At 70.5% G+C, this 56,374-nt stretch carries 54 protein-coding genes and 2 riboswitches (2 of these 56 cut by a window edge); of the genes, 24 read left to right on the forward strand and 30 right to left on the reverse strand.

Features of this window, described 5'->3' with window-relative positions:
• The 6 genes in view from pseB to ACGFJ7_RS38480 are tightly spaced (at most 4 nt apart) and all read left to right on the forward strand, a layout consistent with a single transcriptional unit that may run on beyond the window.
• On the forward strand, window positions 1-130 hold the 3' end of the coding sequence (gene pseB / locus ACGFJ7_RS38455) for a UDP-N-acetylglucosamine 4,6-dehydratase (inverting) (protein ID WP_360246339.1). Its footprint begins 851 nt before the window's first position; the window shows 130 of its 981 coding nt (coding positions 852-981); the start codon falls outside the window, past its left edge; the stop codon is at window positions 128-130.
• Entirely contained in the window at window positions 130-1,254 is a 1,125-nt protein-coding gene (locus tag ACGFJ7_RS38460; protein ID WP_360246341.1) for a DegT/DnrJ/EryC1/StrS family aminotransferase, read from the forward strand. Before pseB ends, ACGFJ7_RS38460 begins: the two co-directional genes overlap by 1 nt.
• Window positions 1,255-1,258: 4 nt before the next feature.
• Window positions 1,259-2,086, forward strand: a complete 828-nt coding sequence (locus tag ACGFJ7_RS38465) for a hypothetical protein (RefSeq protein ID WP_360246343.1) — start codon at window positions 1,259-1,261, stop codon at window positions 2,084-2,086.
• A complete protein-coding gene (locus ACGFJ7_RS38470) occupies window positions 2,086-3,627 on the forward strand; it encodes a class I SAM-dependent methyltransferase (protein WP_392646881.1) in 1,542 nt (513 codons plus the stop codon). Before ACGFJ7_RS38465 ends, ACGFJ7_RS38470 begins: the two co-directional genes overlap by 1 nt.
• Window positions 3,624-4,349, forward strand: coding sequence for a glycosyltransferase family protein (locus ACGFJ7_RS38475; RefSeq protein ID WP_360246347.1), 726 nt, complete (start codon window positions 3,624-3,626; stop codon window positions 4,347-4,349). The genes ACGFJ7_RS38470 and ACGFJ7_RS38475 overlap by 4 nt, the downstream gene beginning before the upstream one ends.
• Before the next feature lie 2 nt (window positions 4,350-4,351).
• Entirely contained in the window at window positions 4,352-5,365 is a 1,014-nt protein-coding gene (locus ACGFJ7_RS38480) for a PseG/SpsG family protein (RefSeq protein WP_392646883.1), read from the forward strand.
• Here the strand turns inward: ACGFJ7_RS38480 and ACGFJ7_RS38485 are convergent.
• Window positions 5,343-6,356 carry an NADPH:quinone reductase gene (locus ACGFJ7_RS38485; RefSeq protein WP_360246351.1) on the reverse strand — a complete coding sequence of 338 codons (1,014 nt, stop codon included), beginning with the start codon at window positions 6,354-6,356 and terminating at the stop codon, window positions 5,343-5,345. The two genes, ACGFJ7_RS38480 and ACGFJ7_RS38485, sit on opposite strands and share 23 nt — an antisense overlap.
• Window positions 6,357-6,562: 206 nt before the next feature.
• Here ACGFJ7_RS38485 and ACGFJ7_RS38490 point away from each other — a divergent pair, with 206 nt between their 5' ends.
• Both ACGFJ7_RS38490 and ACGFJ7_RS38495 read left to right on the forward strand, forming a co-directional pair.
• The gene (locus ACGFJ7_RS38490; protein ID WP_360246353.1) at window positions 6,563-7,024 is read left to right on the forward strand and encodes a response regulator transcription factor; all 462 of its coding nucleotides are present in this window, start codon (window positions 6,563-6,565) and stop codon (window positions 7,022-7,024) included.
• A gap of 40 nt (window positions 7,025-7,064) precedes the next feature.
• The gene (locus tag ACGFJ7_RS38495; RefSeq protein ID WP_360246355.1) at window positions 7,065-8,543 is read left to right on the forward strand and encodes an MFS transporter; all 1,479 of its coding nucleotides are present in this window, start codon (window positions 7,065-7,067) and stop codon (window positions 8,541-8,543) included.
• Here ACGFJ7_RS38495 and ACGFJ7_RS38500 read toward each other — a convergent pair.
• Both ACGFJ7_RS38500 and ACGFJ7_RS38505 read right to left on the reverse strand, forming a co-directional pair.
• Window positions 8,527-9,558, reverse strand: a complete 1,032-nt coding sequence (locus ACGFJ7_RS38500; RefSeq protein ID WP_392646885.1) for an LD-carboxypeptidase — start codon at window positions 9,556-9,558, stop codon at window positions 8,527-8,529. The genes ACGFJ7_RS38495 and ACGFJ7_RS38500 overlap by 17 nt on opposite strands.
• A gap of 14 nt (window positions 9,559-9,572) precedes the next feature.
• Window positions 9,573-10,196, reverse strand: coding sequence for a response regulator transcription factor (locus tag ACGFJ7_RS38505; protein WP_360246359.1), 624 nt, complete (start codon window positions 10,194-10,196; stop codon window positions 9,573-9,575).
• 225 nt (window positions 10,197-10,421) lie between these two features.
• Between ACGFJ7_RS38505 and ACGFJ7_RS38510 the strand changes: the two genes are divergently transcribed.
• Window positions 10,422-13,634 (forward strand): BTAD domain-containing putative transcriptional regulator, encoded by a 3,213-nt coding sequence (locus tag ACGFJ7_RS38510; protein ID WP_360246361.1) that lies wholly within the window; start codon window positions 10,422-10,424, stop codon window positions 13,632-13,634.
• Here the strand turns inward: ACGFJ7_RS38510 and ACGFJ7_RS38515 are convergent.
• The 3 genes from ACGFJ7_RS38515 to ACGFJ7_RS38525 form a co-directional block, all read right to left on the reverse strand.
• Window positions 13,627-14,334, reverse strand: coding sequence for a zf-HC2 domain-containing protein (locus tag ACGFJ7_RS38515; protein ID WP_360246363.1), 708 nt, complete (start codon window positions 14,332-14,334; stop codon window positions 13,627-13,629). The genes ACGFJ7_RS38510 and ACGFJ7_RS38515 overlap by 8 nt on opposite strands.
• Window positions 14,331-14,852, reverse strand: coding sequence for a sigma-70 family RNA polymerase sigma factor (locus tag ACGFJ7_RS38520; RefSeq protein ID WP_097328795.1), 522 nt, complete (start codon window positions 14,850-14,852; stop codon window positions 14,331-14,333). The genes ACGFJ7_RS38515 and ACGFJ7_RS38520 overlap by 4 nt, the downstream gene beginning before the upstream one ends.
• A 135-nt stretch (window positions 14,853-14,987) precedes the next feature.
• Complete coding sequence (locus ACGFJ7_RS38525) at window positions 14,988-16,073, reverse strand: neprosin family prolyl endopeptidase (protein WP_360246365.1); 1,086 nt, start codon at window positions 16,071-16,073, stop codon at window positions 14,988-14,990.
• A 407-nt stretch (window positions 16,074-16,480) separates the two neighbouring features.
• Between ACGFJ7_RS38525 and ACGFJ7_RS38530 the strand changes: the two genes are divergently transcribed.
• Both ACGFJ7_RS38530 and ACGFJ7_RS38535 read left to right on the forward strand, forming a co-directional pair.
• Window positions 16,481-16,954 (forward strand): cysteine dioxygenase family protein, encoded by a 474-nt coding sequence (locus tag ACGFJ7_RS38530; RefSeq protein ID WP_360246367.1) that lies wholly within the window; start codon window positions 16,481-16,483, stop codon window positions 16,952-16,954.
• Window positions 16,951-17,361 (forward strand): rhodanese-like domain-containing protein, encoded by a 411-nt coding sequence (locus tag ACGFJ7_RS38535; protein ID WP_360246369.1) that lies wholly within the window; start codon window positions 16,951-16,953, stop codon window positions 17,359-17,361. The genes ACGFJ7_RS38530 and ACGFJ7_RS38535 overlap by 4 nt, the downstream gene beginning before the upstream one ends.
• On the opposite strand, the gene ACGFJ7_RS38540 is transcribed toward ACGFJ7_RS38535, so the two are convergent.
• Window positions 17,358-19,004 carry an MFS transporter gene (locus tag ACGFJ7_RS38540; RefSeq protein WP_392646888.1) on the reverse strand — a complete coding sequence of 549 codons (1,647 nt, stop codon included), beginning with the start codon at window positions 19,002-19,004 and terminating at the stop codon, window positions 17,358-17,360. The two genes, ACGFJ7_RS38535 and ACGFJ7_RS38540, sit on opposite strands and share 4 nt — an antisense overlap.
• Window positions 19,005-19,056: 52 nt before the next feature.
• On the opposite strand from ACGFJ7_RS38540, the gene ACGFJ7_RS38545 reads away from it, so the two are divergent.
• On the forward strand, window positions 19,057-19,749 hold the full coding sequence (locus tag ACGFJ7_RS38545) for a TetR/AcrR family transcriptional regulator (protein WP_360246373.1): 693 nt from the start codon (window positions 19,057-19,059) through the stop codon (window positions 19,747-19,749).
• A gap of 28 nt (window positions 19,750-19,777) precedes the next feature.
• Window positions 19,778-21,307, forward strand: coding sequence for a GGDEF domain-containing protein (locus ACGFJ7_RS38550; RefSeq protein WP_360246375.1), 1,530 nt, complete (start codon window positions 19,778-19,780; stop codon window positions 21,305-21,307).
• On the opposite strand, the gene ACGFJ7_RS38555 is transcribed toward ACGFJ7_RS38550, so the two are convergent.
• Both ACGFJ7_RS38555 and ACGFJ7_RS38560 read right to left on the reverse strand, forming a co-directional pair.
• On the reverse strand, window positions 21,294-21,830 hold the full coding sequence (locus ACGFJ7_RS38555; RefSeq protein WP_360246377.1) for a hypothetical protein: 537 nt from the start codon (window positions 21,828-21,830) through the stop codon (window positions 21,294-21,296). The genes ACGFJ7_RS38550 and ACGFJ7_RS38555 overlap by 14 nt on opposite strands.
• Window positions 21,831-21,861: 31 nt before the next feature.
• Window positions 21,862-22,851, reverse strand: coding sequence for a LacI family DNA-binding transcriptional regulator (locus ACGFJ7_RS38560; protein ID WP_392646891.1), 990 nt, complete (start codon window positions 22,849-22,851; stop codon window positions 21,862-21,864).
• Window positions 22,852-22,923: 72 nt separating this feature from the next.
• On the opposite strand from ACGFJ7_RS38560, the gene ACGFJ7_RS38565 reads away from it, so the two are divergent.
• A complete protein-coding gene (locus ACGFJ7_RS38565) occupies window positions 22,924-24,162 on the forward strand; it encodes an MFS transporter (protein ID WP_360246381.1) in 1,239 nt (412 codons plus the stop codon).
• A gap of 41 nt (window positions 24,163-24,203) precedes the next feature.
• Here ACGFJ7_RS38565 and ACGFJ7_RS38570 read toward each other — a convergent pair whose 3' ends face one another.
• Window positions 24,204-24,554, reverse strand: a complete 351-nt coding sequence (locus tag ACGFJ7_RS38570; protein ID WP_392646893.1) for an Atu4866 domain-containing protein — start codon at window positions 24,552-24,554, stop codon at window positions 24,204-24,206.
• A gap of 65 nt (window positions 24,555-24,619) precedes the next feature.
• A complete protein-coding gene (locus tag ACGFJ7_RS38575) occupies window positions 24,620-25,222 on the reverse strand; it encodes a TetR/AcrR family transcriptional regulator (RefSeq protein WP_360246548.1) in 603 nt (200 codons plus the stop codon).
• Between the two features lie 177 nt (window positions 25,223-25,399).
• Between ACGFJ7_RS38575 and ACGFJ7_RS38580 the strand changes: the two genes are divergently transcribed.
• Both ACGFJ7_RS38580 and ACGFJ7_RS38585 read left to right on the forward strand, forming a co-directional pair.
• Window positions 25,400-26,296 carry an ABC transporter permease gene (locus ACGFJ7_RS38580; protein WP_360246385.1) on the forward strand — a complete coding sequence of 299 codons (897 nt, stop codon included), beginning with the start codon at window positions 25,400-25,402 and terminating at the stop codon, window positions 26,294-26,296.
• Window positions 26,289-27,062, forward strand: a complete 774-nt coding sequence (locus ACGFJ7_RS38585; protein WP_360246387.1) for an ABC transporter ATP-binding protein — start codon at window positions 26,289-26,291, stop codon at window positions 27,060-27,062. The genes ACGFJ7_RS38580 and ACGFJ7_RS38585 overlap by 8 nt, the downstream gene beginning before the upstream one ends.
• 135 nt (window positions 27,063-27,197) lie before the next feature.
• Here ACGFJ7_RS38585 and ACGFJ7_RS38590 read toward each other — a convergent pair whose 3' ends face one another.
• The gene (locus tag ACGFJ7_RS38590; protein WP_360246389.1) at window positions 27,198-28,262 is read right to left on the reverse strand and encodes a hypothetical protein; all 1,065 of its coding nucleotides are present in this window, start codon (window positions 28,260-28,262) and stop codon (window positions 27,198-27,200) included.
• A gap of 3 nt (window positions 28,263-28,265) precedes the next feature.
• Window positions 28,266-28,399: riboswitch (cyclic di-AMP (ydaO/yuaA leader) on the reverse strand.
• Between the two features lie 210 nt (window positions 28,400-28,609).
• Window positions 28,610-28,745, forward strand: a riboswitch (cyclic di-AMP (ydaO/yuaA leader).
• A 3-nt stretch (window positions 28,746-28,748) separates the two neighbouring features.
• On the opposite strand from ACGFJ7_RS38590, the gene ACGFJ7_RS38595 reads away from it, so the two are divergent.
• Window positions 28,749-29,777, forward strand: coding sequence for a hypothetical protein (locus tag ACGFJ7_RS38595; RefSeq protein WP_360246391.1), 1,029 nt, complete (start codon window positions 28,749-28,751; stop codon window positions 29,775-29,777).
• Between the two features lie 46 nt (window positions 29,778-29,823).
• On the opposite strand, the gene ACGFJ7_RS38600 is transcribed toward ACGFJ7_RS38595, so the two are convergent.
• From ACGFJ7_RS38600 to ACGFJ7_RS38625, 6 genes are all read right to left on the reverse strand, one after another.
• A complete protein-coding gene (locus ACGFJ7_RS38600; RefSeq protein WP_360246393.1) occupies window positions 29,824-32,187 on the reverse strand; it encodes a glycoside hydrolase family 65 protein in 2,364 nt (787 codons plus the stop codon).
• 55 nt (window positions 32,188-32,242) lie between these two features.
• A complete protein-coding gene (locus tag ACGFJ7_RS38605; protein ID WP_360246395.1) occupies window positions 32,243-32,983 on the reverse strand; it encodes a beta-phosphoglucomutase family hydrolase in 741 nt (246 codons plus the stop codon).
• 78 nt (window positions 32,984-33,061) lie between these two features.
• Complete coding sequence (locus ACGFJ7_RS38610; RefSeq protein ID WP_392646897.1) at window positions 33,062-33,484, reverse strand: ATP-binding protein; 423 nt, start codon at window positions 33,482-33,484, stop codon at window positions 33,062-33,064.
• A 112-nt stretch (window positions 33,485-33,596) separates the two neighbouring features.
• Window positions 33,597-34,895: an ATP-binding cassette domain-containing protein gene (locus ACGFJ7_RS38615; RefSeq protein ID WP_360246399.1), complete on the reverse strand. Its 1,299-nt coding sequence runs from the start codon at window positions 34,893-34,895 to the stop codon at window positions 33,597-33,599.
• A 132-nt stretch (window positions 34,896-35,027) separates the two neighbouring features.
• Entirely contained in the window at window positions 35,028-37,196 is a 2,169-nt protein-coding gene (locus ACGFJ7_RS38620; RefSeq protein ID WP_360246401.1) for a bifunctional glycosyltransferase family 2 protein/CDP-glycerol:glycerophosphate glycerophosphotransferase, read from the reverse strand.
• Window positions 37,193-39,085 carry a CDP-alcohol phosphatidyltransferase family protein gene (locus ACGFJ7_RS38625; RefSeq protein ID WP_392646898.1) on the reverse strand — a complete coding sequence of 631 codons (1,893 nt, stop codon included), beginning with the start codon at window positions 39,083-39,085 and terminating at the stop codon, window positions 37,193-37,195. The genes ACGFJ7_RS38620 and ACGFJ7_RS38625 overlap by 4 nt, the downstream gene beginning before the upstream one ends.
• A 269-nt stretch (window positions 39,086-39,354) precedes the next feature.
• Here ACGFJ7_RS38625 and ACGFJ7_RS38630 point away from each other — a divergent pair, with 269 nt between their 5' ends.
• Window positions 39,355-39,537 (forward strand): PspC domain-containing protein, encoded by a 183-nt coding sequence (locus ACGFJ7_RS38630; RefSeq protein ID WP_360246405.1) that lies wholly within the window; start codon window positions 39,355-39,357, stop codon window positions 39,535-39,537.
• A gap of 140 nt (window positions 39,538-39,677) precedes the next feature.
• On the opposite strand, the gene ACGFJ7_RS38635 is transcribed toward ACGFJ7_RS38630, so the two are convergent.
• From ACGFJ7_RS38635 to pdxH, 7 genes are read right to left on the reverse strand one after another with little or no spacing between them, the layout of a single operon-like run.
• Window positions 39,678-40,430 carry a DUF4230 domain-containing protein gene (locus ACGFJ7_RS38635; protein ID WP_392646901.1) on the reverse strand — a complete coding sequence of 251 codons (753 nt, stop codon included), beginning with the start codon at window positions 40,428-40,430 and terminating at the stop codon, window positions 39,678-39,680.
• Between the two features lie 42 nt (window positions 40,431-40,472).
• Complete coding sequence (locus ACGFJ7_RS38640; RefSeq protein WP_360246550.1) at window positions 40,473-41,636, reverse strand: acyl-CoA dehydrogenase family protein; 1,164 nt, start codon at window positions 41,634-41,636, stop codon at window positions 40,473-40,475.
• A gap of 24 nt (window positions 41,637-41,660) precedes the next feature.
• Window positions 41,661-41,957, reverse strand: a complete 297-nt coding sequence (locus ACGFJ7_RS38645; RefSeq protein WP_089296050.1) for a type II toxin-antitoxin system VapB family antitoxin — start codon at window positions 41,955-41,957, stop codon at window positions 41,661-41,663.
• Between the two features lie 47 nt (window positions 41,958-42,004).
• Window positions 42,005-42,631, reverse strand: coding sequence for a nitroreductase family protein (locus ACGFJ7_RS38650; protein WP_360246409.1), 627 nt, complete (start codon window positions 42,629-42,631; stop codon window positions 42,005-42,007).
• Window positions 42,631-43,551, reverse strand: a complete 921-nt coding sequence (locus ACGFJ7_RS38655) for an aldose 1-epimerase family protein (RefSeq protein WP_360246411.1) — start codon at window positions 43,549-43,551, stop codon at window positions 42,631-42,633. Before ACGFJ7_RS38655 ends, ACGFJ7_RS38650 begins: the two co-directional genes overlap by 1 nt.
• Before the next feature lie 10 nt (window positions 43,552-43,561).
• The gene (locus ACGFJ7_RS38660) at window positions 43,562-44,881 is read right to left on the reverse strand and encodes an MFS transporter (protein WP_360246413.1); all 1,320 of its coding nucleotides are present in this window, start codon (window positions 44,879-44,881) and stop codon (window positions 43,562-43,564) included.
• Entirely contained in the window at window positions 44,878-45,504 is a 627-nt protein-coding gene (gene pdxH / locus ACGFJ7_RS38665) for a pyridoxamine 5'-phosphate oxidase (RefSeq protein ID WP_360246552.1), read from the reverse strand. The genes ACGFJ7_RS38660 and pdxH overlap by 4 nt, the downstream gene beginning before the upstream one ends.
• 141 nt (window positions 45,505-45,645) lie before the next feature.
• Here pdxH and ACGFJ7_RS38670 point away from each other — a divergent pair, with 141 nt between their 5' ends.
• From ACGFJ7_RS38670 to thpR, 4 genes are all read left to right on the forward strand, one after another.
• Window positions 45,646-46,749 (forward strand): citrate synthase 2, encoded by a 1,104-nt coding sequence (locus ACGFJ7_RS38670; RefSeq protein WP_360246415.1) that lies wholly within the window; start codon window positions 45,646-45,648, stop codon window positions 46,747-46,749.
• Window positions 46,749-47,876 (forward strand): phosphoserine transaminase, encoded by a 1,128-nt coding sequence (gene serC / locus ACGFJ7_RS38675; RefSeq protein WP_360246417.1) that lies wholly within the window; start codon window positions 46,749-46,751, stop codon window positions 47,874-47,876. The genes ACGFJ7_RS38670 and serC overlap by 1 nt, the downstream gene beginning before the upstream one ends.
• Window positions 47,877-48,897: 1,021 nt before the next feature.
• Entirely contained in the window at window positions 48,898-49,989 is a 1,092-nt protein-coding gene (gene sepH, locus ACGFJ7_RS38680) for a septation protein SepH (protein ID WP_392646904.1), read from the forward strand.
• The gene (gene thpR / locus ACGFJ7_RS38685) at window positions 49,986-50,468 is read left to right on the forward strand and encodes an RNA 2',3'-cyclic phosphodiesterase (protein ID WP_392646942.1); all 483 of its coding nucleotides are present in this window, start codon (window positions 49,986-49,988) and stop codon (window positions 50,466-50,468) included. The genes sepH and thpR overlap by 4 nt, the downstream gene beginning before the upstream one ends.
• Here thpR and ACGFJ7_RS38690 read toward each other — a convergent pair.
• The 4 genes from ACGFJ7_RS38690 to ACGFJ7_RS38705 form a co-directional block, all read right to left on the reverse strand.
• Complete coding sequence (locus tag ACGFJ7_RS38690) at window positions 50,465-50,914, reverse strand: hypothetical protein (RefSeq protein ID WP_360246420.1); 450 nt, start codon at window positions 50,912-50,914, stop codon at window positions 50,465-50,467. The two genes, thpR and ACGFJ7_RS38690, sit on opposite strands and share 4 nt — an antisense overlap.
• Window positions 50,915-50,985: 71 nt before the next feature.
• Complete coding sequence (locus ACGFJ7_RS38695) at window positions 50,986-52,296, reverse strand: MFS transporter (RefSeq protein WP_360246422.1); 1,311 nt, start codon at window positions 52,294-52,296, stop codon at window positions 50,986-50,988.
• Window positions 52,297-52,366: 70 nt separating this feature from the next.
• Entirely contained in the window at window positions 52,367-52,831 is a 465-nt protein-coding gene (locus tag ACGFJ7_RS38700; RefSeq protein ID WP_392646944.1) for a MarR family winged helix-turn-helix transcriptional regulator, read from the reverse strand.
• A gap of 61 nt (window positions 52,832-52,892) precedes the next feature.
• Window positions 52,893-54,290 carry an NCS2 family permease gene (locus ACGFJ7_RS38705; protein ID WP_360246423.1) on the reverse strand — a complete coding sequence of 466 codons (1,398 nt, stop codon included), beginning with the start codon at window positions 54,288-54,290 and terminating at the stop codon, window positions 52,893-52,895.
• Window positions 54,291-54,420: 130 nt separating this feature from the next.
• Between ACGFJ7_RS38705 and ACGFJ7_RS38710 the strand changes: the two genes are divergently transcribed.
• Window positions 54,421-54,669 (forward strand): DUF2530 domain-containing protein, encoded by a 249-nt coding sequence (locus ACGFJ7_RS38710; protein ID WP_360246425.1) that lies wholly within the window; start codon window positions 54,421-54,423, stop codon window positions 54,667-54,669.
• Here the strand turns inward: ACGFJ7_RS38710 and ACGFJ7_RS38715 are convergent.
• On the reverse strand, window positions 54,666-55,487 hold the full coding sequence (locus tag ACGFJ7_RS38715; RefSeq protein ID WP_360246427.1) for a DUF3027 domain-containing protein: 822 nt from the start codon (window positions 55,485-55,487) through the stop codon (window positions 54,666-54,668). The two genes, ACGFJ7_RS38710 and ACGFJ7_RS38715, sit on opposite strands and share 4 nt — an antisense overlap.
• A gap of 104 nt (window positions 55,488-55,591) precedes the next feature.
• Here ACGFJ7_RS38715 and ACGFJ7_RS38720 point away from each other — a divergent pair, with 104 nt between their 5' ends.
• Window positions 55,592-56,374: the 5' portion of an MFS transporter gene (locus ACGFJ7_RS38720; RefSeq protein WP_392646907.1), read on the forward strand. 1,056 nt of this gene lie beyond the right edge of the window; the window shows 783 of its 1,839 coding nt (coding positions 1-783); the start codon lies at window positions 55,592-55,594; the stop codon falls past the right edge of the window.

Raw genomic sequence — 56,374 nt, forward strand, 5'->3', positions numbered from 1 at the left:
GGTGGCCAGCTGGGGCTACGAGGCTCCCGAGGGCGGCGAAGAGGTGCCGGACGGCTTCAACTACCGCTCCGACAACAACGACCTCTGGCTGTCGGTCGAGGACATGCGCGCCCTGCTCGAGGAGAACTGATGCTGCCCTACGGGCGGCAATCCATCGACGAGTCCGACGCCGAGGCCGTCGTCGCGGCCCTGGGCAGCGACTGGCTGACCACCGGGCCGCGGGTGGCCCAGTTCGAGGCGGACATCGAGGCCGCGGCCGGCGCCCCGGCCGTCACTGTCACCAACGGGACGACCGCGCTGCACACGGCGTACGCGGCGGCCGGAGTCGGCGCGGGCGACGAGGTGGTCACCACCCCGATGACGTTCGTGGCCACGGCCTCGACCGCCATGATGCTCGGCGCCAAGGTCGTGTTCGCCGACATCGAGGACGACACGGCGAACATCGACCCGGCCGCTGTCGAGTCCCTGGTCACGGCGAAGACCAAGGCCGTCGCCGCCGTCGACTACGCCGGTCACCCGGCCGACTACGACGCCCTCCGCAAGATCTCGGAGAGCGTGGGCGCCGTGCTCATCGGCGACGCCGCCCACTCGATCGGCTCGTCGCTGAACGGCCGCCCGGTCGGCTCGCTGGCCGACCTGACCACGTTCTCGTTCTTCCCGACCAAGAACCTCACCACCGCCGAGGGCGGCGCGGTCGCCTCGATCCGGCCCGACCTGCTGGAGCGCGCCCGCACGTTCCACAACGTCGGCATGGTCAAAGATCCGGCCAAGCTGCGTCACCCGGACGAGGGTGGCTGGTTCTACGAGGTGCAGGAATTCGGGCTGAACTACCGGCTGCCCGACATCCTGTGCGCGCTCGGCAGCTCGCAGCTCAAGCGCCTGGGCGCGTTCAAGGCCCGCCGGCAGGAGCTCACCGCGCGCTACGACGCGCTGCTGGCCGACGTGCCCGGCCTGCGCCTGCCGATCCAGCGTGAGGGCGTCGACCCGCTGCGTCACCTGTACCCCGTCCGGGTGCTCGACGGCCGTCGCCGCGAGGTGTACGACCGGCTGCGCGAGGCGGGCATCGGTGTGCAGGTCAACTACATCCCGGTCTACTGGCACCCGGCCTTCGAGGAGCTGGGCTACCGCCGGGGGATGTGCCCCGTCGCCGAGGCCTTCTACGCTGAGGAGCTATCGTTGCCGCTCTTCGTCGACCTCAGCGATGCCGACCAGGACCGAGTCGTCGAGGCGTTGCGGACCATCCTCGGGAGCTAGTCGGGTGCACCACGCCAACCACTTCTACGGCCACGCGCACATCCTCGCGGAGTACTGCGGCCTCGATCCGGAGGATCCACCCCGGATCGACGGCTTCGTGCAGCACGGCTGGAACGTGGTGGACGGGCTCGGCTACGGCACGCCCTACGTGCCGGGCCGGCCCATCCTCGTCTACTCGGAACGCACGAGGCGGCGGGCGTGGTCGATGGGGCGCCGCCATGTCACGGTCATCGGCGCCCCCTTCCTCTACCTGCTGACCATGCGGCCCGAGGACCCGGGCGCCCCGCCGCGCGAGGGCACCATCTTCTATCCGTTCCACGGCTGGGAGAACCAGCAGGTCCTCGGCGACCACCAGCGGCAGGTCGAGGAGATCCTGGCGACCGAGGACGGCCCGGTCACCTTCTGCCTCTACTGGAACGAGTTCCAGAACGACAAGGTCCGCCAGTCGTACGAGCAGTACGGCCGCGTGGTGTGCCACGGCTACCGCGGCAAGCAGTGGCTCGACACCGACCGCCACTTCCTCGACAAGCAGCTCGCCGAGCTGCGCCGGCACAAGCGTGTCGCCTCGAACAGACTGAGCAGCGCGATCTTCCACGGCGTCGCGGCCGGCTGCGAACCGGCCGTCTACGGCGACCCGATGCACCTCGACCGGGAAGACCTGCCGATGGCCGAGCGGATCCGGCGCGAGTGGCCCGAGCTGCACGGCAAACACCTCGACATGACCGTCGCCCGGCCGTCGGCGCTGAGCGAGCTCGGCGACGGCTACCTCGCCTCGCCGGCCGAGCTGCGCGTTCTCCTCGGCTGGACGGAGAAGGCTAGGGTGCCCGCGTGATGGAGATGATCGGGGGCGAGATGCCCTCCTTCACCGAGGACCGTCCGCCCGCCGGCGGCGCCCTGTTCGGCTACCTCGCCGATCAGCTGCCCGACGGCGCCGAGGTGCTGGTCGCCGGTCCGCACGACGCCGCGCTGGTCGACACGCTGGCCGCCCGTGCCACGGTGACCTGCCTGCTGCGCTCCCAGCCCGACGCGATCGAGGTGGAGGCCCGCGGGGTGCGGGTCCTCTGCGGCAGCCTGGCCAAGGTCCTGGACACCGAGCGGTACGACGTCGTGGTCGCCCTCGACGGGCTCGACCGCCTCTGCTCGGTCGAGGGACCCCAGCTCGACTGGGTGGAAAGCCTCCAGGCACTCCAACGCCTCCTGCGCCCCGGCGGCACGCTGCTGCTGGCCGTCGAGAACGATCTCGGCGTGCACAAGCTGGTCGACCCGTCCTCGTCCACCGCGTCCCAGGCCGACAGCGCCTGGCGGCCGCTGGGCGAGTTCGACACCAAGCCCGGCAACCCGGGCCGCCTCGCCGGCCGGCTCGCCGCCGAGGGCCTGGCCGTCGACTGGCTGGGCGCGGCCTGGCCCGTGCCGCACGAGCCGACCCTGATCGCCACGCCGAACGCGCTGCACGACGGGCCGGCCGACGCGCTGGCCGCCGTCACCGCGAGCGCCGCCGCCCGGGCGTACGCCGAAAGGTCGGTCCTGAGTGACCCCCGCCGGCTGGCCGCGGCCGCCGTGCGCGGCGGCCTGGGGCCGGAACTCGCCTCGGCCTGGCTCGTCGCGGCCCACCGCGCGCCCCGCCCGGCGGCCGCGCTGAGCCTGCCGCCGGTGCTGATCGGAGACGGCCCGGTGGTCGAGCTGGCCCCCGGTCGTGACGGCGGGTGGACCCGGCGCGTACTCCGTGAAGTTCCTGGTCGGGACCTGTCCGCGCTGAACGGGCCGCTGCCGCGGGGCCGCCTGCTGGAGGAGTTGCTTCTGGCCGCCTGCCTGCGGCACGATCTTCCGATCGTGCGGCGGTTGCTCACCGGCTGGACCGCCGCGCACCCCGGCGCCGCCGCCGACAACGTGGTGGTCCACGAGGACAACTCCACAGAGCTGACTCACCCAGAGCTGACTTACACAGTGCTCGACCCCAGTGTCCCGCCGCAGACCGACGTGATCCGCCGGTTCGCGCAGACGCTGCTCGGCGGTGGCTACGCGCACCCCTGGCCGGCCGCCGTCGACCTGCCGACCCTCACCTCGATCCTGCACGCCGCCGCCGGCCGGCCCGCCGACGCGGAAACCGGCGACGCGGCCGCGGGCGAGGATCCCCCGCTGCCGGACGCGCGCCGGGAGCACGAGGAACAGATCCGGGCGCTGCGCCGGCAACTGGCCGACGCCACCACCCGGGCCCAGTGGTTCGAGCGCGAGCTCGGCCGCCGGGACGCCGAACTTCGCAAGGCCCGTATGCAGATCGCCGCCTTCAGCGGCTCCGTGAGTTTCCGCGTTGCAAAACTCGGATTCGGGGTAGCCCGCAAGGCTCGCAATCGCCTTCGAAAAGGACTTTCATGACAACCCTCGGCATCATCCAGGCCCGGATGGGCTCCTCCCGGTTGCCCGGCAAGGTGCTTCGCAAGCTGGGCCGCCGCAGTGTTCTCGAACGGGTCGTCCGGGCCGCCGCGCAGAGCGGTGTCCTGGACACCATCGTCGTGGCCACCACCACCGAGCCCGACGACGACGCGGTCGCGGCCGAGTGCGCCGCCCTCGGCGTGCCCTGCTACCGGGGGTCGGTCGACGACGTGCTCGAGCGCTTCCTGGGTGTGCTGGACGAGCACGAGAGCGACGTCGTGCTCCGCTTCACCGCGGACTCGCCGCTGCTCGACCCGGAACTGATCGCTCGCGCGTACCGGGTCTTCACGGCCGCCGAGGCCGACTACATGACCACATCGATCGTCAAGACGCTGCCCCGCGGCCTGGACGTCGAGGTGGTCCGCACGCCGGTCCTGCGCGAGATCGACGCGCTGGCCACCGAACACCACCGCACGCACGTGACGTCGTACATCTACACGCACTCCGAGGAGTTCGACGTGATCGGGCTGACCCTGCAGCCCGACCTGTCGCACCTGCGGCTCACGCTGGACACCGAGGACGACTGGAAGCTGATCGAGGCGATCGTCCAGCACTTCGGCGACGAGCCGATCTCGGTGCGCAAGCTGACCGACTGGCTGGCCGGACGGCCCGACCTCACCGAGCTGAACGCGCACGTCCTCCAGAAGGCGCTGGTACAGGCGTAACCGTGACGATCGTCGGAATCCGCTGCGACGCCGGTGCCCGCACCGGCGTCGGGCATCTGGTCCGTTGCGTGGCCCTGGCCGAGGAGCTGGTGTCACGCGGAGTGTCCGTCCGGTTCCTCAGCGACCTGGGCGGTGTGGAATGGGCCGAGGCCCAGCTCACCCAGCGCGGGCTGCCGTGGCACCCGGCCCCGTTCGACGAGGTCGGCCTGGTCGCGGCGACCGAGCGGCTTCAGCTCGACGCGCTGGTGGTCGACTCGTACACGCTGCCGCCGCAGCACACGGTGGCGGTCCGCAAGACCGGGCTGCCGGTGCTCGCCATCGTCGACGGCGACTTCCGCGGGCAGTCGGCCGACATCTACGTCGACCAGAACCTGGACGCGGTCATTGACGTCGAGGACGCGATCGGCCTGGCCGGGCTCGACTACGCGCTGCTGCGCGGTTCGGTACGGCAGCTGCGGCCGCTCGCGCCCCCGGTGCACACCTCCGGACGTACACCCAAGGTCGTGGCCTTTTTCGGCGGCACCGACGCCTACCGCGCGGCGCCGGCGATCGCCCGGCTGCTGGCGGGCACGGAGGCGCCCCTCGACGCCACGATCATCGGCGCCAACGAGGAGCTGCGGCGGGAGTTGCAGGCGGTGAAGCCGGCCCAGGGCCAGCGCTTCGAGATCATCCCGCCCACCGACGACCTGCCGAAACTGCTCGCCGGAGCCGACCTCGCGGTCAGCGCCAGCGGCACGTCGACCTGGGAACTGCTCTGCCTCGGTCTGCCGGCCGCGCTGGTCTGGGTGGTCGACAATCAGATTCTGGGGTACGACCGGACGCTCGCTCGCGGCTTCGCGGCCGGCATCGGGCAGCTCGGCCACTTCGGCCCCGACGCGGTGACCACGCTGCGCACGCTGCTGACCGACCCGGCCCTCCGCACCGAGCTGGCCCGGAAGGCCTGGGCGGCGGTCGACGGCCAGGGCGTCTCCCGGGTGGCCGACGCGCTGCTGGCTAAGGCTGAGTCACCTCGATGACGACCTTGCCGACGGCGTTGCGCTCGACCGCCTCGTGCGCCCCGCCGACCTGCTCGAACGGGTAGCGCAGAATCGGCAGGCCGGCCTGCTCGCCGACCCGGAACGCGCCGGAGTTGACCGCCTCGGCGACCGCGGCCACGGCGTTGTCCTTCTCCTCGACGGTGGTCGTGTAGGTGAGCACGAAGTCGAGGCTGACGTTCTTGAGCATCGCCTTGAAGCTGGGGATGGTCACCTTGCCACCGACGTAGATGGCGATGTTGCCGCCCGGCGCCACGACGTCGAGGTCGATCGGCAGGTTGTCGGTGCTGACCTCGACGATGATGTCGGCGCCGCCCGACGCGAGCTCGGCCACCCGCGCGACGACGGCCTCCTCCCGATAGTTGATCACCGCATCGGCTCCGGCGGCCACGGCGAGGTCGGCTTTCTCCTTGGACGAGACGGTGGTCAGCACCTTCGCCCCGGCCCACTTGGCGAGCTGAATGGCCGCGTTGCCGACGGCGCCGGCCCCACCCGCGACCAGCACGGTCCGCCCGTCCAGGGCTCCCGGCGCCAGCCGCTGCGGCCCGTCGCTGGCCAGTGTGAGGCACCGGTGCGCGGTGAGCGCCGGAATACCCAGCGCCGCACCCACCTCGAACGGCACGTCATCGTTCATCCGCACCACCTGCCGCCGCGGCAGAACCACGTACTCCTGGGCGGTCCCGTTCTCCCGCCCGAACCCGCTGTCCCACACCCACACCCGGTCCCCCGGCTCGAGCCCGGTCACCCCGTCCCCCACGGCGTCGACCACACCGGCCCCATCCTGGTTGGGCACCCGGGGCGGCGACACCCCGTCCGGAACCCCCTTACCGGCCCGCGTCCCGGTGTCGGTCGGATTGACCGCCGACAGCACGATCCGCACCCGCACCTCCCCCGGCCCCGCGGGCGGAAGCTCCCGCTCCTCGATCTTCAGAACGGACGCCGGACCGGACTCGTGGAACACAGCAGCACGCATCCATCCACCCTAGGACTACCCGGTGGCGAGCGCCCCGCGACAACGTGTGACGTGCTCCCTAACCTCCGCCCCCAGCCGTCCCGGCCCCGAGGCCGATACACGTCGTAGTACGGCAGGCGGCTGCCCACGTCGGCTAAACGGCTCAGCGATCCCACGTCGCGACCGAACATCTTTGTGATCGCTGTTCCTGGCTCCTGGAGGTTCGCGTGGCTACCGTGCTGATCGCCGACGATGACGCCGATCACCTCGAACTGATGGGCCTGGCGCTGGAGCGGGTGGGGCACACCGTGATCCGGGCCCTGGACGCCGAGTCGGCTCGGGTGGCCCTGCTGGGCGGGGGCGTCGACGCGGCCCTGCTCGACGTGCGGATGCCCGGTGAGAACGGCATCGAGCTGTGCCGGCGGCTGCGGTCGGAGCCGGCTACGGCCTTCCTGCCGATCATGGTGATCAGCGCCGACGTGAACGACCAGCGGATCATGCACGCGCTCGACGCCGGCGCCGACGACTACCTGTTCAAGCCCTTCCAGCGCGAGGTGCTCGGCGCCCGCCTCAACAGCCTTCTGCGGCACCGGCCCGGTGTCAGCCGGCCGCCGGCCGCGGTGGCCGCGGCGGCGCTGCAATCACCCCGGAAGATCTGGTCGGCGGCGCAACGACTGACAGTCAACTGACTGATCCCGGCGCGGTCCGGCCGGGGATAGTGTCGGGCGCATGGATCAGATGGTGCGTTTCAGCACGCCGGCCGGCCGTTGGGTGCTGCTGGCCACGGTGCTCGGCTCCAGCCTGGCCTTCATCGACTCGACGGTCGTCAACATCGCGCTGCCCGAGATCGGGCGCGATCTCGGCGCGGACGCCGCCGGTCTGCAATGGACGATCAACGGTTACGCGCTGAGCCTGGCCGCCCTGGTTCTGCTCGGCGGCTCGCTCGGTGACCGGTTCGGCCGCAAGCGGATCTTCATGCTGGGCGTCGCCTGGTTCGCCGCGGCCTCGCTGCTCTGCGGTCTCGCGCCGAACATCGGCTGGCTGATCGTGGCCCGCATCCTGCAGGGCATCGGCGGGGCGCTGCTGACGCCGGGCTCGCTGGCGATCCTGGAGGCGTCGTTCGACCGGGAGGACCGGTCCAAGGCGATCGGCGCCTGGTCGGGCCTGGGCGGCATCGGCGGGGCGCTGGGCCCGTTCCTCGGCGGCTGGCTGGTCGGCATCGGCGACTGGCGCTACATCTTCCTGATCAACGTGCCGCTGGCCGCGATCGTGCTGCTGATCGCCGCGCGGCACGTTCCCGAGTCCCGCAATCCGGACGCCACCGGCCATATCGACTACGTGGGCGTGCTGACCGGCGCGATCGGGCTGGCCGGTCTCACGTACGGCTTCACGGCCTGGCCGATGCGCGGCCCGGGCGATCCGGTGGTGCTCGGCACGCTCGCCCTGGGCGTGGCCGGCCTGGTCGCCTTCGTGCTGGCCGAACGCCGCGCGCGGCAGCCGATGATGCCGGTGTCGATCTTCAAGAGCAAGGCGTTCAGCGGGGCCAACCTGGTCACCTTCCTGGTCTACGGGGCCAACGGCGGCGTCTTCTTCCTGTTCGTCATCAACCTGCAGGTCGTCGCCGGCTTCTCGCCGCTGCTGGCCGGGACCGCGCTGCTGCCCTCGACCGTGCTCATGCTGCTGTTCTCGGCCCGCTCGGGCGCGCTCGGCCAGCGGATCGGCCCGCGCCTCCCGATGACCGTGGGCCCGCTGATCTGCGCCCTGGCGTTGCTGATGATGTCGCGGATCGGCGCCGGCGCGGAGTACTGGACCGGCGTGCTGCCCTCGGTGATCGTCTTCGGCGTGGGGCTGACCTTGCTCGTGGCGCCGCTGACGTCCACCGCGCTGGGTGCGCTCGACGACGCGTACGCGGGAATCGCCTCCGGGGTCAACAACGCCGTGGCCCGGGCCGCCGGTCTGCTGTCGGTGGCCGTGCTGCCCCTCGCGGCCGGCCTGGGCAGCGGCAACCTGACCGACGCGGCGCAGCTGTCGCCGGTCTACCGGAACACGATGATGATCTGCGCCGGCCTGATGATCGCGGGTGGCGTGCTGGCCTGGTTCCTGATTCCGAGCCGGCTGCCGTCGCACACGCCGGTCAAGGCGTTCTGCGACCCGAGCGCGCCACCGGTGCACCCGCGCCACACCGAACCGGTCAGAAGTGGGCGATGATCCGGCGCTCCGGCCCGTCGACGGTCAGCCGGCCCCCGTACGGCAGGATCCACTGTGGCCCGGTGTGGCCGAACTCCACGCCGAAGACGGCCATCGCCGAGGGGTTGTAGGCCTCCAGGGCTTTCAGTACGGCCGTACGCTGCTCATCGCGGTATTCGTCCCGTTTGCCGCGATCGGGCCGGGAGCCGAAGTGGCTGGCCTTGGCCGCGGCCATCAGCACGACCGGGAACTGTTCGAGAAGGCCGCGCTCGCCCGCGTTGCGCAACATACGGAAGACGCTTCCGGCGGAGGGCAGCTCCTCGGACGTCTCCAGCAGCAGGATGGAGCCCGTGTAAGCCTCGTTCGGCCGGATCCACCGGTCGGCGGCCAGGTTCCAGTGGAAGATCTCCATGCTGCCGCCCCAGGTCGGCGCGGTGACCATCCGGTCGGCGTTGTGCCACACCCAGCCCGGGTTGGGCTCGGCCGGCGCCGCGTCGGTCAGCGCCCGCGGATCGTCCCAGCCGATCTCCTCGTCACGGAATCCGGACACCGGGGTGATCGGCAGATCGACGGTCTCGAACAGCGCCGCCCGCAGCGACGACAGGTGCTCGGGGTCGATCGCCGGCCCGCGTGAGAGGTGCACCATCGTCGAGCCGCCGTGATAACTCGCGATCGACTGGGTCCACAGCCAGTTGAGCATGTTGGTGTTGTCGGAGTAGCCGAAGTACGGCTTCGGGTCGTTCCGGAACGGAGCCGGATCGAGGTGCGGCAGTACGGTGATCTGGTCGCTGCCGCCGATGGTCGCGAACACGGCCCGGATCGACGGGTCGGCGTAGGCCGCCATCAGGTCGGCCGCCCGTTCGGCCGGCGTTCCCTGGGTGCGCGTGGTGGCGTACTCCACCGGCTCGAGCCCCAGGTCGTCGCGGATACGCCGCAGGGACTGCTCGTGCACGGCCGGGAAGACGCCCGGACCGGCCCACGAGGGTGAGACGACGGCGACCCGGTCGCCCGGCTGCAACTTAGGCGGGGAGTCCATGCCGCCGAATCTAGTTAGATCATTCCCGCGCGCAAGGCATATGCGACGGCGTGCGAGCGGTTACGCAGCTTCAGGCGATGGGTGACGCCGTAGATGACGTTCTTGACGGTGCGCTCCGAATAGCAGAGCTTTCCGGCGATCTCGTTGGTGTCGAAGCCGTCGGCCATCAGCCGCAGCACGTCGACCTCGCGCGGGCTCAGCCCGGACGCGTTCAGCCCGTTCGGGGCGAGCACGTCACGCTGCATCCGCTCGACGTGTTTGAGCAGCTCGCCGATCAGGTTGGGCGGCATCACCCCGCCGCCGGTGGCGGCCGCCCGCACGCTGTGCGCCAGCCGGTCGGGGTTCACCGCGCCGCGCGGCAGGATCGCCACGACCCGGCACTCGACGGCCGTGAGCAGGTCACCCTCGTCGATGTCCTGCACCACCAGCACAACCGGCGCGCTGGTCTCGCCGGTGGCCCGGCGCAGGCTGGCCACCACCTCGGTGCTCAGCCGTTCGGCGGCCACCACGAGCACGTCGGCCTCGGCCCGCTGGGCGTTGCGCAGGACGGTCAGGTCGCTCCGGAACTGGAGCAACGCGGCGAGTCCGGCATGGCTGAGCGGGTCTGTCGCCTGCACGGCGACCCGGATCTGTTCCACGGCTGCTCCCCTGTCTGGCGGTGGAGCCAGTCTGTGAGAAGCGCCTTCAGAGAACCTTCACGGAACCTTCATCGGGCCGGGAAGGCCGATGAAACAGTCCACCAGAGGCTGGTGCGGGGTGGGAAGCGCTGACCCCGATCAGTGCCCGTCCGTGCCGTTTGTGTTATCCATTGACACCCAGCCCCGTCTCCCTCGAAGTTGACCCTTACCGACCCGGGAGGACACGTGGCGAACGACCTGCGCGTCAGTGTGCTCGGGCCGGTGCGCGCGTGGATCGGCGCGGACGAGATCGATCTGGGCCCGGCGCGCCAGCGGGCGGTCTTCGCGGTGCTGGCGGCGCACGCCGGGCGCACGGTCGGGCGCGACGAGCTGATCACCGCGACCTGGGGCGACTCGCCGCCGGCGACGGCGGTCGGCAGCGTTTACACGTACGTGTCGGGGCTGCGCCGCATGCTCGAGCCGCAGATGCTCGGCACCGGGGCCGGCGGCTATCTGCTGCGTCTCGACCCGGGGCAGCTGGACTCGGCGCGGTTCCAGACCTTGCGTGCGCAGGCAAGCGCCGCGCTCGCGGCGGGCGACGCCGCCACCGCGGTGACCCGGCTCGACGAGGCGCTGGCGCTGTGGCGCGGGGACGCGTACGCCACCCTGGCCGGCCCTTTCCTCGAGCTCGACCGGCAGCGGCTGGCCGAGTTGCGGCTGGCCGCGGCCGAGCAGCGGGCCCGCCTGCGGCTGGAGGCCGGCGGCGACGACGGCCTGATCGCCGAGCTGACCGCCCTGGTCCACGACCATCCCCTGCACGAGCCGCTGCACGAGTTGTTGATGCGCGCGCTGCACCAGGCCGGCCGGCACGGCGAGTCGCTGGAGGTCTTCCGCACGGCCCGGCGCACGCTGGTGGCCGAACTGGGTATCGAGCCCGGTCCGGGACTGCGGTCCGTGCAGCGTCAGGTGCTCGGCGGCACCGAGGAGCGCACGGTCGTGCCGACCCCGATCGCCAAGGCGCTGCGGGACGGGCTGGCCCGGCGCTCCTGGGTGGGCCGGGTGGCCGAGATCGATCACCTCCGGAGTCTGGTCCGCTCGGTCGCGGCCGGCATCGGCGGCGCCGTCTGGATCTCCGGCGAGCCCGGCATCGGCAAGACCGAGCTGCTCACGCACGCTTTCGCCGACGCCGCCCGGTCCGGGTGCCGGGTGGCCTGGGGCGCGGCCGACCAACTGGGTTCCCGGGTGCCGCTGCAGGTGCTGTTCCGCGCGCTGGGCCAGCCCCGGGACTCCGACGGGCCGGAACCGGCCGACGACGAGATCGTCGCCGCCGTCCGGTCGGCCTGCGGCGCGGCGCCGCTGATCCTCATCGTCGACGACATGCAGTGGGCCGACAGCGCGACCGTGCGGGTCTGGGAGCGGCTGCTCGCCCTGATCCCGCGCACACCGCTGCTGCTGGTGGCCGCGGCCCGGCCGGACGCGCATCAGGCCGCGCTGCGCAACCGGGTCCGGGCCCGGCAGCGGATGCCGCTCGACCTGGGACCGCTCGCCCCGGCCGAGCTCGACCGCCTGGTCGGCACGATGATCGGCGCCCCGCCCGGCCCGCACCTGCGCGCGCTGGCCGCCCGCTCCGGCGGCAACCCGCTGTTCGCCCGGGAGCTGGTCGAGGCGCTGCGGCAGCGCGACGCGGTCGAGATCGCCGGGGGACGGGCCGACATCGGCCCGGACGTGACCGTCGACCCGCCGCAGACCCTGCTCGACGCGGTGCACGCGGCCCTGGACGTGCTCTCCGGCGAGACCCGCGAGGTGTTGCGGCTGGCCGCCCTGCTCGGCTCGGAGTTCTCGGTCAGCGAGGTCGTGGCGGTGACCGGGCGCTCGGCCCTCGACCTGGTCGGCGCCCTGGAGGAGGCGCTGTCGGCCAGCGTGCTGGTGGACAGCGGCAGCGACCTGGCGTTCCGCCACCCGTTCCTGCGCCAGGCCCTGGTCGCCAGCGTCCCGCCGGCGCTGCGCGCGGGTCTGCACCGGCACGCGGCCGAGGTCCTGGCGGCCGGGGGCGCCCCGCTGACCCGGGTCGCCGAGCAGCTCAACGCGTCCGCGCCGGCGGTCGACACCTGGGTGCTGTCGTGGCTGGTCGAGCACCACGCCGAGGTGGTCCGGCGGGCGCCGCAGATCGCCGGCGACCTGATCCGGCGCACCCTCGCCACCGACCTGCCCTCGGCCGGTCAGCGCGGGGTGCTGCTGGTGGCCCTGGTCCGCCTCGAGTTCCGGCGTGAGCGCTTCCCGATGTCCGAGGCCGAGGAGGCGCTGAGCCTCGCCGCCGACCCGGATGACCGGGCCGAGATGCGCCAGCTGCTGGCCACCATGCGGCACCGCCGGGGCGAGGAGGCGGAGGCGGTGGCGATGCTGCGCGAGGCCGTCGACGACCCCCGGGTGCCGTCGATCTGGCGTTCGCGGCACCGGGTGCTGCTGGCCAACTTCCGCCGCGGCGACCTGGACGACCTCGACCGGGCCGAGGAGCGGGCGCGGCGGGTGCACGACGAGGCGGTGGCGGCCGGCCAGCCGTACGAGACGGCCTTCGCGCTCCAGACGATCTGGTTGACCAGCTCGATCCGGCGCGACCACGAGCGGGCGCTGGAGCACGCCGACCGGGCCCTGGCCGTGGTGCGGGGCGAGTCCTCCCTGTCGTACGACCTGCTCGACAACCGTCTGTTCTCCCTGCAGAACCTCGACCGCCTGGAGGAGGCGCAGGAGACGCTGCGCCGCGCCGAGCAGCCCCTGCCGGCCGGGCTGCGGGTCACGGCGGCCGTGCAGGACTACTGGCTCGGCCGCTGGGACGAGGCGCTGGCCGAGGTGGGCGAGGTCAGCGGCGACATCACGTTCCACGGCCGGCGCGAACCGGGCGCGATCACGATGCTCCTGCACGGCGTGGCCGCGCTGATCGCCCTGCACCGCGACCAGCAGGATCTGGCCGCCGCCCACCTGGGCGCGGCCGACGCCGTGCCGGCCAGCGAGGCGGAACGCGAGAACTGCGACTTCCTACTGGTGGCGCGGGCGCTCGCGGCCGAGCAGCGGGGCCGGGCCGACGAGGCCCTGGAACTGCTCCAGCCGCTGCTGCAACCCGCCTACGCGCCGATCATGCTGCGCCACCAGTGGCTGCCCGGCGTGGTGCGCCTGGCCCGCGCCCAGGGCCGCGACGACATCGCCGAGCGGGCGGCCGCGATCGGCGCGGCCGAGGCCGACCGCGAGGTGCGCCCGGCCCGCGCCTACGCGGCCCATCTGCGCTGCCAGTCCCTGCTCACGGGCGATCCGGCGCCGGCGCTGACCGCGGCCGAGCACTACCGCAAGGTGGGCCGGGTCTTCGAGTTGGCGCAGGCGCTCGAGGAGGGCGGACGGCCGGACGAAGCCCGTACCCTCTACGTCGCCATGTCGGCCCGCTGGGACGCGGCGCGCACTCTCAGTTGAGAGTCGCCTTGCCCAGCACGTGGCCGTTGTGGTCGGCCACCTCGATCGACCGGACGTTACGGATCTGGAAGGAGCTGGCGCCGATCACCTTGGCGTTGCCGCTCGGCGTCGGCCCCCACACCATGGCCTGCTCGACCTGGCCGGACGAACCGCGCACCTGACAGTGGAACGGCCCCTCACCGCGCAGCTTGGTCACGTCCAGGGCGACCGACACCCCCCACGTCTTGGGGGTCAGCACGGCCTGACCCGACATGCCGCTGCCCTGCGCCGGCTCGAACTGGGCCGTGACCAGCTCGGCGCTGGGCAGCGCGGCCGGCCGATTGTCCTGCCGGCTTCCGCGGATCACCCCGGCGCCGACCGCCACCGCGATCAGCACCACGGCCGCCGCGGCCAGCCAGCGGACCCCCGCGCGGCGGGTTTCCCGATGACGCTCGGCCCGCATCCGCCGCAGCAGCCCGTCGATGTTCTCCTGAGTGGGCCGGGCCGTCATGCTGACCGGCGGCCGGGACCTGTCCGCGGCCGGCAGACGCCGCAACAGCTCCGGAACCGGGGCGAGCCGGTCGAGCTCGTCCCGGCACTCGTCGCAGTCGCGCAGGTGGGCGTCGAGCCGGTCGGTGTCGCTCTCGTCGAGCCCGCCGAGCAGGTAACCGCCGAGCAGCCGCCGCAGGTCGTCGTGGGTCTCGCGGGGATCGGCGCTCATCGCAGCACCCCCATCTCCTCGAACGCCGTCCGCAGCGCCCGCACCGCGTAGTAGGCGCGCGACTTGACCGTGCCCTCCGGCACGGACAGCTTCCGCGCCGCGTCGGCCACGCTCTGCCCCTCGTAGTACATGGCCCGGACCACGGCCTGATGCTCGTCGGAGAGCCGTTCCAGCGCCTCCGCCACCAGCCACCCCTCGACCAGCTGGTCGACGTTGTCGGCCGACGGCATCGCGTTGACCGCGGCCTCGTCGGCGACCAGATGCGGCCGGCGCTGCTCGGCCCGCCACGCGTTGGTCACCACGTTGCGCGCGATCGTGAGCAGGTAGGAACGGGTACGCCCGGTGTCGGTCTCCAGCGTGTCGATGTGCTTCCAGGCCCGCAGCAACGTCTCCTGCACCAGGTCCTCGGCCCGGTGGCGGTCGTGCACATAGCGCATGACGAAGCTGAGCAGAACCGCGTAGTGCTCGTTGTAGAGCGCGGTCATCAGCTCCTCGTCGGGGCTCACCCGTCGCCGCATCGCGCCCGCCCTCCCGGTACCGGTCCGCCACAAGGTATTACACCTTCGCGGTGAACTCGGTTCGACGACGCGACAATAAGAAACGCCGCCCGGTCCCCCTCGCCGGGACCGGGCGGCGTGCTCAGGTGTTTTCCTTTACTGCTCGTCCTCGTCCTTTTCGCAGGGGCCGGGGCCGCCGAACTGGAACGTTCGTAAGGTGTTCGGGCTGATGTACGGCTTGTAGGCCTCGTTGGTCGTGCTGAGCTCCAGTTCCACCGTCGGGCCGTTGAGGTAGGTCACGCTGGCCATCTTGGCGGCGGCGCCGTCCTTCTTGGGCCGCTTGCCGTTGCCCATCTGGGTCCAGCAGGGCGTCGTGGTGGTCGAGGCCACCTCACCGAAGACCTGGATGAGGCCGGAGCGGTTGAACGAGATGCCCTTGTCCTTCCAGAGCGTCTCGGGGAAGTAGCCGACCCACTCGCTGTCGTACGCGATCCACCAGGCGTTCTTGACGTACTGGATGCCGAATTTCTTGCTGACGTCGTACGACAGGGTGTCGCCGGGCTTGATGGTCTTGCTGTACGGGACGAATCCGCAGCCGTTGTAGCAGGCGGGCTTCTTGTCGACCCAGTGGAAGACGAACAGGTGCGGGTCGTCGTCCCCGTTGACCAGGCGGTCGACCGTCCAGCCGACCTCGACGATCTGGCGGCCGTCGGCGGATTGCAGGGCCAGCTCGGCCAGCGAGTGGTAGTCGCTCTCCTCGAGGCGCGGCTTCGAGATCGTCACGTTGGCGTAGACGCCGTCGGTCTCGGCGTCCTGCGCACCCACGTTGTAGAGGTATTTGACCTCTTGGTCGCCGGTGGTGTCGGACGGCGGCTCGGGGGGCGCGATGTCGGTCTTCTCCGTACGGAGCGCGTCGGACGTGGTGTGGAAGCGGCCCTTGGGGCCCTCCTCGTCCTGGGGGATCACCGAGCCGCTGGTGTCGTTGGCCGCGGCCGAGAGGCCGGCGGCGCGCAGCGACTTGGCGCTGGCGCCGGCCTTACCACGCTTGATCTTCTTAGGACGCTCGCCCCAGGGGAGGAGGGTGGGCGGTGTCGGCGGCGCCTCCACCGCGGCGGACGCCTCGGCGGCCGTGGGTGGCACGATCTGGTCCGCGCCCGCGCTGAGGGTCGAAGCGACGCCGAAGGCGCCGACCACGGCAACGGCTAGACCGGCGGCAAGAAGACCGCGGCGTGACTTCAACACGTGTCCGTCCTCGTTCGTCGGGGGTTCTTCGTCGGAGATTGCGAGGAGGCGGGCGAGGTGACCTCCGGATCGACGTCACCATATAGCTTTCTCCATAGAGGAGAACCTGCTCAGAGCGATTTCCGCCTTAACGGCTGAGGCGGAGAACCGATCCGGTGATGGTTCTGTGTATTTCTTTTACGGAGAGTATCGGCCCGATCGCAGACGGCCGCGCCGCGCGTGACCCGAAAGAGGCAAACGGCCGCGAGCTTCTTTCACTCTTCCGACAATCCACTGTGCAGCGACGGTTTCCGGCATGTCCGTAATCGGGGAACTTCCCCCGATCGCCCGCGCGTTCCACTAGCCTTGATCACGTTGAGCTGGTAAACCTATAGAGCCGGTAGGTTATGTATGCAAAGGGAGGTCCCATGACCGTCGTCGACACTCGCCTCGACCATCTCGCCATCGCCACCCGCTTCGCCGCGGCGCCCGAGCAGTGGCCGGTGGCCCCGCGCTTCAATCCCGTGGACCGCTGGTACCACCGGTTGACGGTGACCGACGACTACGAGGTCTGGCTGCTGACCTGGCTTCCCGGGCAGGGCACCGACCTGCACGACCACGGCGGCTCGGCCGGCGCCTTCCACGTCTTCAGCGGCACCCTCACCGAGGACACGGTGTCGGCCGAGGCCGGCCGGGCCCCGCGCGTCACGTCGCGTGAGCTGGGCGAGGGCGCCGGCCGCCGCTTCGGCACCCACCACATCCACCGGATGACCAACCGCTCCAGCCGCCCCGCGATCAGCGTGCACGTCTACGGGCCGGCGCTGACCACGATGACCCGGTACCGGGTGGGCGCCGAGGCGCTCGAGGTGCTGACCGTCGAGCGCGCCGGGGTGCAGTGGTGACGACCGCGCTCCAGTCCCCGCCGCCGGGCTCACTCGGCATCGACGAGATCCTGGCCCAGGCCCGCACCCGGCTGAGCCGGGTCGGCCCGCACGAGACCCGCGCCGCGATGGCGCGCGGCGCCGTCCTGGTCGACATCCGCCCGGCCGCCCAGCGGGCCGAGCACGGCGAGATCCCGGGCGCCGTGATCATCGAGCGCAACGTCCTCGAGTGGCGTCTCGACCCGCGCAGCGACGCCCGGCTGCCGTGGGCGGGCGACTACGACCTCGAGGTCATCGTCACCTGCCAGGAGGGCTACACGAGCAGCCTGGCCGCCGCCGCGCTGAAGGACCTGGGCCTGCACCGGGCAACCGACCTGGACGGCGGGTACGCCGCCTGGCGGGCCGCGGGCCTGCCGGTGACCCGCTAATCCCGTACCTCCGGCCTGGCCTTGCGGGGTAGCAGGAACGACAGGCACAGAGCCAGCAGCAGGAGCGCGATCGTCACCCCTGTGGTGCGGATGGTCGCCTCCTCGAAGCCGGCGCGGACCTGCTCCCGCCCGTAGTCTTGAACGGACGCCGGCGGCGGAGCACCCTGGCAGCTCGGCGGAACGACGTCCGGATCATCCTCGGCGGTACGGTCACGCAGGCAGTCACGCAGACCGGCCGCCACCGCCGGCTGGGTGTCGGACGGGACACCGGCCGCGGTCAGCACCGTGGTCAGCCGGGACGACGAGCTGTCCACGTGGGACGCCACCTGGCCGGGCAGGATCGCGAAGAAGATCGTGCCGAGCACGGCGATGCCGAACGCGCCGCCCAGCTGCTGGACCGAGGTCAGCGCGCCCGAGGCGGACCCGGTCTCCTCGTCGTCGACGCCGGCCAGCACGATGTTGAAGAACGGGGCCATGGCCAGGCCCATGCCCGCGCCGACCAGGACCAGACCCGGGATCAGTTTGTACGGCGTCACGTCCGCCCCCGCGAGACGGACCGACACCGCGAACGCGGCCGTGCCGACGATCATGACCACCGTGCCCAGCTGGAGCAGCCGGCGGCCGAAGCGCTCAGCCAGGCCCGCCCCCGCCGCCACGAACCCGGCGACCGTGCCCAGGGCCTGCGGCAATGTGGTCAGACCGGCCTTCAGCGGCGAATACCCCAGGCCGATCTGGAGATAGAAGGTGAAGACCAGCCCGGTGCCGATCAGGGCGGCGAAGAAGACCAGCCCGACCGCGAGCCCGCCGGAGAAGGCCCGCTTGCGGAACAGGCTCGGGGTGACCAGCGGGTCCCGGCCGGTGCGCTCGCGGCGCGCCTCGTAGACGGCGAACAGGCCGAAGACCACGACGCCGAGGGCCAGCAGCGCGAAGCACCACACCGGCCAGTCCAGCTCCCGGCCCTGCACCAGCGGGAAGAGCAGCAGGAAGGCGCCCACCGCGGCCAGGACCACGCCCAGCCCGTCGAGGCGCGGCGCCTTGGCGCTGCGGAACTCCGGCAGGTAGCGCACCGCGCCGAAGATCGCGAACAGGCCCAGCGGCAGGTTGATGAAGAAGATCATGCGCCAGCCGGCGCCGAAGTAGTCGGCGTCGACCAGCCAGCCGGCCAGGATCGGCCCGCCGACCGAGGACAGGCCCATCACCGGCCCGAAGGCGCCGAACGCCTTGGCCTGCTCGCCGGGCGTGAACATCTGCTTGATCATGCCGAGGCCCTGAGGCAGCATGACCGCGCCGAACAGGCCCTGCACGGCCCGGGCGGTGATCAGCTGGGCCGGGCTCTGCGCCAGGCCGCAGACGAGCGAGGCCAGTGTGAAGCCGGCGGCGCCGATCAGGAACATGCGGCGGCGGCCGAAGATGTCGCCGAGCCGGCCGCCGGTGAGCAGGCCGACGGCCATGGCCAGGGTGTACGCGGCGCCCAGCCATTGGATGAGGCTGTAGCTGCCGCCGATCTCGTCGCGGATCACCGGTCCGGCGATGTTGGTGACGAGCGCGTCGAGAAGGTCCATGACCTCGACGGCGAGGATCACGAAGAGCGCGACCCAGCGATATCGGTACGCGGTGTCGGGTTGAACAGTGTTCGTCAGCACGAACACCGTTCTACTGGCGAACGGCGTTCAGCGCAACGTAAATTAGGCGCCGATGACCTGGCCTGCGGAACGTCCCCCGAGAAAAACCATCACCCGTGCCGAGATCGTGCGGATCGGCCTGCGCGTCGTGCGCGAGGAGGGCATCGACGCGCTCAGCATGCGGCGCGTCGCGACCGAGATCGGCACCGGCCCGTCCAGCCTCTACGCCCACGTGGCGAACAAGGACGAGCTGCTGCGGCTCATGTTCGACGAGATGTGCGCGCTGCTGCCGATCCCCGAGCTCGACCCGCCCCGGTGGAAGGAGCAGATCAAGGAACTGGCCCGCGCCGGCCACCAGGTGATGATCGAGCACAACGACCTGGCCCGGGCCGCGATCGCGACCATCCCCACCGGGCCGAACGCCTTGCGCATCTCGAACGCGATGTTCGGCATGATGCTGGCCGGCGGCATCCCGCCCCGGATCGGCGCCTGGGCGATGGACCGGATCTTCCTCTACATCACCGCCGACGCGTACGAATACTCGATCTGGCGCGACCAGGTGAAGGGCGCCGGCTCCGACAAGGAGACGTTCCTGTCGGACCTGGGCCGCGAGACGCTCGCCTACTTCGAACAGCTCCCGGCCGACATTTACCCTCATATCGCGACGTACGCCACGGCCCTGGTGGGCGGCAGTGTGGACGAGCGCTTCGAACTCGGTCTCGAGTTGCTGGTGGACGGTCTCGACAAGTACTCCGGCGTTAGTTGATCTGAGAACTTTTGTTGATACTGGGGACATGCTTCCCGTGCCGGTCACCGCGTTCGGGCCGCTCCACCTGTTGGCGCTCCGGGTACACCGGCTGGCGACGACCGGGCGCGGTCGCGAGGCGATCGAGGCCGCCGACGCCTACCTCGCCCTCGCCCGGGCCGTCGGCGACGACCGCACGATCACCTTCCTGGTCCAGGGCAAGATGTACGCCAACCTGCACATGGGCCGCATAGCCGAGGCGGCCGAACTCGGCGGGCGGCTACTGCGCCTGCACCGGGCGGCCGGCTCGATGCTCGGCGAGGCCAAGGTGCTGTGCGACCTCGCGCAGTTCGACGTGCTGCGCGGCCGGTTCGTCGACGGCATGCGCAACCTCGCCCGCGCGGCCGTGCTGCTCGACCGCGACCACCACGACCGTGACCGCTGGGTGTCGGCGCTGTGCTCGTTCGCCGAGGCGGCGTCCACGGCCGAGATGTACGAGACCGCGGCCGAGGCGTACGAGCGGCTCAGCGTCACCCACCCCGAGTTCGGCCTGGTCCACGCGGCCACGCTGCTGCACTGGGGCCTGCGGCTGAGCCACGTCGGCCGGCACGACGAGGGCGCGACCCGGCTGCGCCGCAGCGCCGCCATCACCCGGCGCCAGGTCGAGCAGCGGCCGGACGACCTGGCCGCCACCGCGATGCTGGCCCTGGCCCTGGCCAAGCTGGGCGACGACGTGCTCGCCGAGAAGACCGTCCGCGAGGCCGTGCTGCCGCTGCGGGCCACCGAGAATTACCGGTACGCCCGGATGGCCCACCTGGCGCTCGGCATCAGCCTGCGCGAGCAGGGCGCGCTGACCGAGGCCCGCACCGAGTTCGTCGCGGCCCGTGAGCTGTGCGCGTTCGGCCCGCGCCCCGACGAGCAGACGATCATCCGGTTCGAGATGGCGCTGACCGCGCTCGCCGCCGACGGCGGGCAGGCCGGGCGCGACCTGTTCGAGGCGGTCGAGGGGCAGACCGGCGAGCTGTGGCGGTTGCGCCTGCAGCGGCTCGGCATGCTGCGCCAGGCCCGCCAGCGCGAGGAGTCCGAGGCGGCCCGGGCCCGGGCCGAACGCGAGGTGCTGCGCGACCCGCTCACCGGGCTGGACAACCGGCGCCGCTTCGACCTGCTGCTCGAGCGGATCGACCGGGGCCGGCTGGCCGCGCCGCTGGTGCTCCTGCTGGTCGACGTCGACCACTTCAAGGCGATAAACGACGCGTACTCGCACAGCACCGGCGACCGCGCGCTGCGCGAGGTGGCCCGCATACTGCGCGCCCACTGCCGGGCCGAGGACGTGCCGGTCCGCTACGCCGGCGACGAGTTCACCGTCTTCCTGCGCGGCGATCTCGCGGTGGGCCGCGAGGTCGGCGAGCGCATCCGCACGGCGGTGGCCCGCTCCGACGTACTGCCGGGCGTGCGTTTGACCGTCAGTGTGGGCCTGGCCGTGTTGCGGGAGGGCATGACCGGCGAGGAGCTTTTCCGGGCGGCGGACGACCGGTTGTACGCGGCCAAGTGGAGCGGCCGGAACACTATTTCGGCCTGACTACTCCTGATTTACCGCTGTAAAGACTTCTGGATCCGTCGACCCCGCGCGGGGTGTTCGGGGCGTCGAGCCAGATGACGTACGGCTTGCCCGATTGAAGCCCGGTGATGGACGCGCTGGCGTTGCACTCGGCGCCGGTGGTGATGGTCTTCCATACCGGATCGGGCTGGGCTCCGGAGACGAGTTCCTGCGGCACCGCCGTGATCCGGTAGGTGTTGCCGAACCGGTTGGGCCACTGCACCGAGAACGAACCCGCGCCCGGCGTCACGATCATCGGAATCAGCACCTGGTCGGCGTCCGGCCAGCCGGCCGCGCAGGCCGTGCTGGTCGGCAGGAACGAGACCGGCGGCAGCCCGGGCCGCGGCGAGCCGGTGTAGGTCACGACCGGGCTCGGCGTCCGGCTGCCCGACGACACCCGCACCCATGGCTGCCCTCCCGGGGTCGTCGCCGGCGTGCTCGGCGTGTCCGACTTGCCGCACCCGCCCAGCAGGAGGATCGGCACCAGCGCCCACGCAGCCCGCATATCTCTACGGTCGGCGCGAAAAGGGACGAACTTAGTCGAGCTGCCCGGTGGTCCCCCGAATGATCAACCGGGGCGGGATCACCACCTCGCGGTTGGCCACGGCCGCGCCGTCGATCCGCTCGACCGCCCGGGCCACCGCCAGCGTCGTCATGGTCTCGATGTCCTGGGCCACGGTGGTCAGGTCGATGTGGGCCATGCTGCTGAAACTGCTGTCGTCGTACCCGACCACGCTGATGTCCCCCGGCACGGCCAGCCCTTCACGGCGCAGCACGTCGAGCAGCCCGGCCGCGCTGAGATCGTTGAAGACGGTCACCGCCGTCGGCGGGGCGGTCAGCAGCTCCCGCGCCGCCCGGGCGCCGTCCTCCTCGCCCGGCCCACCACCGACGACCCTGATGTACGCCTCGAGGCCGTGCCGCCGCATCGCCTCGCGGTAGCCCTTCTGCCGGTCGGCCGAGCTCGGCTGATGCTTGCCACCGTCGACGTGCGCGATCCGGCTGTGCCCGAGCGCCACCAGATGGTCGACGGCCAGGTGAAGCCCGCGGGCGTCGTCGGTGCGCACCACGTCGACCTGGCGCTGCCGCACCGAGCGCATCATGGCCACTACCGGCAGCCGCCCGGCCAGGGTGGCCAGCTCGGCCGACGGGATCAGCGGCCCGAGCAGCACCAGGGCCGCGCACCGGTCCTGCAGAAGCCCGGCGATGGCCGCCCGCTCGTCGCGCCGGGGCGTGATGGCGCTGAGCGTCAGCTCGTAGCCGACCCGCTCGGCCGCGTCGTAGAGCCCGGTCAGCAGATCGTCGTGGAACGGGTGGGCGACGCCGAAGACGACCCCGAGCAGCCGGCTCTGCCCGCTGCGCAGCAGGCGGGCCCGGTTGTCGGGCTGGTAGTCGAGCCGGCGGGCGACCTCGAGCACCCGGGCCCGGGTGGCCGCGCTGGCACCGGGCGCGTCCCGCATCACGATCGACACCAGCGCCACCGAGACTCCCGCCTCGGCGGCGACGTCGGCCAGCGTGGTCCGGCTCATGGCCGGAACTTTACCTGTGACGACTAGAACGTTCTAAAGCCACGGCTACTAGAACGTTCTAGAGTCGATCACGTGGAACACCTGACCTCCGGCCGCCGCTGGGCGGCCCTGCTCGCCCTCGCCCTGGGCGGCTTCGGCCTCGGCCTCACCGAGTTCGTCGCCATGGGCCTGCTGCCCAACCTCGCGCAGGACCTGCTGCCCACCGAGTACGCGCACTCCGCACCGGACGCGGTGGCCAAGGCAGGCTGGATGATCTCGATCTACGCGCTGGGCGTGGTCGCCGGCGCACCCACGATCGCCGCCCTCACCGCCCGATGGCCGCGCCGCCGCCTGGTCGTCGCCCTGCTCGGCCTCTTCGTCGTCGGCACGGTGGCCTCCGCGCTCGCGCCCACCTTCGAACTCGTCCTGGCCGGCCGGTTCGTGGCCGCACTGGCCCACGGCGCCTACTTCGGCGCGGCCGGCCTGCTCGCCGCGGCCATGCTCGGCCCCGGCAGCGAAGGCAAAGGCTTCGCCCTGGTCCTCGGCGGCCTCACCGCGGCCAACGTCTTCGGCGTGCCCCTGATCACCGGCCTGGGCCAGGCCGCCGGCTGGCGCGCCGCCTACCTGGCCGTGGCCGGCGTCTTCGCCCTCACCCTGCTCGCCGTCCTGGCCACCGTCCCGGAGATCCCGGCCAACCCGGGCGGCTCACCCCGCTCCGAACTGGCCGCCTTCCGCTCACCGCAGGTCTGGCTGGCCGCCGCCGTCGCGGCCATCGGCTTCGGCGGTTTCTTCGCGGTGAACAGCTACATCGCCCCGGTCACCACCCACGTCACGGGCCTCTCCGAGTCGGCTGTCCCGTGGGTGCTGGCCGTGATGGGCGTCGGCATGACCGTCGGCAACGCGGTCGGCGGCGTAGCGGCCGACAAAAACCTCAGGCGCAGCGTCCTGCTCGGCTTCACCGCGATGATCGCCACCATCGCCCTGTTCGGCCTCGTCTCCCGTCACCCGGCCGGGTTGTTCCTGGGCGCTTTCCTGGTCGGCGCGGCCAGCCTGTTCATCGGCCCGGCCCTGCAGGCCCGCCTCATCGCCGTCGCACCGGGCGCCCAGCTGATGGGCGCCGCGGTCAACCAGTCCGCCTCAAACGTCGCCAACAGCGCGGGCGCGGCCCTGGGCGGCGCGGTCATCGCGGCCGGCTGGGGTTACCTGTCCTCGGCCTGGATCGGAGTGCTGCTCGCCTTGACGGGGCTGGCGCTTGCCGCGGTGAGCTTCCGCATGGACCCGGGCATCCCCGCCGAGGAGCCGGAACGCCAGCCGGAGCCTGCCGCCGCTTAAGCCCCGGCCCAGCACTAACGCAGCCTGTGGACAACCAGCGGTCAGGCTGGACCGAGGCGATGCCCCGCCATCTCCAGCACTCCCTGGCCCACTGTCACCGGCGTCTTCAGGCCCGAATCATCCCGCAATGTGAGAGTTGAGCCGTCCAGCCGGTAGGTGCCGTGTGCCGGCTTCTTGCGCCCGGCCACCGTCCCCGCGTACGTGCCGTCGGTCCTGATGTCCAGGCGGACGCTTCCGTCGGCGCTGCGCCAGGAGCCGACCGGGTCGGTTGCCCGGGGTGGGGCCACACCGAGCGGGCCGTCGCCCGCCTTCAGCTCGCGCATCGCGATGGCGAGCAGGGCGGCCGTGTCCAGGACGGTCAGGTCGAGGTGAGGTTCGGCGTGGTGGCGCATCGCGGCTCCGGGGTGGGGGGCGGGGTCCCCTACCTTCGGCGACGGGCCGCCGGATCGGAGCTTTTTCAGGCCGCCGTCGACTTCAGAGCGGCCGTGACGGCCGTCGTGAGCTTGTCGAGGTAGTCGTCCGGCATCGGGGAGCGGGAGACCGCCAGGCGCCAGTACAGCGGGCCGAGGATCATGTCGACGGCGATTTCGGGGTCGGTGCCTTCGGGCAGTTCGCCGCGGGCGATGGCCTGGCCGACCAGTTTGTCGCCGACCGCCTGCTGGTGGGTGTGCAGCGCCGTCTGGAGGGTTTCGGCGATCTGCGGGTTGCGGGCCGCCTCGGCCATCAGGTCGGGGATGATCTGCGACGCGATGCGGTGCTGGAGGGCCCGGTGAACGATCATCATGATCAGTTGTAGGTCGCCGGCGAAGCTTCCGGTGTCGGGCAGGGGGACACTGCGGCCCGCGACATCGGAAACAATCTCGAGGACCATCTCGAGTTTGTTGCCCCATCGGCGGTAGATTGCCGTTTTGCCCACCCCGGCGCGGCGCGCCACGGCTTCGATGGAGAGCCTGCCGTAACCGACCTCGGCCAGCTCGTTCATCACGGCGTTGCGAATCGCTACGGTGATGTCGCCTCTGAGTACAGCCGCTCCGGCTGGTGCGCGCTTTCCTGTTGCCACCCGGTCACTATACGCCAGGACGTAACGGTTGCGTTCCGCCGTTCGGTCGGCTAACCTTCCGCACGTCGATACGAAGGCGTTCCATCGACGGCGGCTTGACATGCTGCTTAAGTGTTCTCGCGCAAAGTTCCAGGGCCCGGCATCCCTCACGGGCCGACGAGATCGGAGCACCACCCCATGGCTCAGACGGCGGTCGCCGATTCCGAGACCGGGCAATCGCTCAAGGAGCTGGCCCGGCGGAACGGCTTGACGGCGGCCGGGCGACTCCCCGGCATAGCCGAGTACACGCGGCACCTCTGGTCCTACCGGCATTTCATCGCGGCGTTCGCCAACGCCAAGGTGAGCGCCTCGCTGGGCACGACCAAGCTGGGCTCGATCTGGCAGGTACTGACGCCGCTGATCAACGCCGGCGTCTACTACGTGATCTTCGGTCTCCTGCTCAACACCAAGCAGGACACCAACAACTTCATCGCGTACCTGTGCGCCGGTGTCTTCATCTTCGGATTCACCCAATCGGTGGTCCAGGCCGGCGCGATGTCGATCACCTCGAACATCAACCTGATCCGGGCGCTGCACTTCCCCCGGGCCAGCCTGCCGATCGCGATCTCGCTGGTCGAGGTCCGCAACATGATCGCCTCGGTCGCCGTGCTGGTCGCGATCATCCTGATCACCGGCGAGCCGATCACCGTGGAGTGGCTGCTGGTCATCCCGGCCCTGGTGCTTCAGTCGATCTTCAACGCGGGACTGGCGCTGTTCGTGTCCCGGCTCTGCGCGAAGGTCACCGACATCCGGCAGCTGATTCCCTACATCATGCGGATCTGGATGTACGGCTCCGCCGTCCTCTACCCGGTCACGTTCTTCTCCGACCGTCTCAGCGGCTGGCAGCTCGCCCTGGTCGAAGCCAACCCGATGCTCGTCTTCATCGAGCTGATCCGGCACGCCCTGATGGAGAACGTGACGCTGGCCTCCTCGCCGCTGCGTCTCTGGGCGTACGCGGTGGTCTGGACGGTCTTCGTGGGCATCGGCGGGTACGTGTACTTCTGGCGCGGAGAGAAAGGCTACGGCCGTGGCTGACGAACGGGTTCCTACGGTCATCGCGGACGACGCGCACATCGTCTACCGCATCTACGGCTCGGTGGCGCCGGGCGCGAACAGCCCGCTGGCCAGCTTCAAGCGGATCGTGACGGGCAAGAAGAGCGGGGCCGTGCGCGAGGTGCACGCGGTCAAGGGCGTCAGCTTCGTCGCCTACCGGGGCGAGGCGATCGGCCTGATCGGCACCAACGGTTCCGGCAAGTCGACGCTGCTGCGGGCGATCGCCGGCCTGCTGCCGGTCGAGCGCGGCGGGGCGATCTACGCCGCCGGTCAGCCCTCGCTGCTGGGCGTGAACGCGGTGCTGATGAACGACCTTTCCGGGGTACGCAACGTGGAGCTCGGCTGCCTGGCCATGGGCATGACGCCGGCCCAGGTCAAGGAGCGTACGGCCGAGATCATCGAGTTCTCCGGCATCGACGAGCGGGGCGACTTCAGCTCCCTGCCGATGAAGACGTACTCGTCCGGCATGGCGGCCCGGCTGCGCTTCTCGATCGCCGCCGCCAAGAAGCACGACGTGCTGCTGATCGACGAGGCGCTGGCCACCGGTGACGCGAAATTCCGCAAGCGCAGCGAGCAGCGGGTGCGCGACCTGCGTCAGGAGGCCGGCACGGTCTTCCTGGTGAGCCACAGCGAGCAGTCGATCCGCGACACCTGCGAGCGGTCGATCTGGCTCGAGTCGGGCGTGATCCGCGCCGACGGCCCGACTGACGACGTCATGAAGGAGTACGAGACCTTCGTACGGAAGTAGCCCGAAAACACCGCGATCGCCGCCGATGAGATGGGGCTCGGTTTTTCGACGGCCGCGGGGTTTGCGGACGGCGGAAAATCGCGCCCCATCTCATCGGTTACAAGGCGATCGCCCGCGGAGCGAAGCGGAGCCATGTCATCGCATCGAGAGATGCACGTGGTTCGTGTGGTCGCTGGAAGGGTCGCCGTTTCCTCTGGTGTACGCCTTCCAGCCACTACTGGGTAGCCAGATCCGCTCGAACCAGATGACGTACAGAACGCCCAGCCGGTCCGCGTTGTTGATGAAGTAGTTCGCGAGGTTGGTGCCGTACGTCTTGCTGGCGCCCGTGGCGACGCCGCCGAAGCCGTCCTTGTCGGCGGCGAAGTCGCAGGCCTTGCCCTTGGGATGCTCACCGCTGTTCTGCTCGCGGAAGCAGGCGACATAACGGGTGAAGCCGTCCGCTTGCGCTTGCTTGAGGGCATTGAGCGTCCGAGGACTCAGGCACCCGCTCGTGGTGGGATCAGGCTCGGAGCAGCTCTCGGAGGGCAGCGAGCCGTCGGAGTCGCGCGGCGCCGCGCCCGCCTTCTGCTTGCTGGAGGAGCTGACGGCCTTGTCGCCGGCCTGCGGCGCGTCCTGACCGGTCTTGTCGTTCCCGCCGGTGTTGGCGGCCTTCAGAGCGGCCTCGGCCTGCACCTTGCGCTTGGCCATGAGCGCGACCTGCTTCTGCTCGTTGCGCACCTCGGTGTCGATGGCGACCTTGGCGGCCTGCTGGGCGTCGCGGGTGTTCTTGAGCGCCGCCACCGCCGTGTTCTCCTTGACCGCGATCGTCTCGAGCGTCTCGGCCCGGTCGAGGAAGCCCTCGGACGAGCCACCCGACAGCAGCGCGCTCATCGGGCCGAGGCGCCCGGTGCGGTACGACTGCTGGATGAGCTCGTCCAGTGCCGCCTGCCGCGGGGCGAGCTGCTTGTCGAGCTCCTTGAGCTTGGCCGCCAGTTCGGTCTGGCGCTTGCGCGAGCGGTCCAGCGCCTCCTTGGCCTCGACGAACCCCTTGGAGGCGGCCTCGAGCTGCTGGATGAGGGTCTTGGGGGCGCCCTCGCCGTCGTCGCCCGTGTCGCCCGGCGCGGCCGACGCCGGGCCGGCCACCGCTAACGCGAGACCAAAGATCGCGACGAGCATCGCCATGGTGGCTGCCAGTCGTCGCCGGACAGTCTTCTGCCGCACACCTGTTCCTTCCGTCGGCCGCCGACCGAGTTAGCTGACGGGTTCGGGACGGAAGTTGATCCCTACCGCTGGCGCGGATTCACCCCGGAAAGATTGGTTCCCCGGCTCGTCCGGAAACGATTAGGCGGCGATCCCCGGGGGGTGGGGACCGGCACCGACCATACCGAAGACATCGAACGATCGACAGTTATCGCACGCGAAGCAATTGAATGGCGACGCACAGTAGCCACTATTACTGAATGTCACAGGTGGACTACGCGAATAACGTTTTGCCAGGCCTGAAGCCTCTCTTGTTCTCGGGTAAACTGACCGCCGGTCCGCCTAACCAGGCACCGCCCCCGAGGTGCCGGCGGCCACCGCCCAATCGCCGTGAGGCGAGCCGGGGAACCAGGTCAGTCATGGGGTGCATCCGCGTCAGCGGTAGGGATCGCTTCCGTCCCGAACCCGTCAGCTAACCCGGTCGGCGGTTAACCGGAAGGAACCTGCATGACCGTACGACCCCGCCGGTGGCTGATGCTTGCCCTGGCGCCGATCGTTTCTGTCGCTTTCCTGGCGTCACCCATATCTCCGGCCTACGCCGAGCCCGGCGACGGCACGTCAGCGGCGCCGGACGAGTCGGCCGGCAAACAGAACCTGACTCTCGACGAGCTGATCGAGTCCTCGAACCGCCGATTCGTCCAGGCCAAGGGCGCCGTGGCGAAGTCGACGGCCGCGCAGAAGACTCTCGCCGCCAAGATCAAGACGGCTGAGGCCCGCCGCAACGCGCTGATTCCCGAGGTCAACGCGATCGCCAACCAGCAGTACCGGTTCGGCCAGCTCAACGCGGCCAGCTTCCTGCTGAGCAGCAAGGGCTCGGACGACTTCCTGGCCCGGGCCATGTCGCTCGAGGAGATCAACACCGAGCACGACCGGAAGCTCGGCGAGTTGAACAAGGCGATCGACGAGGTCACGAAGTCCAAGGTGGCACTGGACGCCGAGGTCAAGAAGCAGCAGACCAACCTCGTCGCGATGAAGAAGCAGAAGGAGGCGGCCAGCCAGGCCCTCAACCTGGTCGGCGGCGAAGGCCTCACGCAGGGCCACGTCCTCGCCGAGTCGCCGAAGGCCAAACCCGCGCCGCGCAATTCCGAAGGCGGCTTCTCGCCCGAGTCGTGCACCGTGAAAGATCCGACGACCAGCGGATGCATCACCGCCCGTACATTGAATATGTACAAAGAGACGAAGAAGGCGGGCTTCAACAGGTTCGTGGGCTGTCACCGCGACGGTGGGCCGTTCGAGCACCCGAAGGGCCGGGCCTGCGACTGGTCGTTGCAGAACAGCGGCTTCTCGGTCGCGCACAACGCGGACATGAAGGAGTACGGGAACAACCTGATGGCGTTCCTGGTCCGCAACGCGGACCGGCTCGGCATCTATTACGTGATCTGGTACAAGCAGATCTGGTTCCCCTCGGAAGGCGAGTGGCGCGCCTATCACGGTCCCAGCGACCACACCGACCACGTACACGTGTCGATGCTCTGAGACAGGCGAAAGACGGCCCCCGGGAAACCCCGGGGGCCGTTTTCGGTTAAGCGGTGGCGCGCCGCACCGGGGCGCGCCCGGCGGGCTGGGTCGGCGCCGGGCCGGCCTGGATGGCCGGCGGGTTGGCCACGGTCACCGGCTTGACCTGGGTGACCTCGACCTCCTTGCCGTGGTGCAGCAGCACGAGCCGGGCCGAGCCGCCACCGTTGCGCAGCGAGTACGTGACCTCCTCGGGGGTCACGTTCACCCGCAGGCGCAGGCCCCGCCAGAGCAGAGAGAAGTCCAGCGCGTTGATCCGGCTGGGCAGCCGGGGCGCGAACGACAGCTGGCCGTTGAAGTCGCGCATGCCGCCGAGCCCGGCGACCAGCGAGATCCACGTGCCGGCCAGCGAGGCGATGTGCAGGCCGTCCCGCGAGTTCTGGTGCAGGTCGTGCAGGTCCATCAGGGCGGCCTCGCCCAGATAGTCGTGCGCCAGCTCGAGGTGGCCGGTCTCGGCCGCCATCACGGCCTGGATGCAGGCCGACAGCGACGAGTCGCGGACGGTCCGGGCGTCGTAGTAGGCGAAGTTGCGCGCCTTCTCCTCCGGAGTGAACGCGTCACCGCGGATGTACATCGCCATGACCAGGTCGGCCTGCTTGACCACCTGCTTGCGGTACAGGTCGAAGTACGGGTAGTTCAGCAGTAGCGGGTAGGCCTCGGGCGGGGTGTTCTCGAAGTCCCACTCCTGGAGCCGGGTGAAGCCCTCCGACTGCTGGTGCACGCCGAGTTCCCGGTCGTACGGGATGTGGACCGAGGCCGCCGCGTCCCGCCAGCTCGCCGTCTCCTCGTCGTCGACGCCGAGCTTGCGGGCCAGGTCGGGGTGCCGCTTGGCCGCGTCGGCCGCGGTCAGCAGGTTCTGCTGCGCCAGCAGGTTGGTGTAGATGTTGTCGTCGACCACCGCCGTGTACTCGTCGGGGCCGGTCACCCCGTCGATGTGGAACCGGCCGTGCCGGTCGTGGTGGCCGAGCGAACGCCAGAGCCGGGCCGTCTCGACCAGCAGCTCCAGGCCGTACTCACGCTCGAAGTCGTAGTCGCCGGTGGCCTGCACGTACCGCCGCACGGCGTCGGCGATGTCGGCGCCGATGTGGAAGCCGGCGGTGCCGGCCGGCCAGTACGCCGAGCACTCCTGGCCGCGGATGGTGCGCCACGGGAAGGCGGCGCCCTGCAGGCCGAGGGTCTGCGCGCGCTCCCGGGCCAGATCCAGCGTCGAGTGCCGCCAGCGCAGCACGTCGGCCGCCGCGCCGGGCTGTGTGTACGTCAGCGCGGGCAGGACGAAGGTCTCGGCATCCCAGAACGTGTGGCCGTCGTAGCCGGGGCCGGACAGGCCCTTGGAGCCGATCGGGCGCTGCTCGGCCCGGGCGCCCGCCTGCAGCGTGTGGAACAGGCCGAAGCGGACCGCCTGCTGCACCTCGGGGTCGCCCTCGACGCGGACGTCGGAGTGGTCCCAGAACGCGTCCAGGTATTCGCGCTGGTTGTCGACCAGGCCCTCCCAGCCGTCGAGCCGGGCGCTGGCCAGCGCGGCGCCGACCTGGTCGCGCACGGCCGGCAGCGACCGGTGCGAGGACCAGCCGTAGGCGGCGATCTTCACCACGCGCAGCTTCTGACCCGGCTCCAGCTTGCAGGCCACTGTCGTGCGCAGCCAGTCGGGGTGGCCCTCGGTGGTCACCGCGTGCTTGCCGGGCGTCTCGACCAGGTGCTCCATGGCCGCGGCCATGCGCAGGTCGGAGGCCTTGGTGCGGTGCACCAGCAGGCCGCCGGTGCGCTGCTCGAGGACCTCCTCGGACTGCAGCGGGTGATCGAGCACGGCCGCCACGCGCGGGTCCTTGCTCATCGCCGGCAGCTGCTCGTTGGCGACCAGCTCCGACTGCAGGATCAGCCGGGCCGTGCTGTCGAGCGGCTCCACCTCGTAGAGGAACGCCACGACGGCGCGCTGGGTGAACGACACCAGGCGCACGGTGCGGACCCGGATGGCCTGGCCGGACGGCGAGACCCACTCGACGTTGCGCTCCAGCGTGCCCGCCCGCAGGTCGAGCACGCGCTCGTGCGAGCGCAGCTCGCCGTAACGCACGTCGAACGGCTCGTCGTCGACCAGCAGCCGCATCAGCTTGGCGTTGGTGACGTTGACCATCGTCTGGCCGGACTCCGGGAAGCCGTAGCCGGCCTCGGCGTAGGGCAGCGGGCGGAGCTCGTAGAACGAGTTGAGGTAGGTGCCCGGCAGGCCGTGCGGCTCGCCCTCGTCCAGATTTCCGCGGATCCCGATGTGTCCGTTGCTCAGCGCGAAGACCGACTCGGACTGGGCCAGCAGATCCAGGTCGAGGCGAGTCTCCCGGATGTGCCAAGGGTCGACGGGATATGCCCGTTCACGGATCACGGTGGTGCCTCTCGTACCTATGAGGAAGGAGAAAAGTCTTAATGGAGTACGTGCACTAACGCGTCAGGAGTTCGGACAGATCCGAAACCACAACGTCGGCCCCGTTGTCCAGAAGTGCCTGAGACTGACCCACTCGGTCGACACCGATCACGATGCCGAACGCGCCCGCGCGACCGGCGGCGACGCCGGCCAGGGCGTCCTCGTAGACGGCACAGCTCTTCGGGTCGAGCCCGAGCTGCTTGGCCGCGTACAGGAACGTGTCCGGCGCGGGCTTGCCCGGCAGGCCCTGCTCGCGGGCGGTTACCCCGTCCACGCGTACTTCAATCAGGTCGGCGATGCCGGCCGCCTCGAGGACGTCTTTGCAGTTGGCGCTGGCCGAGACCACAGCACGGCGCAGACCGGCCTGCTGTGCGGCCTTGAGGTACTCCACGGAGCCCTCGTAGACCTGGACGGCGCCTTCTTGGATCTTCTGGAGAACGAGGATGTTCTTACGGTTGCCGAGGCCGTTCACGGTCAGCAGGTCGGGACCGTCGTCCGGGGTGCCCTCGGGCAGGGTGATGCCGCGGGACGCCAGGAACGTGCGGACGCCGTCGGCTCGTGGCCGGCCGTCGACGTACTGGTGGTAGTCGGCGCCGGAGTCGAACGGCACGAATTCCTGATCGTGCTGCGCCGACCACGCCTTCAGAAACGTGTCGAACGTCTGCTTCCACGCAGCATTGTGCACAAGAGCGGTCTGCGTGAGCACGCCGTCAAGATCGAAAAGGCATGCGGTTACGTGAGGAGGTAGTCCGAGCACCGGCCTAATGTAGTCGCACCGCGCCGTCGATGAGCCCGGAAGGGCACCTTCACATTCGTCCGGTGGTTTACACGCTGTTCAAAGTTCGATCCGCAAGCCGATCGTGGTACCGATCGGCCCGGTGGCCACAGTGACTTCGTCGCAGAGCTGATAGGCCAGCCAGATGCCGCGTCCGCCCACCTCATAGGTCTCGGGAACCTCGGGAGCGGACAGGTATCGCGCCGGAATGCCCGAGCCCGAGTCGGTGACCGAGCACCAGGCCGAGTCGCCGGCCGTCCACAGCAGCAGGCGACCGTAGCCACCGGCGTGCAACACGACGTTCGTGACGATCTCGTTGACGGCCAGGATGTAACCCTGAAGCCGGTCGCCGGTCAGCCCCACCCCACGCAACCGCGCTGTCACCTCGTGGCGCACGAGGGCGATCTCGTCCCGGGCGAAACGGCGGTCGAGCAGGTGGCCGGCGGCGCCCGATGGAGGGACGGCTGAGCCCGACGACTCCACGCTCGGAGCCGAACGCACTCTCTGGCCCAATCTCTCCTCCACCGTGGTGCAGCTTACGCGGTGTGCCGCCCCAGTGGCACCACGCGCCGGCGAAACAAAACCCGGAAGGGGACTAGCGCCAACCCACGTCTATGCGTGCGCCTCGGCCGTCGAAGAAGTGCAGGGCGTCCATCCGGACGGCGATGTTGAGCGGGTGGCCGGGAGAGATCGCCGGGTAGGGCGCGAGCCGGACCGCCAGCTCGGCCGTGCGGCGGGAGTGCCGGCCCGGGTCGAGCACATTGTGCGGCTCGGACTCGCGGGTCTGCACCGCGGTGGCGCCCCCGCGCCCGCTGAGCCGGCGCTGGAGGGCCCCGCTGAGCCGCCGGAGGGTGCCCGGCTCCGCCACGTCCTTCGGCGCGGCCGGGCCCAGCTCGTCGATCACGATCGCGGTGGCGCCGATGTCGAGGTAGGCCAGCGACTCGTGCCCGTGGTGCTCGAGGTAGCGGATGCGGCCGCGGAGCACGTCGCCCGGCGTGTCCGGCGCGACCGGGGTGAGCGCCTCGGCCCGCAGGCCGACCACGATCCGCTCGCCGTGGTAGTGCGCCACCGCCCGGCTGCGGATGTCGTTCCAGGGCAGATACAGCGCCTGCTCGCCGAAGTTGAGCTCGATGTAGCGCTCGAGGTGCACGAAGACCGAGGCCTCGAGCAGGTTCATCCGGGGCGAGCCGAGGAACGCGGCGACGTAGAGGGTGGCCGGGCGGCCGTACACCTCGGTGGGCGTGCCGACGTCCTGGAGCACCCCCTTGCGCATGATCGCGACCCGGTCGGCCATGGTGAGCGCCTCGGCCTGGTCGTGCGTCACGTACATGGTGGTGACGCCCAGCTCACGGGTGAGGCCGGTGATCTCGGCGCGCAGCTCGGCCCGGAGGCCGCTGTCGAGGTTGGACAGCGGCTCGTCCATGAGGAACAGGCCGGGGCGGCGCACGATCGCACGGCCCATGGCCACCCGCTGACGCTGGCCACCGGAGAGCTGGCTCGGCTTGCGCCGCAGGACGTCCCCTATACCGAGGGCCGACGCCACGTCACCCACCCGCTCGCCGCGAGGACTCGGCTCCACACCGGACAATTTGAGGGGAAACCCAATATTGTCGCCAACAGTCATGTGCGGATATAGCGCGAAATCCTGGAAAACCATGGCAATGCTGCGATCGCGCGGCGCCAATTCGAGGACCGGGTCGCCGTTGAGCAGGATGTCCCCTTCGGAGGGATCCTCCAGGCCGGCGATCATCCGAAGGACCGTGGACTTGCCGCAGCCCGACGGGCCGAGCATGACCAGGAATTCACCGTCGTCGACGTCGAGACTCAGGTGGTCCACGGCCACCGTGCCGTCGGGCCAGACCTTGGTGACGTCTTTGAGCGAGACGGTCGACACCGCCTACCTCCCCTACCGGGCGCATAAGTGTGATCCCGGTCCCACTACGGTCCGCGACCCGCCCTATTCGACGAGGAGTATCGATGTAACGCCATCGGGTGAACGTGCCATTTGCTGAGGGTAACTACGCGATTACCGGTTTTCATCCAGAAATACCCGGCGAACGACGCGTTCCGCCGCATGTCCGTCGTCCAGATAGGAGAAGCGCGCGCGGAAGGCCGCCCGTGCGGCCGTGGCTGAATCGTCCGCGTACGACCGGGAAGTAAGGATTTCCACCAGAGCGTGATAGTCGGTGGCCACCGCGCCCGGCGGCTGGGCCAGCAGGTCGAAATAGGTGCCCCGCAGCTCGCGGTACACCTGCCAGTCGGGCGCGTAGATGACCACCGGCCGGTCCAGGACGGCGTAGTCGAACATCGCCGACGAGTAGTCGGTGAGCAGCACGTCCGCCGCCAGATAGAGATCCTCGACCACGGGATGACCGGAGACGTCCATGATCCGGCCACCGTCCGACGGCGCCTGCCCGCTCACCTCGGCCGGCACGTGGAAGTAGTGCTCCCGCACCAGCAGCACGGTGTCGGAGCCGAGCTCGGCGGCGAGCCGCTCGACCTCGAGCACGTGGCTGCCCGCGGGCAGCCACTCCCGGTGCGTCGGCATGTAGAGCACGACCCGGCTGCCGGGAGCGATGCCGAGCCGGTCGCGCATCGCCGCCACCTCGGCCGGGGTGGCCCGGGCCAGCCGGTCGTTGCGCGGGTAGCCCACCTCGAGCGTCTCGAAATCGCACGGGTACGCCGAGTCCCACGCGACAGTGGTGTGCGCGTTCGCGGTCACGCTGAAGTCCCAGCGGTCGGCGCGGCGCATCTGACCGGCGAAGTCGTGGTCGGTCACCGCGGCCGGATGGTCGAGCTGGTCCATCCCCATCATCTTGAGCGGCGTGCCGTGGTGGGTCATCACGTGCGTGGTCCCCCGCCGCTTCACCATGCGGTGCGGCCAGTTCACGTTGTTCACCAGGTAGCGGGCCCGGGCCAGCGCCTTGTAGTACGGCAGGGTGCCGGCCACCACGTGCGGCGTGCCGGGCGGCAGCGCGGCCTCACGGGCGTGACCGACCACCCAGACCTGCCGCAGGTGCGGCGCCAGCTCGGCCGCCTTCTCGGCGATCGCGGCCGGGTTGCAGCTGACCCCGCGGAACCAGTAAGCCGCGTACAGCGCCAGCGACTGATCCACCGGCAACCGCAACTGGAGCTGGTAGTAGAGGCGCCCGAACGCCTGCCGCGACCGCCGGCCGACATAGCCGGTCGCGCCGCGGGCCACCCGCTGACCACGGCGCGCCGTCTTGACCGAGGATTCGAAGAGCTTGAAGGCGCCGTACGAGCCACGGGCGACCAGTTTGTAGCGCACCCCCTCGCCGCCGGAGGGCATCGGGTAGCCGGCGGGCGGCAGGTACTTGCGGTACATCTCGTTCATCCGCGCGAAGAACCGTGCCCGCGAGCCTCGCGGCACCCGGGCATCGTGCCGCAGCACGGCCAGGAAGTGCCAGATCATCCGGCGGAAGAGCAGGCCGCGCACCTCGTCGCTGGGCGACGCGTACTCGCCGCACAGGGCCAGCGCGTGCTCCCAGTGGCCGAAGACCTCGAAATGCCGGTCGTCCTTGGTCCGGGTGATCGCCCCGGTACGCCGCTGCCGGTAGTGCACGCAGGTCCGGGGCAGCGCGCTGATCCGTGGGGCGGCGAGCATCACCGGGAAGCTGAACGACACATCCTCGTACCACCCGGCCTCGAAGACGAACCCGAGCCGCAGCAGGAAGTCCCGGCGCACGACCTTGTTCCAGGCCACGTGCAGGATCTCGAGGACCTGGGGCCACTCCTCGACCGAGAAGACCTTGGGCGCGGCCGACAGCTTCTTGGTGGCCGAGCCGGTCTGCACGCGGCCGTCCCAGTAGACCCGGTCCCAGCCGACGAGCAGCACGTCGGCGTCGGTCGAGCGCAGCCGAGCGGCGACCGCGGCCAGCGAGCCCATCGACAGCCAGTCGTCGGAGTCGACGAACCAGACGTACTCACCGGTGGCGTGCTCGAGGCCGAGGTTGCGGGCCCGGCCCAGGCCGAGGTTCTCCGGCGCGGTCACCACCCGGACGCGGGGGTCCCGCGCCGCGTACTCGGCCAGGATGGCGCCGCTGTTGTCCGGCGAGCGGTCGTCGACCGCGACGATCTCGAAGTCGGTGAACGACTGGCTCAGCATGGAGTCCAGGCATTGCCGCAGGTAACCCTGCACCTTGTAGACCGGTACGACGATGCTCAGCAGTGTCACGGGCGGGTGCCACCTGTCCGCCAGTCGGCGATCGCGTTGATCAGGAACGAGCCGCCGACCAGCGCGGCCAGCACAGCGGCGCCGGCGGTGCCGAGGCCGGCCAGCGCGGCGGCGGTCAGAAGCACGACACGGCCGTCCCAGCCGAGCAGGGCGCCGCGGGCCTTACCGGCGGGCGCGCCCTTCTCCATCCGGGCCACCAGGTCGTAGTGCCTCAGGGTGAGCGTGAAGATCAGCAGGTAGGTGACCGGCGTGGGTACGTCGCCGGCGATGCCGGCCGCGACCACCATCAGGTACTCGGCGGCGCGCAGCCCGGCCGGGATCAGCCAGTCGAGCGGACCGCCGTGCCGCGCCCGGGCCGGAAGCCCGGCCGCCAGGACCAGCAGCGCGGCCACCGCCAGCAGGACCTTGGACGGATCACCGGCCAGGAAGACGATCACGGCGGCCAGCGCCACGACCGCGGCCAGCGCCGCGAAGATCAGCGGCGCGGGCAGCCCGGCCCGGCTGATCACTTCACGGACGAGGAGACCGTCGTCGCGGAATCGGCCCGTGTCCACTTTGTCGAGGACGCCGACGCGCATGGAGAAGGCCCGCAAAGACCTCAGAGCCAGGGTGTACGCCAGGGCGAGCACCCCCCAGGCGAGCATGCCGGCCAGCGCGATCCGCCCGTTGGTGAAGATCGCCAGAACGGCGAGCAGCGCCCACCGCTCGCCGATCGGGAAGACCACGATCCGCTTCAGCCAGTACGCCAGGGACCCCGTGTCGCCCTGCACCTTGGTCGAGGCGGCGGTCAGCCGGGCCCCGACCCCGCTCGCGGCCCGCGGCTTCGGATGGGCGGCGGCCTCGTCGTGCAGGGCGCCGTACCAGGCGTCGGTCATGTGCCGGACGGTCTGCAGCACGATCGCGGCGATGGCGAGCGGCCACGCGTACGGCAGGCCGATCCGCTCGGCGCCGGCGGCGAGACCGGCGTAGGCGACGTATTCCTTGGCCCGGTCGGCCATCGTGTCGAGCCAGCCGCCGAAGGCGCCGAACTGACGCGTGTAGCGGGCGAGCTGCCCGTCGACGCAGTCGAGCACGAAGCTCAGATAGATCAGAACGCCGCCGGCGATCATCGCGGGCCGGGAGGCCTGCCAGAAGCCGAGCGCGGCGGCGACGGCGAGCAGCACGGAGAGCCCGGTGACGGCACTCGGCGTGAGTCTGAGTCGCGCGGCGGCCTTGGTGACGATCGGCGACCAGGTGCTCACGGCGTACGTGGTGAAGAAGTCGTCCTTCTCCTTGACGGCCAGCCGCAGGCGAGCCTTGTCCTCGTCGACCGCGTCGACGGCGGCCCGGGCCGCGGCCAGCTCGGCCTGGTCGTGCACCAGCGCGCCCCGCAGCAGCCGCACCGGGGTGGCCACCGGAACAAGCCCCGCCTCGAGCAGCGCCGGAAGCAGATCGCCGGAGTCGGCGGCCTCGGCCAGCACCGGCAGATCGGCCGGCGCCACACAGATCGCACCGAGATAGCGCACGGTTCCCGGCCCGTCACCAGCCGGCAGCAGTTTGCCCCGGTCCTCCCGCAGGTCTCCGGCGGGATCCGCGATCACCAGCGCGGTGGTCCGCTTGGCCGGCTCGGTGGCCAGCATCCAGAGCAGGCTCGGATGCGCGACGAGATTGTCCTCGCAGACCAGCACCGCCTCACCGGCCGCCTGAGCCCGCCCCACGATCTCGCGAAGCCGCACCCCGGCGCTCATGCTGGAGGCGCCATCGGCGCCCACGTACGCGGTTGCGCCGATCCGCTCGACCTCGGTGGCGCCGGCGGCGCGCAGGGCCGCGGTCAGCTCGTCCGCGAGCCGGGCCGCGTCGGCCGGGTCGAGGCCATTGCCGGGGCCGGTGTGCAGGACAGCCAGCGTCACCGGAGCGTCACCGCTTGCCTCCTCGTCACGGCGTCACGACCACGGCGTGAGCCGGGCGTAACACATCGTCGAACCGCCGCGGCATCACACCGAGGGCCGGAAATCGGCACCCAGGTTAACAGCGGAAGGCGCGGGGGTACGGGTCACCCTTACGGGAGCCGGGCCGCCCATCTCCACCTGCGGACCGAGGGCGCACGGTCACGGCGCCCCTACCGTCGAAGTACGGCCACAGCACAACGCCGAGGCCGTCAGTCAAGGAGGAAGTCATCGTGACTCGCCGACTCGCCCGCCCCCGGAACGACCGCTGGATCGCCGGCGTCTGCTCCGGCCTGGCCCGCCGCTTCGGCCTCTCCGCCGGCGTGGTCCGCCTGATCTTCGTCATCTCCTGCCTGCTGCCCGGCCCGCAGTTCATCGTCTACCTGATCCTGTGGGCCCTGCTCCCCAACGAGTGACCCGGCCGACGCAACGAAACGGCCGCGTGCCGCGTCTGAGGAGATGACCCCCGGCTCGCGGAGGGCCCAGCCCCTCCGCGTGCCGATGACCGCCGGACGCCGTCGACCCCGCCCCCGGGCCGGCGGCGTCCGGTGTTTTCCTACGGACTGTCGAAGGTCACCGTGACGGTCGAGTAACCCAGCCTCGTGAAGAGGCTGCGCAGCATCTGCTCGGTGTTCTGCTTGGCCCGGTCGGACAGCCCGCTCGACTGGGCCGCCTCGGTGATCCGCTGCTGGGCCAGCGCATACACCTTCTGCTGCTTGCCCGGGTCGCTCTTGAAGGCGTCACCGATCCGGTCGAGCAGCCCGCGCTGCTCGGCCACCACGTAGCTCTTCTGCATGTCGAGCGCGGCCGATCCCTGATCCGGCGCCGGCAGCGTGATCGTGACCGTCTTCTTCTCGTTGTCGACGACCAGCGCCTCGTCGGCGAGCTTGCTGAAGTCGACATACTGCTCGACGGTGCCGGACCCGACAAAGAGCGTGCGCCGGTTGATCAGGAAGTCGGGGATGTTCTCCCGGTCCTCCTGGAGGTCGACGATGACCTGGAAGGTGCCGTCGGCCGCCACGTACCGGCTCAGGTCGCGCATCGACTGCAGCAGAACCGGCTGACTGCGGTCGGTGGTGCGGTCGCTGAACGGGTTGTCGAAGCTGGGCAGCACGTTGATCGCGCGCAGCCCCAGGCAGGCCGCCACGAGCAGCGCGAAGACGAACCCGGTGAAGATGAGCAGGCGTGCGAACCCGCTAGGCCGAGAAGGCTGCTCCGGCGGCGCCGGCGGAGTCGACTCCTCGGGGACGGGGGGATATTCCCGCGTGGGCTCGGTGACACCCGGCGAGACGTCCGATGAGTTGGCCATACCCTCACGGTACGAGCCGGGTACGACACTTGCAGTCAACGCTCAGGCGAAAGCGTTCAATCCGGTCAATTTCTGGCCGATCACCAGCTGGTGGATCTCGGAAGTTCCCTCGTAGGTGAGGACACTCTCCAGATTGTTCGCATGGCGCATCACCGGATATTCGCCGCTGATGCCGTTGCCCCCGAGGATGGTCCGGCAGGTGCGGGCGATCGTGATCGCCTCCCGCACGTTGTTGAGCTTGCCGACGCTGACCTGCTCGGGCCGCAGCGCGCCCGACGAGTCGCGCAGCCGGCCCAGATGCAGCGCGAGCAGGAAGCCCTTCTGCAGCTCGAGGGTCATGTCGGCCAGCTTGGCCTGGGTCAGCTGGAAGCCGCCGATCGGGCGGCCGAACTGCTCGCGGGTGGTCGCGTAGTCGAGCGCCACCGACAGGCAGTCGCGGGCCGCGCCCATCGCGCCCCAGATGATGCCGAAACGGGCTTCGGTCAGGCACGAGAGCGGCGCCTTGAGACCGCGCGCCTCGGGGAGGCGGGCGCTGTCCGGCACCCGTACCCCGTCAAGCGTTATCTCGCCCGTGCTGGACGCGCGCAGCGACATCTTGTGCTTGATCTCGCGGGCCGCGAATCCGGGCGTATCGGTCGGCACGGCGAAGCCGACCACGCCCTCCTCGGCCCGGGCCCAGATCACCGCCACGTCGGCCACGGGCGCGTTGGTGATCCACATCTTGCCGCCGTCGAGGATCCAGTCGCCGCCGTCGCGGCGGGCCCGGGTCGCCATGTTGGCCGGGTCGGAGCCGTGGTCGGGCTCGGTGAGGCCGAAGCAGCCGATCAGCTCACCGGCCGCCATGCCCGGCAGCCACCGCTGCTTCTGCTGTTCACTGCCGTGCTTCCAGATGGCGTACATGGCAAGCGAACCCTGCACGCTGACCAGGGAGCGCACCCCCGAATCGGCCGCCTCCAGCTCCATGCAGGCCAGGCCGTACGCCACGGCGGAGGAGCCCGCGCAGCCGTACCCCGTCAGATGCATGCCGAGCAGGCCGAGCTTGCCGAATTCCTGGGCCAGCTCGCGGACCGGCACAGTGCCGCTCTCGTACCAGTCGGCGACGTGCGGGCGTACCCGATCATCAGCCACCCGGCGGCAGAGGGCGCGGATGTCGCGCTCCTCGTCGGAGAGCAACGTATCGACGTCCAGGAGATCCAGCGGAGTCACCATGACCGTCAACCTAGCGGAAAGTCAGCCCTCGACGACCAGCACGCGAGCGTGGATCTGGTTGCGCTGCTGCAGAGCCGCCCGCAGCGCGCGGTGCAGGCCGTCCTCCAGGTAGAGGGCGCCCTTGTACTCCACGACGTGCGGGAAGAGGTCGCCGTAGAACGTCGAATCCTCGGCCAGCAGCTTGTCGAGGGCCAGCTCACGCTTGGTGGTGATGAGATCGGCCAGCCGGATCGGCCGTGGCGGGATCTCGGCCCACGCCTTGAGGGTCGTGTGGTGATCGGGATAGGGGGCACCGTCCCGGACCGCCTTGAAGATCACCCCGGAGCCCCCTTTCTCACCAACAACCTCAGCCTATCCCCACTGCATCAAGCCCATCGGCCATGATGCACCACATCTTCCACCGGACGGTGCCCGCGCTTGAGTGACGGAGACCTCTTGTCGGTTGCCCGATAGCCGACCGTGAGCGTACCGATCGGGGTGTACTCGTCCGGAACCCCGAACGCGTCCTTGACCGCCGGCACCTTCGGCACCGGCACGCCGAAGAAGCACGAGCCGAGCTCCTCGTTGACCGCGCTGAGGTGCATGAGCAGGGCGGCGAAGCCGGTGTCGATGTCCCAGTAGGGCACCGGCCAGTGCTGTTCGCTGCGGTCCGTCCAGCCCTTGTCGGCCTGCGCGTAGCGATCGAGGTAGACCGACTTGTTCGAGAAGCAGACGATGATCACCGGCGCGGTCCGCATCCGGGTCAGCCAGTCGCCCTTCCACGCCTCGTCGGCCGCGGCGTCGCCGAGGTCGCCGTCGGTCGTCGACGACCAGTACAGGTCGCGGTCCTTCTGCTCGGTGAGGACCAGGAAGCCCCAGCCCTGCGAGAAACCGGCGCTGGGCGCGCGCAGACCGTGCTTGACGATCTTGTCCACGATCTCCGGCGCGACCGGGCGGTCGGGGTCGTAGCTGCGCACCATCCGCCGCTTGCGCAGGACGTCTTCGAAGTCCATCAGGCCCGGATCCCCCACGAGGCGGTCCACCGCTCGCCGGGCGCCAGCACGATCAGGTCACGGCCGGTCCGGAACGCGTCGGGCGGGCAGGTCATCGGCTCGATCGCCACCGAGCGGCGGAACCGCTCGCCGTGCAGAGTGTCGCCCGAGAAGACCTGCCAGTACTTGAACTTGTCGTCGGCCCAGACCACGACCTTGGCGTCCGAGTCCGGGTCGGCGATGGTCACCTCGGTGATGCCGTCCGCGCCGTGCTCGATGTCGCCGAAGGTGGTGTCGAGGATCAGGTCGCCGATGCGCCGGGGCTCGTTGAAGTCGTACTCCGTGCCGGCGACCGGGTTGGCGCCGATCGGCAGCAGCCGGCCGTCGGCCACGATCCGGGTCTTGCCCGGCACGTGCAGCAGGATGTCGTCGACGGCGACGCCGGGCAGCTCCAGGTACGGGTGCACGGAGTAGCCCCAGGGCGCGTTGGAGTCGCTGTTGTTGACGACCTCCTGGTCGCAGCGCAGCCCGTCGGCCGACACGGTCCAGGTCGAGCGCAGCGTCAGCCACCACGGGTAGCCGATCTGGGCCGGCAGCTCGAACTGCAGGGTCACCGACGACGCCGTACGGGAAACCTCGGTCCAGCGGGCCCAGTTGACCAGGCCGTGGATGGCGTTGTGCCGGGCCGGCTCGGTCAGCGGGAGCTGGTAGGACTGCTCCTCGAAGGTGTACTTGCCGTCCCGGATCCGGTTGGGCCACGGGGCCAGGATCTGACCGGCCGAGGCCGGGGAGAGCTCGCCGGTCTCGAAGCCGTCCAGCACCTTCACGCCGTTGGCGGAGAAGCCGCGCAGCGTGCCGCCGACCTCCACCACGACGGCGCTGTGCCCGTCGGCCTCGATGGACCACTGAGTGCCGGATTTCGCGGCTACGACGCTTGTCATGGCTTGGACATTATCTGTTCGCGCTTTCCTCGGTGCCGGCCGGCGGCTTGTAACGAATCAGAGCGGGGAAGACCAGGGCCAATACGACCGACAGACCGGCCGCCACGAAGCCGCCGCCGGCCCACGACGCGGTGGTCGACGTGAGGTCGGCGGTGGCCCCCGCGCGCAGGTCGCCCAGGCGCGGGCCGCCGGCCACCACGACGGTGAACACGCCCTGCAGCCGGCCGCGGAGCCGGTCGGGGGCGTAGACCTGCAGGATCGACTGCCGGTAGACCGCGCTGACCAGGTCGGCCGCGCCGCCCACGGCGAGCAGCAGCAGGATCAGCCACAGGCTGTGCGCGAGCCCGGCGAAGCCGATCGCGAGGCCCCAGGCGACCACGGCGGCGACCAGGGCGACACCCTGCCGTTTGACCCGCCCGATCCATCCGGAGAACAGCCCGGCCACGACCGAGCCGATCGCGATCGCGCTGAACAGCCAGCCCACCGCCTGGTCACCGCCGAACCGGTCGGCCGCCACCTCGGGGAACAACGCCCGCGGCATGGCGAAGACCATGGCGATGATGTCGACCGCGAACGACAGCAGCAGCACCGGTTGGGTGATGAGGAACCGCAGGCCGACCAGCACGCCGCGCAGGCCGGCGCTGGGCCGCTCCTCGGTCAGGTCGTGCTCGACCGGCGGGATCGACGGCAGCCGCCAGGTCGCCCAGAACGACACCGTGAACAGCACCGCGTCGACCAGGTAGGCCGCGATGATGCCGCTGTCGGTGGAGGCCGCCGCGAAGATCACGCCGGCCGCGAGCGGGCCGAGGACGCCGCCGGCGGTGGTGGTCGTGTAGGCCAGCGTGTTGGCCGCCGGCACCAGCCCGCCCGGCACGATCCGCGGGATGATCGCCTGCCGGGCCGGCGAGCTGATCGCGAAGCCGGCCGACTGCAACGCGACCAGCGCCAGCAGCAGATAACCGCTGTTCACGTGCAGCAGCGCCTGCGCCAGCAGGCCCAGCGTGGAGATCCAGGCGAGCGTCGAACTGGCCAGCAGCAGCTTGCGCCGGTCGACCACGTCGGCCGCGGCGCCACCCCACAACCCGAAGATCAGCAACGGCACCAGGCCGGCCAGGCCGAGCAGGCCCACCCAGGCCGACGAATGCGTGACGGCGTACATCTCGATCGGCACCGCGACCGAGGTGAACTGGAAACCGAAGAACGAGACCCCGTTTCCGATCCACATCCGCCGATACGCGACGACGCGGAGCGGCCTGAGATCGATGAACCAGGACTTCCGTTCGCGCTCCTCGACGGCCTCCGCGGCCGCTTCGACAGCGTCCTGGCTCAAGGTGCCAACCTTTCCAAAACCCACAGACCTTCTTCGGTACGGCGGTAGCGCAGCCGGTCATGCATGCGGCTGCTCCGCCCCTGCCAGAACTCGACCGTCTCCGGCGACACCCGGAACCCGCCCCAATGCGGGGGCGCCGGCACCTCGCCGTCCTCGAAGCGCTCGGTGACCGCGGCGAGACTGGCGTCGACCGACTCCCGATCGGGCACGACCGTGGACTGCGCGCTCGCCCAGGCACCCAGCTGCGATCCGCGGGGCCGCGACGAAAAGTACTCCTCCGTCTCGGCCCGGCTCACCCGCTCCACCGCACCGACCACGATCACCTGCCGCTGCATGGGAAACCACGGGAAGACCAGGCTCGCGTACGGGTTGGCGGCCAGCTCGGCGCCCTTGCGCGACTCGTAGTTGGTGAAGAACACGAAACCGCGCGTGTCGTACTCCTTGAGGAGGACCGTACGCGCCGACGGGTGACCCGCCGGGGTGGCCGAGGCCACGATCATGGCGTTGGGCTCGGGCAGGCCGAAGCTGGACGCCTCGATGAACCAGGCGCCGAACTGTGTGGTCCAATCGGCGGCCATGCCGGACTCGAGCAACGCCTCGCGCGCGGTGTAGTCCCGCCGCATGCTCGCGGGCGTAGGTTCGACGGTCACGCAACGACCGTAAGTCCCCTCGCCCGCCACGTCAGGTCGGTGAGGATGGGTGTCGCACAGAGCACATACCGAGCGCATCATGCGGTGTCGACCTGCCGTTACCCAGCGAGCAAGATGAAACACCTACAGCATTCGCCCCCAGGGAGAGTCGTGGCTTTCGAGACCGAGATCGCCGAGCCGGATCGGGACGGTAGCGCGCTGCGGTACCGCGGCGTCGACATCGAGGACCTGATCGGCCAGGTCTCCTTCGGTGACGTCTGGGGGCTGCTGGTCGACGGCCGGTTCGGGCCCGGCCTGCCGCCCGCCGAGCCGTTCCCGGTGCCGGTGCACTCGGGCGACATCCGCGTCGACGTGCAGTCCGCGGTGGCCATGCTGGCGCCGTACTGGGGCCTGAGCCAGCTGCTCGACATCGACGACGATCAGGCCCGCCGCGACCTGGCCCGGGTGTCGGTGACCGCGCTGTCGTTCGTCGCGCAGGCCGCGCGCGGGCTCGGCCTGCCCGCCGTACCGCAGAAAGACATCGACAAGGCCGGCACGATCGTCGAGCGCTTCATGCGGCGCTGGCGCGGCGAACCCGACCCCAAGCACGTCAAGGCGGTCGACGCGTACTTCATCTCCGCCGCCGAACACGGCCTGAGCTCCTCCACCTTCACCACCCGGGTGGTCGCCTCGACCGGCGCCGACGTGGCCGCCTGCATCTCGTCCGGCATCGGCGCGCTCTCCGGCCCCCTCGACGGCGGCGCACCGGCCCGCGTGCTGCACATGCTCGAGGAGGTCGAACGGACCGGCGACGCCGAGGCGTACGTGAAAGGTGTCCTCGATCGTGGCGAGCGCCTGATGGGCTTCGGCCACCGGGTCTACCGCGCCGAGGACCCCCGGGCCCGCGTCCTCAAACGCACGGCCCGCGAGCTGGGCGCGCCACGCTACGAGGTGGCCATCGCGCTCGAACAGGCCGCCCTGGCCGAGTTGCAGGCCCGCAAGCCGGACCGGCCCCTGCCGACGAACGTCGAATTCTGGTCGGCCGTGATCCTCGACTTCGCCGAGGTACCCGGCCACATGTTCAGCTCCATGTTCACCTGCGCCCGGGTCGCCGGTTGGAGCGCGCACATCCTCGAACAGAAACGCCTCGGCCGCGTCGTGAGCCCGCACGCTCACTATGTGGGACCGCAGGTCCGCAAGCCGCAGCAGGTCGAAGGCTGGGACAAGCTCCGCGCATAATGCTCTGCGTGACTGACATCCGGATTCCTGACGAGATCAAGCCGGTCGACGGGCGCTTCGGCTCCGGGCCGAGCAAGGTGCGCCCCGAGGGCGTCGAGTCGCTGTCCGCGGTGTCCCGCACGTTCCTCGGCACGTCCCACCGGCAGAAGACCGTCAAGGACCAGGTGGCCCGCCTGCGGCGCGGCCTCGCCGAGTTCTTCTCGATCCCCGACGGGTACGAGGTGATCATCGCCAACGGCGGCACCAGCGCGTTCTGGGAGGTCGCGACGTTCGGCCTGATCCGCGACCGGGCCCAGTTCGCCGAATTCGGCGAGTTCGGCGCGAAGTTCGCGAAGGCCGTCAGCGACGCCCCCTTCCTGAGCACCCCGACGATCCACAAGGCCCCCGGCGGCCAGGCGGCCTACCTGACAGCCGAATCGGGCGTCGACACGTACGCCTCAGTCCAGAACGAGACCTCGACCGGCGTGGCCGTACCCGTCCGCCGCGTCCCCGGCGCCGACGAGGGCGCCCTGCACCTCACCGACGCCACCTCGGGCGGCGGCAGCCTCGACGTCGACCTGCGCGAAACCGACGTCTACTACCTGGCCCCCCAGAAAGCCCTCGGCTCCGACGGCGGCCTGTGGATGGCCCTGATGTCACCGGCCGCCCTCGAACGAGCCTTCGAGATCAAGGCGACGGGCCGCTACATCCCGCAGTTCCTCGACCTGGTGACCGCCATCGAACAGTCCCGCCTCGAGCAGACGTACAACACGCCGGCCCTGGCCACGGTCTACCTGGCCGCCGAACAGCTCGACTGGATGAACGCACAGGGCGGCCTGGCCTGGGCGGTCAAGCGCAGCGCGGAGAGCGCGGCCGCCATCTACGGCTGGGCCGACAAGTCCACGTACGCCACACCGTTCGTGACCGACCCGGCGCTGCGCTCAGCGGCCGTAGCCACGATCGACTTCACCGAGGACATCGACGCCGCCCACCTGGCCAAGATCCTGCGCGCCAACGGCATCGTCGACACCGAGCCCTACCGCAAGCTGGGCCGCAACCAGCTGCGGGTGGCCCTCTACCCCACCGTCGAGCCTTCCGACGTAACCGCCCTGACCACCTCAATCGACTACGTCGTCGAGCGCCTCTGACCCGCCCCCACCCCACACAGCCCGCCCTCCCAAGGGGGACCCCCACCACGAGAGCCACTTTCGCGGATCCCACCAAGATCGTGTCCCCATCCTGTGGACAAAACACGAGTGTGGATAACCGCACGCATCCCTCGAAGACGCGCTAACGAACCGACAGCCGAACTGCGAACAACGGCCCCGCAAGCGCAAGCCCCGCAAGCGCAAGCCCCGCGAGCGGAGACGCTAAAGGCAAGCGCTGCGAACCAGTGACGTCGCAAAGCGAGGGATGGCGCGATCGGACGTGCCGCAAACCGGGCGGTGCTGGAAGTGAGCCGGAGCCAGAGCCAGAGCCGGCACGAAACGACGGGCGCCGCCAGCGGAAGTGCCGCAGCCGGGCGATGCCGAAGGCAGGCGCCGCGAACCAGGGCCGGCCCGAAACGAGAGACCCGCGAACGGAAGTGCCGCAAGGCCGGCGGTGCTGGAAGCAAGCGCTGCGGACGAGACGACACGAGCGGGTTCGGCGCCGGAAGCAAGCGCTGCGAACGAGAGGCGCCGAGAGCCAGAGGCGCCGAGAGCCAGAGGCGCCGAGAGCCAGAGGCGCCGAGAGCCAGAGGCGCCGAGAGCCAGAGGCGCCGAGAGCGAGAGACGCGCGAGGGGCAGTACCGCAGCCGAGAGCGCTACCAGCAAGGGACGCCGCACGGGGAAGTACCGCAAGCCGGGACAGTGCTGGAAGTAAGTGCCGCCGGCGAGGGACGCCGCGAGCTGCCGGGCCGTGGCCCGGGTTGGCCATGCAACAACGCGAGAGCCGCGCCGCGGCCTTGAGTTGCAGCGCGCCGCGCTGTGGGGCACGGTGGAGTGCCAGTGCTTTTGGTCACTCGGCGACGCGTACCTCTGCGGGTTTTTCATGATCATTGCAGCTCAGCGAAGTTGCCCGGCGTGGCTTACCCCCATCGGGTGACCGGGGAGCGTACCGTGTTCCGAAACGCGCCCGGGTGGCTGAGTCTCGGGAGCACGGGCCAACGCGACGGGACGGAGGCAACGCATGCGGCCGGTACGCTTCGTCGCCCTCTCCGAGGACGGTCAGGCCATGGTGCTCGCCGACGAGGTCGGCCGGCTCCTGGCTCTTCCCATCGACGACCGGGTCCACGGTGCGCTCACCCACGAGGGCCACGCCGCCCCCGCGGGCACGGCCGTGGCCGTCATGACGCCCGAGGCGCAGCAGGCCTCGCTCTCGCCTCGTGACATTCAGGCCCGCATCCGGCAGGGCGAGTCCGCCGAGGATGTCGCGCGTATCGCCGGCGTTCCGGTCGACCGTGTTCTGCGGTATGCCGGTCCGGTGCTCCAGGAGCGCGCCATGCTGGCGCAGCACGCGCGCCGTACCCGGTTGAAGACGTCGGATTCCGGTGCCCCGCTGGCCGAGGTGGTCGACAGCCGCCTGGCCCAGCACGGCATCGACACCGAGAAGATCTCCTGGGACGCGTTCCGGCGTGAGGACGGCACGTGGCGCATCGTCGCCACCTGGCCGTCCGGCAAGGCCACGGCGCAGGCCATCTGGGACCTCGACAAGGGCCGCCAGGTTGTCTCGCCCCACGACGACATGGCGCAGTACCTGTGCGCCGAGCGCCCCACCCAGATTCTCGGCCAGGAGCCCGCGCCCGAGCGGGCTTTCACCGAGCGCGGCGGTCACGGCCTGCCCGGTCCGTCGCGGTCGGCCGAGCCCACCCGCGGCGGGCACGGCCTGCCCGCGGCCGAGACGCCCAGCCAGCGCCCCGCCCGTGACCCGATCCGGGCCGGCCGTGACGCCCTGCTCGCCTCGCTCGACCGTCCGCTGGGCCAGACGCCCGGACGCAGCCTCGACAGTGGGCCGTCCGAGCAGCGCCGGCCGGTCGCCGGTGGTGCCGCCGCCCTGCTCGGTGGGGGTTCCGGCTCGGCCTTCGACGAGGACTCCGACCTGCCCAAGGAGGTGCCGGCCGTTCCGTCGCTGGCGGTTCTGCGCCCGCGGCGCACGGTCGGCCAGCAGAGCGGTGGTCAGCAGGCCTCCTCCGAGACCGACGAGGCCAAGCCGCGTAAGCGCCTCCCCAGCTGGGACGATGTGCTCTTCGGCGGCGGCCCCGCGGCCCGTGAGTCGTCCTGAACCGTCTTTTCGTAGCGGTTTTCCCTCCGCCCGGCGAGCTGCACGCCCTTCAGCGCGCGCTGCCGGCCGGCGGGCGGGTCTCCCCGACCGCGAAATGGCATGTCACCCTGGCCTTCCTGGGTGACGTCCCCTCCCCGGAGCCGGTCGCCGCGGTTCTGGCCGCCGTGCGTTCTCCCGGCCCGTTCACGCTGCGCCTGGCCGGCAGCGGCCGGTTCGGCGCCGCCGAGTGGCTGGGTGTCGACGGCGACCGGGACAAGCTGACCACGTTGCACACACGGATCCGGGAAGATTTGGCCACGGCCGGGTACGCCCTCCAGGACCGGGCCTTCCATCCGCATCTGACCGTCTCGTACCACGCCGACAGCGCCCTGCGGAAAGCCCTGGGCGACTACGTGGGCGAGCCGTGGCCGGTGACCGAGTTCTCGCTGGTCCTGAGCCACAACGGCCAGTACGTCAAGATCGGCTCCTGGCCGCTCTAACGGAGCTCCAAGCCGGCCGCCTCGAGCTCGCACTCGACGCGGACCCGCTCCAGCTCACGGTCCATGCCGGCCAGGGGGCGCAGGTTTTCCGGCACGCCCAGGCATTCGCAGGCCATGCAGAGCCTTTCGTCGTACGCCGACAGCACCGCCGCCGTCCATTTCCGGGAGCCCAGGGACAGGCCTCCCCGCTGTTCGCGATGGAGCCGGCGCAGGTCGAAGGCGAGCTGTTCGATCGGCGCCGGGCCACGCCGGGCCAGCGCCGCGACGGGGTCGTTGCGCTGAAGATGCCGGTCGAGACGGTGCAGCTCACGGCTCTCCGGGGAGTGCCGGGCCGCGTCTCGCCGCCGGCGGGCCTCGTCGTGCCGGATCGCTGTCGCCACCGCGTACGGGACGGAGATCAGAACGACGAGGGCCGCCGTGAGCACAGCAATGTGCACGAGGGCCACCAGAAGACGCTAAATCGGCGGCCCCCCGAACTGGAATACCCGTTCGGCGGACTTGGCCTGCCAAATACCCGTCAGGCGGCCCGGGCGAGCGCCGGCTCCGCGCCGTCGGCGGTGGACGGCGGCACCAGGGTGAGGCGCGGCCGGGGCCGCAGCGTCATCTCGAGCCGTTCCCCGCTGCTGCGCAGCTGCCACACCAGGGCGAACGCCGAGGCCACGAAGCAGACGATGCCGGCCACCCAGATGCTCGACGCCACCCCGTACTTCTCGCCCCACCAGCCGGCCAGGGAGGCGCCGATCGGCGTCGTACCCAGGAAGACCAGCACGTAGAGCGCCATGACCCGGCCCCGGAACTTGGGGTCGACGCCCATCTGGACCCGGTGGTTGGCCGCCTGGGCCAGGAAAATCGAGAAGAAGCCGGTCGGGAAGAGCACGATCATGGCGACCACGAAGTTGGGTGTGAAGCCGACCGCGAACTCGAGCACGCTGAAGATCAGCGCCGCGCCGATGACCAGGTAGACGCTGGGCCGCTTGCGGCGGGCGCTGCCGGCCAGGGCGCCGCAGAGCGCGCCGGCCGCGAGGGCCGTGGTGAGCAGCCCGAAGGAGGACGCTCCGGCGTGGAAATTGATTTTCGCGAGGGCCGCGAGGGTCACCGGGAAGTTGAAGCCGATCATGCCGATGACGGCCATCAGGCAGATCGGGACCATGAGATCGGGCCTGCGGTACGCGTACTTCAAGCCGTCCAGGATGCGGGTGTCCTTCTTGCCGGACGGGGCGGATCGCAGCAGCTCCTGCGGGCGCATCGCGGTGTAGCTGAACACCGGCGCGATGGACAGCGCGGTCGCGATGAGGAAGACCGGCCCGGTGTCGAAGACCGCCAGGGCCACGCCGGCCAGCGCCGGGCCGCCGACCCGGGCCGTGTTGAAGGTGGCCGCCGAGAGCGCCAGCGCGTTCGGCAGCAGCGGCATCTCGACCAGCTCGGAGACGAACGACTGCCGTACCGGCGTCTCGATGGAGTTCGCGATGCCGAAGAGCCCGGCGAACAGGAACACGTGCCAGAGCACGACGTGCCCGGAGGCGACCAGGATCGCGAAGACGATGGCGGTGGCCGCGAAGACGGCGTTGGCCGCGACCAGCAGCTTGCGCTTGTCGTAGCGGTCGGCGAGTTTGCCGCCCCACAGTGTCAGCAGCAGGACGGGCAGGAATTGCAGGGCGGTCACGGCCCCGAGCGCGCCCGGCGAATTGTTCGACAGGTCCAGCACGAGCCAGTCCTGGGCGGTGAACATCATCCACACGCCGACGAGCTTGACCAGCTGGCCGGCCGTGAACAGCCGGTAGTTGCGAACCTTCAGCGAGCTGAAGGTGGTGTTGAGCACTGACCGCACTGGGTGGTGCCTCCTGTTCGGTCGTACGCGTCATCGTCACGTGACGAAGCGCCGCGCCGAAGGAGGACCGTCAGGCCCGCGAGACCTTCTGCAGGACCTCGGTGGCCCGGGCCAGGATCTCCCGTTCGCCGGGGGTCAGCTCGGCCAGCTGGTTGGCCAGCCATTCGTTGCGAGCCTTCTCGAACTGGGCGTACACCGCCCGGCCCTCCTCCGTGGCCGCCAGGATGACCTGGCGGCCGTCGGTCGGATGCGGCGAGCGCACGACGAGCCCGCGCTCCTCCAGCTTGCCGACGATCTTGGTCATCGTCGGCGGCTGGACCCGCTCGACATCGGCGAGCTCACGAGGAGTCAGCGCGCCGGCCAACTGAAGGCTGGTCAGCGCGGACAGCTGACTGAACGTCAGATCGCCGATCGGGCGGGCTTGCCGGACGCGCCGGTTCAGCCGCTGAATCGCCTCACGCAGCGTCCTGGCCAGCTCCTCAGCTGTGCCCTGCTCGGCTTCTTGACCGCGCTCAGCCGCCACCGGCCACTCCATCACGATTCTTAGCTTAGCTAATGAGCTTGGCTAACGACATTGATTTCGCGTGTAACCGCCGTTACAGGATCCAGCTCTCCAGCGGGCCCCTCAAGAAGTACAGGACGAACAGGGCCGCGACGCCGTACAGGATCGGGTGGATCTCGCGGGCCCGGCCCGTGGCGATCTTGAGGACGGCGTACGAGATGACGCCCGCCCCGATGCCGTTGGAGATCGAGTAGGTGAACGGCATGAACGTGATCGTCAGGAAGGCCGGGATCGCGATCGTGTAGTCGGTCCAGTCGATCTGCCGGATCGACAGGATCATCAGGAAGCCGACCACCACCAGCGCGGTCGACGCCGCCTCGAACGGCACCACCGAGACCAGCGGCGACAGGAACATCGCCAGCAGGAACAGCACGCCGGTGACCAGGTTGGCGGCGCCGGTGCGGGCGCCCTCGCCGACGCCGGCCGCGCTTTCGATGTACGAGGTGTTGCTGGACACGCTGGCCGCGCCACCGGCGGCCGCCGCGACCGAGTCGACGAGCAGGATCTCTCGCGTCCGGGGCGGGTTGCCGTCCTCGTCGAGCAGGTCACCCTCCTGGCCGACCGCGACCATGGTGCCCATCGTGTCGAAGAAGTCGGTGATCAGCAGGCTGAAGATGAACATGATGACGACCAGCCAGCCGGCCCGCGACCAGGAGTCGAGAACGTTGAAGTGGCCGATCAGCGAGAAGTCGGGCGAGCTGACGATCTTCTCCGGCAGCTTCGGCACGTTCAGCGACCACGTCTTCGGGTGGGCGATCGCCTCGACGACGATCGCCAGCACGGTGCTGCCGAGGATGCCGATCAGGATCGCCCCGCGCACCTTGCGCACGAAGAGGATCAGCGTGAAGAGCAGGCCGATGACGAAGACGAAGGTGGGCCAGCCGGCCGGCTTGCCGCCGATGCCGAGCTCCACCGGCACCGTCGAGTTCGCCGCGTCCGGCACCCGGCGCACGAAGCCCGCGTCGACCAGGCCGACGATCATCAGGAACAGGCCGATGCCGACGCCGATCGCGGTTTTGAGCTGCGTCGGCACGGCCCGGAAGACCAGCGTGCGCAGGCCGGTGAGCACCAGGATGGCGATCAGCACGCCCTCGATGACGACCAGGCCCATGGCGTCGGCCCAGGTCATCTCCGGGGCGATCTCGTACGCCACGAGCGCGTTGACGCCGAGGCCGGCGGCCAGCGCCAGCGGGAACCGGGCGACCACACCCATCAGGATCGTCATGACGCCGGCGACCAGGGCCGTTCCGGCGGCCAGGGCCGCGATCGGCAGCGTCTTGTTGTCGCCGTCGACACCGCCGCCGAGAATCAGCGGGTTCAGGACCACGATGTAGGCCATCGTGAAGAAGGTGGCCAGGCCACCGCGGATCTCGCGCCCCAGCGTCGAACCCCGGGCCGAGATCTCGAAGAAGCGGTCGAACGCGGTCAGCATGCGCAACCTTCCCGATCATCGAAGACGTCGGGGGTCATGCTCTCAGCAACAATGACCTGCGCAAAAACGAAACGATGTCGGCCCGGTCACAAGACCCCACCGGTGATCTCCGCGCACCTATCCTGGCGAGGTGACTGAACGCAAGCCCCCGGTCGAGCCACTGGACCCACCCATGGTCCCCTTCGCGCTCGCCGGCCTGGCCGGTTTCGCCATCGCCGCCCTGATCGTGTGGCTGGCCGACGGCCCGGACAGGTGGCTGGAGATCTGCGTCGCGGGGTTCCTGGTCGGCATCCCGGGCCTGATCACGATGATCGTGCACGACCGGCACCGCAAGCGGCGCCGGTCGATCACCAACGCCGAGTTCCGCGTCATTTCCTAGCTGTGGCCGAGCTCCTCGGCGGGCTCGGTGTCCTCGACCGAGCCGTGACCGCGGCTCACCGCCACCGACTCGACCTCGCTGTCGTCGTACACCGTGGGCAGTTCCTCGACCGGCTGCTCCGCCGTGCCCAGCAGGGCCTCGGAGTGGGCGCCGCAGCCGTGGTCGGAGCTCACCGCGCGGCCGTCGTCGGGCGCGTAGAGGTTGCCGCAGACGCCGAACATGGACCGCAGCGACCCGGCCAGCGGCAGGTAGAAGCCGCAGGTGCCGCAGCGGGCGTTGCGCGGCGCGGCGACCGAGATCGGCGCCTCCGGGCCGGACTCACCGTCATACCACCGCTGGGCCGTCTCGATCCGCCCCTCGCGGGACATCACCCGGGACCGGCCGAGGCCGAGCTCCCAGCTGACCTCCTCGACCGCGGGGTCGTCGCTGAGCACGTAACCCTGGGCGAGCCGCTCGTCGTCGGGCGCGGTCGGCATGAGATCGCCGACACCGAGGTCACCCGGCTGCACCCGCTCGTTCCAGGGCACCCAGCCCGGGGCGAGCAGCGCGTCGGGGCCGGGCAGCAGCACGGTCTCGCAGACCGTGACATGCCGGCTGCGCGGCACGCGGGTCACCGTGACGGCCCAGCGCCAGCCGCGGTAGCCCGCCAGGTGGCTCTCGAAGAAATGGGTCACCACGCGGTCGCCCTCGGCGATCGCTTCCAGGTGGTCCCCGACATCCTCGGGATCCACCTCGGTGATTGCCCCGCGCGCGACACCGACCGCATCGGCGCAAACTTGGTCGAGTCGGGCGGCGCGTGTGGTGGTCCGAGTCGTCACCTATCCATTGTCCCCTACCGGGGCGGCTGATCCGCAACGACTCCCCCGGATTCCGCGCACCCGGAACGGGACAGCACTGGCCTCGATCAGTCAGGATGGAACCCATGCCTGTGCTTCCCTCCCTCGGGCGCACCGTCGGCTCCGGCATCAAGGCCGCCCGCCTGCTGGTGCGCGGCTCCGTGCGCGGCGGGGCGTGGGCGACCCGCCGGGTCGGCACGGCGCGGGCCAAGGGCGCGGCCAACGAGGTCGGCATGATCCGCCTCTTCGACCTGCACGCGATCTCCTGCGCCGGCGACACCCTGATCGCGATCGGCCTGGCCGGCACGATCTTCTTCAACGTCCCGCTCGGCGAGGCGCGCAGCAAGGTCGCCCTTTACCTGCTGATCACGATGGTTCCGTTCGCCCTACTGGCGCCCGTGGTCGGCCCGCTGCTCGACCATTTCCGGCACGGTCGCCGCTACGCGCTCGCGGTCACCATGCTGGGCCGCGCCTTCCTGGCCTACGTGATCTCCGATCACCTCTTCGGCTGGGGCCTCTATCCGGCGGCCTTCGGGGTGCTCGCGCTTTCCCGGGCGTACGGCGTGGCCCGCTCGGCCGCCGTACCCAGGCTCCTGCCCGAGGGCGTCGGACTGTCACAGGTGGGCGCCCGGGCCAGCGTCTACGGCACGTTCGCCGGGGCCGTGGTGGCCCCGCTCGGCCTGCTCGCCTTCAAGATCGGCCCACAGTGGCCGCTGCGCGTGGCCGCCATCCTGTTCATCGTCGGCATGGTCATCTCCCTGCGCCTGCCACCCCGCGCCGACTCCGAGCCACCCGAGGCCGTCCCGCGTCCCTGGCGGGCGATGCTGCGCCTGGGCCGCGGCGAAGACCGCCCGCTCGCCGGCCGACTG

It is taken from the genome of Actinoplanes sp. NPDC048988 (genome assembly GCF_043197815.1).
GTDB lineage: Bacteria > Actinomycetota > Actinomycetes > Mycobacteriales > Micromonosporaceae > Actinoplanes.

Excerpts from the sequence above, each read along its gene's own strand:
- ACGFJ7_RS38570 (WP_392646893.1), bottom strand. The coding sequence starts at position 24,554 with ATGCGCCACCACGCCGAACCTCACCTCGACCTGACCGTCCTGGACACG.
- ACGFJ7_RS38560 (WP_392646891.1), bottom strand. The coding sequence starts at position 22,851 with ATGAGCCGGACCACGCTGGCCGACGTCGCCGCCGAGGCGGGAGTCTCG.
- ACGFJ7_RS38635 (WP_392646901.1), bottom strand. The coding sequence starts at position 40,430 with ATGGCCAACTCATCGGACGTCTCGCCGGGTGTCACCGAGCCCACGCGG.
- ACGFJ7_RS38655 (WP_360246411.1), bottom strand. The coding sequence starts at position 43,551 with ATGACAAGCGTCGTAGCCGCGAAATCCGGCACTCAGTGGTCCATCGAG.
- ACGFJ7_RS38580 (WP_360246385.1), top strand. The coding sequence starts at position 25,400 with ATGGCTCAGACGGCGGTCGCCGATTCCGAGACCGGGCAATCGCTCAAG.
- ACGFJ7_RS38545 (WP_360246373.1), top strand. The coding sequence starts at position 19,057 with ATGACCTGGCCTGCGGAACGTCCCCCGAGAAAAACCATCACCCGTGCC.
- pdxH (WP_360246552.1), bottom strand. The coding sequence starts at position 45,504 with ATGCGGCGGGACTACACCGCGCGCGAGGCGTTGCTCGAGTCCGGCATG.
- sepH (WP_392646904.1), top strand. The coding sequence starts at position 48,898 with ATGCGGCCGGTACGCTTCGTCGCCCTCTCCGAGGACGGTCAGGCCATG.
- ACGFJ7_RS38460 (WP_360246341.1), top strand. The coding sequence starts at position 130 with ATGCTGCCCTACGGGCGGCAATCCATCGACGAGTCCGACGCCGAGGCC.
- ACGFJ7_RS38485 (WP_360246351.1), bottom strand. The coding sequence starts at position 6,356 with ATGCGTGCTGCTGTGTTCCACGAGTCCGGTCCGGCGTCCGTTCTGAAG.
- serC (WP_360246417.1), top strand. The coding sequence starts at position 46,749 with ATGCTCTGCGTGACTGACATCCGGATTCCTGACGAGATCAAGCCGGTC.
- ACGFJ7_RS38470 (WP_392646881.1), top strand. The coding sequence starts at position 2,086 with ATGGAGATGATCGGGGGCGAGATGCCCTCCTTCACCGAGGACCGTCCG.
- ACGFJ7_RS38550 (WP_360246375.1), top strand. The coding sequence starts at position 19,778 with ATGCTTCCCGTGCCGGTCACCGCGTTCGGGCCGCTCCACCTGTTGGCG.
- ACGFJ7_RS38500 (WP_392646885.1), bottom strand. The coding sequence starts at position 9,558 with ATGGACTCCCCGCCTAAGTTGCAGCCGGGCGACCGGGTCGCCGTCGTC.
- ACGFJ7_RS38530 (WP_360246367.1), top strand. The coding sequence starts at position 16,481 with ATGACCGTCGTCGACACTCGCCTCGACCATCTCGCCATCGCCACCCGC.
- ACGFJ7_RS38670 (WP_360246415.1), top strand. The coding sequence starts at position 45,646 with ATGAAACACCTACAGCATTCGCCCCCAGGGAGAGTCGTGGCTTTCGAG.
- ACGFJ7_RS38595 (WP_360246391.1), top strand. The coding sequence starts at position 28,749 with ATGACCGTACGACCCCGCCGGTGGCTGATGCTTGCCCTGGCGCCGATC.
- ACGFJ7_RS38700 (WP_392646944.1), bottom strand. The coding sequence starts at position 52,831 with ATGGAGTGGCCGGTGGCGGCTGAGCGCGGTCAAGAAGCCGAGCAGGGC.
- ACGFJ7_RS38520 (WP_097328795.1), bottom strand. The coding sequence starts at position 14,852 with ATGCGGCGACGGGTGAGCCCCGACGAGGAGCTGATGACCGCGCTCTAC.
- ACGFJ7_RS38705 (WP_360246423.1), bottom strand. The coding sequence starts at position 54,290 with ATGCTGACCGCGTTCGACCGCTTCTTCGAGATCTCGGCCCGGGGTTCG.
- ACGFJ7_RS38555 (WP_360246377.1), bottom strand. The coding sequence starts at position 21,830 with ATGCGGGCTGCGTGGGCGCTGGTGCCGATCCTCCTGCTGGGCGGGTGC.
- ACGFJ7_RS38515 (WP_360246363.1), bottom strand. The coding sequence starts at position 14,334 with ATGAGCGCCGATCCCCGCGAGACCCACGACGACCTGCGGCGGCTGCTC.
- ACGFJ7_RS38495 (WP_360246355.1), top strand. The coding sequence starts at position 7,065 with ATGGATCAGATGGTGCGTTTCAGCACGCCGGCCGGCCGTTGGGTGCTG.
- ACGFJ7_RS38475 (WP_360246347.1), top strand. The coding sequence starts at position 3,624 with ATGACAACCCTCGGCATCATCCAGGCCCGGATGGGCTCCTCCCGGTTG.
- ACGFJ7_RS38650 (WP_360246409.1), bottom strand. The coding sequence starts at position 42,631 with ATGGACTTCGAAGACGTCCTGCGCAAGCGGCGGATGGTGCGCAGCTAC.